The 57671-nt window shown below is 62.7% G+C and carries 47 protein-coding genes and 1 tRNA gene (1 of these 48 running past the window's edge); 31 read left to right on the top strand and 17 right to left on the bottom strand.

Annotated elements, in window-relative coordinates:
• On the top strand, nucleotides 1-5677 hold the 3' portion of the coding sequence (locus tag Q5H93_RS18900; protein ID WP_305008213.1) for a hypothetical protein. 125 nt of this gene lie to the left of the window's left edge; 5677 of the gene's 5802 nt are visible here — the last part of the coding sequence; the start codon falls outside the window, past its left edge; the stop codon is at nucleotides 5675-5677.
• A gap of 246 nt (nucleotides 5678-5923) precedes the next feature.
• Nucleotides 5924-6574, top strand: coding sequence for a glycerol-3-phosphate 1-O-acyltransferase PlsY (plsY, locus tag Q5H93_RS18895; protein WP_305008212.1), 651 nt, complete (start codon nucleotides 5924-5926; stop codon nucleotides 6572-6574).
• An 8-nt stretch (nucleotides 6575-6582) separates the two neighbouring features.
• Here plsY and Q5H93_RS18890 read toward each other — a convergent pair whose 3' ends face one another.
• Nucleotides 6583-7290, bottom strand: a complete 708-nt coding sequence (locus tag Q5H93_RS18890) for a peptidase associated/transthyretin-like domain-containing protein (RefSeq protein ID WP_305008211.1) — start codon at nucleotides 7288-7290, stop codon at nucleotides 6583-6585.
• 156 nt (nucleotides 7291-7446) lie between these two features.
• Between Q5H93_RS18890 and Q5H93_RS18885 the strand changes: the two genes are divergently transcribed.
• The 3 genes from Q5H93_RS18885 to Q5H93_RS18875 all read left to right on the top strand — a co-directional run bounded on the left by Q5H93_RS18885 (nucleotide 7447) and on the right by Q5H93_RS18875 (nucleotide 10177).
• The gene (locus Q5H93_RS18885; protein ID WP_305008210.1) at nucleotides 7447-7950 is read left to right on the top strand and encodes a hypothetical protein; all 504 of its coding nucleotides are present in this window, start codon (nucleotides 7447-7449) and stop codon (nucleotides 7948-7950) included.
• A 9-nt stretch (nucleotides 7951-7959) separates the two neighbouring features.
• Entirely contained in the window at nucleotides 7960-8532 is a 573-nt protein-coding gene (locus Q5H93_RS18880; protein ID WP_305008209.1) for a hypothetical protein, read from the top strand.
• A 268-nt stretch (nucleotides 8533-8800) separates the two neighbouring features.
• Nucleotides 8801-10177, top strand: coding sequence for a dipeptidase (locus tag Q5H93_RS18875; protein ID WP_305008208.1), 1377 nt, complete (start codon nucleotides 8801-8803; stop codon nucleotides 10175-10177).
• A 62-nt stretch (nucleotides 10178-10239) separates the two neighbouring features.
• Here the strand turns inward: Q5H93_RS18875 and Q5H93_RS18870 are convergent, their stop codons facing one another.
• From Q5H93_RS18870 to Q5H93_RS18855, 4 genes are all read right to left on the bottom strand, one after another.
• A complete protein-coding gene (locus tag Q5H93_RS18870; protein ID WP_305008207.1) occupies nucleotides 10240-10926 on the bottom strand; it encodes a porin family protein in 687 nt (228 codons plus the stop codon).
• A 145-nt stretch (nucleotides 10927-11071) separates the two neighbouring features.
• The gene (locus Q5H93_RS18865; protein ID WP_305008206.1) at nucleotides 11072-11668 is read right to left on the bottom strand and encodes a porin family protein; all 597 of its coding nucleotides are present in this window, start codon (nucleotides 11666-11668) and stop codon (nucleotides 11072-11074) included.
• A 114-nt stretch (nucleotides 11669-11782) separates the two neighbouring features.
• Nucleotides 11783-12379, bottom strand: a complete 597-nt coding sequence (locus Q5H93_RS18860; RefSeq protein ID WP_305008205.1) for a porin family protein — start codon at nucleotides 12377-12379, stop codon at nucleotides 11783-11785.
• Between the two features lie 160 nt (nucleotides 12380-12539).
• Nucleotides 12540-13118 carry a porin family protein gene (locus Q5H93_RS18855; protein WP_305008204.1) on the bottom strand — a complete coding sequence of 193 codons (579 nt, stop codon included), beginning with the start codon at nucleotides 13116-13118 and terminating at the stop codon, nucleotides 12540-12542.
• A gap of 202 nt (nucleotides 13119-13320) precedes the next feature.
• On the opposite strand from Q5H93_RS18855, the gene Q5H93_RS18850 reads away from it, so the two are divergent.
• A complete protein-coding gene (locus tag Q5H93_RS18850; RefSeq protein WP_305008203.1) occupies nucleotides 13321-14412 on the top strand; it encodes an acyloxyacyl hydrolase in 1092 nt (363 codons plus the stop codon).
• Nucleotides 14413-14502: 90 nt separating this feature from the next.
• On the opposite strand, the gene Q5H93_RS18845 is transcribed toward Q5H93_RS18850, so the two are convergent.
• The 8 genes from Q5H93_RS18845 to Q5H93_RS18810 form a co-directional block, all read right to left on the bottom strand.
• Nucleotides 14503-15552 carry a quinone-dependent dihydroorotate dehydrogenase gene (locus Q5H93_RS18845; RefSeq protein WP_305008202.1) on the bottom strand — a complete coding sequence of 350 codons (1050 nt, stop codon included), beginning with the start codon at nucleotides 15550-15552 and terminating at the stop codon, nucleotides 14503-14505.
• Nucleotides 15545-15922, bottom strand: coding sequence for a HepT-like ribonuclease domain-containing protein (locus tag Q5H93_RS18840; protein WP_305008201.1), 378 nt, complete (start codon nucleotides 15920-15922; stop codon nucleotides 15545-15547). Before Q5H93_RS18840 ends, Q5H93_RS18845 begins: the two co-directional genes overlap by 8 nt.
• Entirely contained in the window at nucleotides 15906-16214 is a 309-nt protein-coding gene (locus Q5H93_RS18835; RefSeq protein WP_305008199.1) for a nucleotidyltransferase family protein, read from the bottom strand. Before Q5H93_RS18835 ends, Q5H93_RS18840 begins: the two co-directional genes overlap by 17 nt.
• 19 nt (nucleotides 16215-16233) lie before the next feature.
• Complete coding sequence (locus Q5H93_RS18830; protein ID WP_305008198.1) at nucleotides 16234-17769, bottom strand: YifB family Mg chelatase-like AAA ATPase; 1536 nt, start codon at nucleotides 17767-17769, stop codon at nucleotides 16234-16236.
• Nucleotides 17770-17848: 79 nt separating this feature from the next.
• A complete protein-coding gene (gene lpcA / locus Q5H93_RS18825; RefSeq protein WP_305008197.1) occupies nucleotides 17849-18445 on the bottom strand; it encodes a D-sedoheptulose 7-phosphate isomerase in 597 nt (198 codons plus the stop codon).
• A 66-nt stretch (nucleotides 18446-18511) separates the two neighbouring features.
• On the bottom strand, nucleotides 18512-18907 hold the full coding sequence (locus Q5H93_RS18820) for a hypothetical protein (protein ID WP_305008196.1): 396 nt from the start codon (nucleotides 18905-18907) through the stop codon (nucleotides 18512-18514).
• A gap of 85 nt (nucleotides 18908-18992) precedes the next feature.
• Nucleotides 18993-20837, bottom strand: coding sequence for an ABC transporter ATP-binding protein (locus tag Q5H93_RS18815; protein WP_305008195.1), 1845 nt, complete (start codon nucleotides 20835-20837; stop codon nucleotides 18993-18995).
• Between the two features lie 149 nt (nucleotides 20838-20986).
• Entirely contained in the window at nucleotides 20987-22705 is a 1719-nt protein-coding gene (locus Q5H93_RS18810; protein WP_305008194.1) for a capsule assembly Wzi family protein, read from the bottom strand.
• Between the two features lie 207 nt (nucleotides 22706-22912).
• Here Q5H93_RS18810 and upp point away from each other — a divergent pair, with 207 nt between their 5' ends.
• Together upp and Q5H93_RS18800 are read left to right on the top strand one after the other, a co-directional pair.
• Nucleotides 22913-23608 (top strand): uracil phosphoribosyltransferase, encoded by a 696-nt coding sequence (gene upp / locus Q5H93_RS18805; protein ID WP_305008193.1) that lies wholly within the window; start codon nucleotides 22913-22915, stop codon nucleotides 23606-23608.
• Between the two features lie 218 nt (nucleotides 23609-23826).
• Nucleotides 23827-24291, top strand: a complete 465-nt coding sequence (locus tag Q5H93_RS18800; protein ID WP_305008192.1) for a hypothetical protein — start codon at nucleotides 23827-23829, stop codon at nucleotides 24289-24291.
• 275 nt (nucleotides 24292-24566) lie between these two features.
• Here the strand turns inward: Q5H93_RS18800 and Q5H93_RS18795 are convergent, their stop codons facing one another.
• Nucleotides 24567-25976: a DEAD/DEAH box helicase gene (locus Q5H93_RS18795; RefSeq protein ID WP_305008191.1), complete on the bottom strand. Its 1410-nt coding sequence runs from the start codon at nucleotides 25974-25976 to the stop codon at nucleotides 24567-24569.
• A gap of 284 nt (nucleotides 25977-26260) precedes the next feature.
• Between Q5H93_RS18795 and Q5H93_RS18790 the strand changes: the two genes are divergently transcribed.
• The 5 genes from Q5H93_RS18790 (at nucleotide 26261) to Q5H93_RS18770 (ending at nucleotide 32221) form a co-directional block, all read left to right on the top strand.
• Nucleotides 26261-26334: transfer RNA gene (locus tag Q5H93_RS18790), tRNA-His, on the top strand.
• Between the two features lie 102 nt (nucleotides 26335-26436).
• Nucleotides 26437-27372 carry a PfkB family carbohydrate kinase gene (locus tag Q5H93_RS18785; RefSeq protein ID WP_305008190.1) on the top strand — a complete coding sequence of 312 codons (936 nt, stop codon included), beginning with the start codon at nucleotides 26437-26439 and terminating at the stop codon, nucleotides 27370-27372.
• Nucleotides 27373-27537: 165 nt separating this feature from the next.
• Nucleotides 27538-27774: a hypothetical protein gene (locus Q5H93_RS18780; RefSeq protein WP_305008189.1), complete on the top strand. Its 237-nt coding sequence runs from the start codon at nucleotides 27538-27540 to the stop codon at nucleotides 27772-27774.
• A 167-nt stretch (nucleotides 27775-27941) separates the two neighbouring features.
• Nucleotides 27942-29591: a ligand-binding sensor domain-containing protein gene (locus Q5H93_RS18775; protein ID WP_305008188.1), complete on the top strand. Its 1650-nt coding sequence runs from the start codon at nucleotides 27942-27944 to the stop codon at nucleotides 29589-29591.
• 5 nt (nucleotides 29592-29596) lie between these two features.
• Entirely contained in the window at nucleotides 29597-32221 is a 2625-nt protein-coding gene (locus Q5H93_RS18770) for a DUF8693 domain-containing protein (RefSeq protein ID WP_305008186.1), read from the top strand.
• Nucleotides 32222-32416: 195 nt separating this feature from the next.
• On the opposite strand, the gene Q5H93_RS18765 is transcribed toward Q5H93_RS18770, so the two are convergent.
• Together Q5H93_RS18765 and Q5H93_RS18760 are read right to left on the bottom strand one after the other, a co-directional pair.
• The gene (locus Q5H93_RS18765) at nucleotides 32417-33169 is read right to left on the bottom strand and encodes a response regulator (protein ID WP_305008185.1); all 753 of its coding nucleotides are present in this window, start codon (nucleotides 33167-33169) and stop codon (nucleotides 32417-32419) included.
• The gene (locus tag Q5H93_RS18760) at nucleotides 33159-34841 is read right to left on the bottom strand and encodes a sensor histidine kinase (protein ID WP_305008184.1); all 1683 of its coding nucleotides are present in this window, start codon (nucleotides 34839-34841) and stop codon (nucleotides 33159-33161) included. The genes Q5H93_RS18765 and Q5H93_RS18760 overlap by 11 nt, the downstream gene beginning before the upstream one ends.
• A gap of 431 nt (nucleotides 34842-35272) precedes the next feature.
• Between Q5H93_RS18760 and Q5H93_RS18755 the strand changes: the two genes are divergently transcribed.
• From Q5H93_RS18755 to Q5H93_RS18720, 8 genes are all read left to right on the top strand, one after another.
• On the top strand, nucleotides 35273-36514 hold the full coding sequence (locus tag Q5H93_RS18755) for a hypothetical protein (RefSeq protein ID WP_305008183.1): 1242 nt from the start codon (nucleotides 35273-35275) through the stop codon (nucleotides 36512-36514).
• 245 nt (nucleotides 36515-36759) lie between these two features.
• Nucleotides 36760-38046: a cysteine dioxygenase gene (locus tag Q5H93_RS18750; RefSeq protein WP_305008182.1), complete on the top strand. Its 1287-nt coding sequence runs from the start codon at nucleotides 36760-36762 to the stop codon at nucleotides 38044-38046.
• Between the two features lie 133 nt (nucleotides 38047-38179).
• On the top strand, nucleotides 38180-38752 hold the full coding sequence (locus tag Q5H93_RS18745; protein WP_305008181.1) for a helix-turn-helix domain-containing protein: 573 nt from the start codon (nucleotides 38180-38182) through the stop codon (nucleotides 38750-38752).
• A gap of 169 nt (nucleotides 38753-38921) precedes the next feature.
• Nucleotides 38922-39335 carry a hypothetical protein gene (locus Q5H93_RS18740; RefSeq protein ID WP_305008180.1) on the top strand — a complete coding sequence of 138 codons (414 nt, stop codon included), beginning with the start codon at nucleotides 38922-38924 and terminating at the stop codon, nucleotides 39333-39335.
• 230 nt (nucleotides 39336-39565) lie between these two features.
• On the top strand, nucleotides 39566-40990 hold the full coding sequence (locus Q5H93_RS18735) for a collagen-like triple helix repeat-containing protein (RefSeq protein ID WP_305008179.1): 1425 nt from the start codon (nucleotides 39566-39568) through the stop codon (nucleotides 40988-40990).
• 40 nt (nucleotides 40991-41030) lie between these two features.
• Complete coding sequence (locus tag Q5H93_RS18730; protein ID WP_305008178.1) at nucleotides 41031-42431, top strand: DUF7151 family protein; 1401 nt, start codon at nucleotides 41031-41033, stop codon at nucleotides 42429-42431.
• 39 nt (nucleotides 42432-42470) lie between these two features.
• On the top strand, nucleotides 42471-43883 hold the full coding sequence (locus Q5H93_RS18725) for a DUF7151 family protein (protein ID WP_305008176.1): 1413 nt from the start codon (nucleotides 42471-42473) through the stop codon (nucleotides 43881-43883).
• Nucleotides 43884-43921: 38 nt separating this feature from the next.
• The gene (locus Q5H93_RS18720; RefSeq protein ID WP_305008175.1) at nucleotides 43922-45856 is read left to right on the top strand and encodes a T9SS type A sorting domain-containing protein; all 1935 of its coding nucleotides are present in this window, start codon (nucleotides 43922-43924) and stop codon (nucleotides 45854-45856) included.
• Nucleotides 45857-46039: 183 nt separating this feature from the next.
• Here Q5H93_RS18720 and Q5H93_RS18715 read toward each other — a convergent pair whose 3' ends face one another.
• Nucleotides 46040-47773: a M61 family metallopeptidase gene (locus Q5H93_RS18715; protein WP_305008174.1), complete on the bottom strand. Its 1734-nt coding sequence runs from the start codon at nucleotides 47771-47773 to the stop codon at nucleotides 46040-46042.
• Between the two features lie 181 nt (nucleotides 47774-47954).
• Between Q5H93_RS18715 and rpmH the strand changes: the two genes are divergently transcribed.
• From rpmH to Q5H93_RS18665, 10 genes are all read left to right on the top strand, one after another.
• A complete protein-coding gene (gene rpmH / locus Q5H93_RS18710; RefSeq protein ID WP_198990353.1) occupies nucleotides 47955-48113 on the top strand; it encodes a 50S ribosomal protein L34 in 159 nt (52 codons plus the stop codon).
• Between the two features lie 57 nt (nucleotides 48114-48170).
• A complete protein-coding gene (gene rnpA / locus Q5H93_RS18705; RefSeq protein WP_305008173.1) occupies nucleotides 48171-48695 on the top strand; it encodes a ribonuclease P protein component in 525 nt (174 codons plus the stop codon).
• Nucleotides 48696-48719: 24 nt separating this feature from the next.
• A complete protein-coding gene (locus Q5H93_RS18700; RefSeq protein WP_305008171.1) occupies nucleotides 48720-50414 on the top strand; it encodes a S41 family peptidase in 1695 nt (564 codons plus the stop codon).
• A 24-nt stretch (nucleotides 50415-50438) separates the two neighbouring features.
• Nucleotides 50439-50852, top strand: a complete 414-nt coding sequence (locus Q5H93_RS18695; protein WP_305008170.1) for a hypothetical protein — start codon at nucleotides 50439-50441, stop codon at nucleotides 50850-50852.
• A 104-nt stretch (nucleotides 50853-50956) separates the two neighbouring features.
• A complete protein-coding gene (locus Q5H93_RS18690; protein WP_305008169.1) occupies nucleotides 50957-51259 on the top strand; it encodes a hypothetical protein in 303 nt (100 codons plus the stop codon).
• Between the two features lie 4 nt (nucleotides 51260-51263).
• Nucleotides 51264-51965, top strand: coding sequence for a tRNA (adenosine(37)-N6)-threonylcarbamoyltransferase complex dimerization subunit type 1 TsaB (tsaB, locus tag Q5H93_RS18685; RefSeq protein ID WP_305008168.1), 702 nt, complete (start codon nucleotides 51264-51266; stop codon nucleotides 51963-51965).
• A 132-nt stretch (nucleotides 51966-52097) separates the two neighbouring features.
• On the top strand, nucleotides 52098-52628 hold the full coding sequence (locus tag Q5H93_RS18680) for a DUF2480 family protein (protein ID WP_305008167.1): 531 nt from the start codon (nucleotides 52098-52100) through the stop codon (nucleotides 52626-52628).
• A 110-nt stretch (nucleotides 52629-52738) separates the two neighbouring features.
• Entirely contained in the window at nucleotides 52739-54061 is a 1323-nt protein-coding gene (locus Q5H93_RS18675; protein WP_305008166.1) for an APC family permease, read from the top strand.
• Nucleotides 54062-54108: 47 nt separating this feature from the next.
• Nucleotides 54109-55389 (top strand): hypothetical protein, encoded by a 1281-nt coding sequence (locus Q5H93_RS18670; protein WP_305008165.1) that lies wholly within the window; start codon nucleotides 54109-54111, stop codon nucleotides 55387-55389.
• Between the two features lie 237 nt (nucleotides 55390-55626).
• Entirely contained in the window at nucleotides 55627-56790 is a 1164-nt protein-coding gene (locus Q5H93_RS18665; protein WP_305008164.1) for a serine hydrolase, read from the top strand.
• Nucleotides 56791-57671: the final 881 nt, after the last annotated feature.

Below are 57671 nucleotides of genomic sequence, written 5' to 3'. Positions count from 1 at the left end.
CGCCACCAAGTACACCGGCAAGCTCGCCACCGACCCGGCCAAGTACATCGACGATGTGCAGCTGATGATGGCCACCACCAACAACGCTGCCGCCAAAAGCAGCGCCGCCAAGCTCAAGGAGCTTTGGGGCAGCAACCGCCTCACGGCCTCGCAGCAGGCGCGCATCATCGCCATTTCGCAAACCATGCTCACCAAGAAGTTCCGGCCGCGGCCGCACTTCGAAGCCATGTTCACGGCCATCGTGGGCGGGGCCAACGTGGCCAAGCTCAGCGACCAGCAGATGGACCAGTACCTCGACGTGCTGAACCAGACCCTGGACAAGGAAGCCGTAACCGAAACCGAGAAATTCCTGACCAGCAGCAGCCGCTTCCTCTCCACCGGCTACCTCTACCGCTCGGGCTTCAACTCCTTACGCTCGATTGGCGGCACGGTGTCGTTCACGTACTCGGCCATCACGGCGCCCGAGGGAAGCTTCGATTTTGGCAGCCCCACGCCGGCACCGAAGAAGGAAGAGGAAATTCCGGCCGCGCCCAAACCGACCCCAAAACCGGCGGCCAAGCCCGCCCCCAAGCCCGTGGCCAAGAAAGCCGCGCCCAAAAAAGCCAGCAGCGGCTGGGATACGGCCGACCTGTGGTCGTCACCCTCGGGCGGCGGCTGGGGCGACGACGACGGCTGGGGCACGCCCGTAAAAAAGAAAGCCCCGGCCAAGCCCGCCGCCAAAGCCCCCGCCAAAACGGCGGCCAAAACCCCCGCCGCCAAAGCCGCCGACCCGGTAGTAAGCAAGGCCGACTTCGACGCCAGCTCCGGGTTCGACTCCGGCTCCGGGTCGTCGGGTGGCGGCTTCGAGGCGCCATCGCCCTACGAAAACTACTACGCGCCGCCGGCCCGCGGCGCGGTGATGGTGATTAAGGACGCCGACCTGTTTATGGCCACGGCCGGCGACTCGGTGTTTATCCGCAAGGTGAGCGGCTCGGTGGTGCCCAATTCCAACCGCTTCATCGGCACCAGCGGGCAGATGACCTGGAACATCAAGGGCGACCCGGTGACGGCCGACTTCGCCGGCTTCGACTTCGACATGGGCAAGCCCGAGTTTTCGGCCCAGCCCATGACGCTGACCTACCCGGCCCTGCTGGAAGCCCCCGTGAAGGGCGCCTTGAGCTACAAAAGCACCCGCAAAAAGCCCGGTGCGGCCGACAACGGCTACCCCCGTTTCATCTCGCTGACCAATAACGCCCGCATCAAAACACTGGGCGACAACATTAAGTACACCGGCGGCCTGACGCTGGCGGGCAGCCGCATGCTCAGCGCGGCGCTCGATATGTCGCCCTCCACCGTGACGGTGAGCATGGACGGCAAGCCGAAGTTTAAGGCCGCCTCGAAGGCTTACGTGCTGGGCGACTCGCTCATCACGGCCACTCGCGCCAGCGTGGTTATTTACGAGGGGGCCAAGGATTCCATCACCCACCCGGGCGCCTTGTTCAAGTACGAAAAGGGTAAGAAGCGCCTCAAGCTGCTGCGCGAGGAGGGCATGTACAAGAACACGCCCTACATCGACTCCTACCACCAGCTCGACATCAATACCGAGATGCTGACCTGGGACCTGCAGAAGCCCGAGGTGGAATTCTCGGTGCTGTCGGCCAAAAACCAGCAGACCGCCAACTTCGAGAGCCGCGACTTCTTCACCAACACCCGCTACCAGCAGCTCAAGAGCATCAACAAGTTTCACCCGCTGCAGATGCTGGCGGGCTACCTCACCGACCACGGCGGTGGCAAAACGGCCAACATCAAGCAGATTAACGAGGCTACCCAGATTTCGGAGGCCAACCTGGCCACGGCCATGGCCGGCCTGGCCCGCGACGGCTACGTGACCTGGAACGGCCAGACCGGCGACGTGACCATGCTGCCCAAGGGCGCGCACTACGTGGCCTCGGCCCGCAACAAGCAGGACTACGACCACATCGCCATCAAGTCGCTGTCGGGCTCGGGCAAAAATGCCACGCTCAACCTCAACACCAACGAACTGCTGGTGCGCGGGGTCGACCGCTTCAACTTCTCCGACGACTCGGCTACCGTGTTCGTGCAGCCCGACAGCGGGCGCATCCGCATTCAGCAAAACCGCAACATCGATTTCAGCGGCCTGGTGGTGGCTTCGGCCATGCGCTTCAAGGGGCGCGAATTCAAGTTCGACTACAAGGGCTTTTACGTGGACATGATGAAAATCGACTCCATCGTGATTCGCAGCCCCAATAAGAAAGCTGCCAAGGGCGACACTAAAACCGCCGACTTTGCCCTCACCAACAAGGGCAAGGTGTCGGAGGGCCGCCTGTACATCAACGACCCCAAAAACAAGTCGGGCCGCAAGAAAAAGCCCAACTTCCCGTCGTTCGACTCGAAAAGCGGAGCCAACGTGTACTTCGGCAAGCAGGACGTGCTGGGCGGCGCCTACGACTCGACGATGGTGTTCGACATTCCGCCCTTCAAGCTCGACTCGCTCAACGGCATCGGCAAAACGGCCTCGGGCTTTGATGGTACGTTTAAGAGCGGCGGGATTTTGCCCGACATCAAAACCAAGCTCACGACGCAGCCCGACGGCTCGCTGGGCTTTGTGTACGATATTCCGAAGGAAGGCTTCCCGCTGTATAAGGGTCGGGGCCGCGCCACGGGTAAGGTGAGGCTCGACGGCAAGGGCCTGCAGGTGGATGGCAAGGTGACTTACGGCTCGGGCACCTTCGATTCGGACCAGTTTGTGTTCTACCGCGACTCGGTGGTGGCCATCGGCAAGACCGGCAACATCGCGGCCAAGACCGGGCCGGGCGTCGACATCCCCAAAATGGTGCTGCCGGCCGGCTACGCCATGAACTGGAACGTGCGCCAGGACTCGATGTACCTGACCACGCCCGCCAGCGGCGAGGCCGTGAAGCTGTACGAAAACGCGGCCGCCAAAACGGCCTACACTTTCAAGGGCACGGCCCTGCTCACGTCGAAGGGCGCGGGCGGCTCAGGGCGCCTGGATGGCCCGCAGTCGTTCATCAAGTCGCCCGACATGACGTTTAAGACCGACAGCTACTCGGGCAAGCAGGCCACGCTGGCCATTAAGTCGGCCGAGGCCAACAAGCCCGCCCTGACGGCCAACAACGTGTCGTTCGACTACGACATGAAGAAGGGCGTGGCCGACTTCAACGGCGAGGAGGGCCGCAAGTCGAACATCGACCTGCCGTACTCGCAGTTTAAGACCAGCCTGAGCGGCGGGCGCTGGGACTTCAAGAAGAAGCGCGTGGAGCTGAAGCGCGCCTCGGCCGCCGACTCGTCGAGCGCCTACTTTTACTCTACTAACCCCAACCAGGAAGGCCTGAAATTCAAGGCGGCTACCGGGGTGTACGACCTCGCCAAGTACCGCCTCGAAGCCAGCGGGGTGCCCTACGTGGCCTCGGCTGACGCCTGGATTATTCCCGACTCGGGCCGCGTGAGCGTGCTGGCGAAGGGCGAATTGAAGCCCTTCAAAAACGCCAAGGTGCAGCTCGACTCGCTGGCCAAGTTCCACCAGCTTTACAAGGGCAACATCAAGGTGCTGTCGAAAAAGGCCTTCACCGGCGACGCGCAGTATAGCTTCAAGACCGTGCGCGGCTCCTACGACATCAAGTTCGGCGGCTTCGAGTCGGACTCCAGCGCCTTTGTGGATAAGAAGGGCAAGCCGGTCAAAATTGACCCCGAGAACCCGCCGGCCGTGGCTACCGTGGCCACCGGCGTGGTGGACGGCAAGAACCCCTTCCAGCTGGCGCCGCGCATCGGCTACCGGGGCGACGTGAAGCTGAACTCGCAGCGCCGCGGCCTCATCTTCGACGGCCAGGTGCAGCTGCAGTTTGGCAAGAGCCGGGCCAATGCCGAATGGTTTGCCGTGAAGGATTCTATCGACCCCAAGAACATCAGCCTGACTTTGCGCGACCCCAAGGCCGAGGACGGCACGCCGCTCCTGACCGGCCTCTACGTGTCCGACGTGTCGAACAAGGTGTATCCACTCTACGTGTCGACGCTGCCCAATAGCACCGACTTCCCGCTGTTCTCGGTAGATGGTGAGCTGCGCTACGACGACCGCAAGGGCATCTTTACCATCTCGCGGCACGATGCCTACGACCCCAACATCTACGACGGGGCCGTGCTGACGTACTCCGACTCGACCAGCCAGCTGGGCTTCCGCGGGCCGATGAGCTTCATCAAGGGCACCAAGGACTACAAGATGGTGGGCAGCGGCGTGGGCACCGCCAACCCCGATAGCGCCCGCTACAACGCCGATGTGCTGCTGGGTATCGACATCAACATGCCCGGCAAGGCCATCGACGCGATGGGCTCGGAGCTGGCCAGCATCACTAAAAACTCGCCCGAGGCGCTCGATGGCGGCACCAACGAGCTCTACAAGCTGGGCGAGTTTCTGGGCTCGAAAGGCGTGGAGGCCTACACCATGCGCAAGGGCCAGACCGCGGAGCCGCTGATGAAGCTCTCGCCTAAATTCAGCCATACGATTTTGCTGAGCAAGGTGAATCTGCGCTGGAGCGAGAAAAACCGGGCCTGGTACTCGGTAGGCCAGCTGGGGCTGGCGGGCGTGGGCAAAACCCCCCTCAACGCCCTGGTGGACGGCTACGTGGAAATCAAGCGCGACAACGCCGCCGACTGGGTCGAAATCTACATCGAGGCCGAGCCGCAGGTGTGGTACTACATTAAGTACTCGAACAACCTGCTGCTGGCGAAGTCGCAAAACGACGTGTTCGACGCCGAGCTGGGCAAAACCAAGGGCGATTACAACACTGCCACCACCTACGGTGCCTACCTGGGCGAATTCACCGACGTGGACAATTTCCGCTCGCACTTTCAGCGCGACTACCTGGGCCAGAGCGGCAAGCTGGCGGCCCGCCCGGCCGCCCCGCCCAAGTCGGACGAGCCCGGCGTGGATGCCGCCGGTGGCAAGAAAAAGAAGAAGGGCAAGAACGACGACCCCTTCGGCTCGGGCGAAGTGACGGACCCGAACGCGCCGCCCGCCGACGCGCCCACCGAAGCCACTACTTCCTCCAAAAAGAAGAAGAAGGCCAAGGATAACGACCCCTTCGGCGGTGGCGAAATCACCGACCCCACGGCCCCCGCGCCCGTGGCCGAGGAGCCCGCCAAGAAGAAAAAGGCGAAGGATGCCGACGCCGCTACCACCGAGCCTAGCGCCGATGCCCCCACCGACGCCCCCGTCGAAGCGCCTTCCAAAAAGAAGAAGAAAGCCAAGGACGACGACCCCTTCGGCGGTGGTGAAATAACCGACCCCACGGCCGCCCCGGCCGAGGAACCGGTGAAAAAAGTGAAGACCAAGGACAAGCCCGCCGATAACCCGGCGCCGACTCCGGCCCCCGCTACGCCTGCGCCCGCCACCCCGGCTCCGGCCACGCCCGACCCGGCCACCACCGAGCCCGGCGCCGCCCCGGCCACCGACAAAAAGGAGGAAGAGCACCTGAAGAAGGAAGCTGCCGCCGCCGCCAAGGAAGCCGAAAAAGCCGCCGCCGCCGCCAAAAAGGAGGAGGAGAAAGCGGCCGCCGCCGCCGCCAAAGAAGCCGAACGCCTCAAGAAAGAGGAGGAGAAGCAGAAGAAGGAGGAGGAGAAGAAGAAGAAAGAAGCCGAAAACGACCCCTTCGGCGGCGGCTGATAGCACGACAAGCTCCCCTCCTTGGAAAGGAGGGGAGTTTTCGCGTAGCGAAAACGGGGGTGGTTCGCCCGGTCGCGCCGTTTGCGCATTCATGTGCCATTTGGCGCTTATTTGCGGCCTTATTCGCTATTCCCGTTTCCCCCGCGAGTCGTTCCAGCGGCGCGACCGGTTCAACCACCCCCGTTCGCTGCTCAGCGCAGCTCACATCCCCTCCTTTCCAAGGAGGGGAGTTTTCGTTCTAATTTCATGCTTCTTCTGATACCCACCCTCCTCCTGGCCTACCTGCTCGGCTCCATCCCCACGGCGCTGTGGGTGGGCCGCTGGTTTTTCGATTTAAAAGACATCCGCGAGCACGGCTCGGGCAATGCCGGGGCCACCAATACCTTCCGGGTGCTGGGCAAAAAAGCGGGCTCCTTCGTGCTGCTGGTGGATGCCCTGAAGGGCTTCGTGGCGGCCTACGGGCTGCCGCATTGGCTGATAAACCACGACGCGAGCCTGGCGCCCTACCTGGTGTTTGTGCAGCTGGCCTGCGGGGCGCTGGCGGTGGTGGGGCACATCTACCCGGTGTTTGCGCAGTTTCGGGGGGGCAAGGGCGTGGCCACCATCCTGGGCATGATGCTGGGCGTGGCCCCGGCCACGGTGGGCGTGTGCATTCTGGTATTTCTGCTCATGCTAAGCATCTGGCGCTACGTGTCGCTGAGCAGCATGACGGCGGGCGTGGCCTTCGCGCTGCTGCAGCTGCTGCCGGGCACGCCGTTCTATCCCCGGCAATACCCGGGCTTCATGATTGGCTTCGGCTTCGTGCTGGCGGGGCTGCTTATTTACACCCACCGGGCTAATATCGGGCGGCTGCGGAGTGGCACCGAGAGCAGGGTGCCGCTGTGGGGGAAGAAGTAGAGGGTTTGCTAGTAGTTGGGCAAGTGGCGGCGGTGCCACCGCAGCATTTGACGGCTTTTGCGTGCCGATAGGGGGCGGTAATGCTCTTCCAGACCAGTGAAAGGATAAGCCATTTGCATAAGTAGCCTTGAGCCCCGACGCTCTAGCAAATAGACTTTTTGGGTGCCACTGGGCATCCGGCTGCTTTGGGGGCGTAGTGAGATGGTATATTCCCGGTTGTCACCGGGCATGGTGGCGAAGGTGACCTTCTCGTAGCTGAGGTAGTGTGCCCGGATGCTGTCGCCGGCAGTTGGGGTATAGTTCAAGTACGCCTGCCCGTCCATATTCGTAGCGGTGCTGACGTCCGGATGCGTCGTGCTGCTAATACTTGTGCCAGGCAGTCCTTCCTGGTTGCCTTCATCCAGCACCCGCACCCGGATACCGGTGAGCCGCCCTGGGATAGGTGCAATGGTGTCGATACGGATGGGTAGGGGAGGCTTCGTCCAGGTGTCAAATTGCAAAATGAGGCTGTCGCCAGCCAGTTGAAACGTGCCGCCTCCGTACCGCCCCCTGTCGTTGTGATAAACAAAACGCCCATTGTTAAACCAAAAGAAATCCGAGTGCATCCAGAACTCCGCTTTGCCTTGTTCGGTGATAAAGCCGCCTTGTAGCGGCTGAGCCTGCCCGTGGAAGAGGAGTAGAAAAGTTGCGGCCAGCAACAGAAGTATCGAGCGCATAATTTGGTAAGGAAAGACCAGGCGGAAACAGGATGCCGAATGCTTCGAAATTCCTTAGACGCAGGCGCAAGTAGGCGAATTATCTTGCTGCGTAAATGAAGCAAGCTGAGTTGCGACATTTTTGCTTGCGACACGCAGCAGCAGTTTGCCATTTGGTTGGGGCAGGCCCGTTCCAGCATTGCCGAGAGCGAAACGGGTCGCCGCCCTCCTTCCATCCGGGAGGGCTACTGGGAGCGCAGCCGCCGCCTTACCTTGGCGGCTATCGGTAAAGCCCTCGACCCCCTTACCGGCGACTCGCTACCCGGCCTGCCGCCGCTGCCACCCCTGCCGCCCGCTGCCCAGCCGCTGCAGGACCGCGTGCGCGACTGCCGCCACCGCATCCGCAACCTGCAATACGACTTGGCCGACATGCAGGAAAAGGCCAAACCTTACGAGGCCCGCCGAGCCGCCCTGCCCACCCTGCTGCCCTGGACCGGCCCCGACCCAAGCCCCGACCTGGCCGCCGCCTGGCTCGACCTTTTTGAAAAGGAAGCCGAGGTGGCGCTGCTCTATACCTGCGGCGCCGGCCCCCAGCGTCTGCTCCAGGCCCGCATTGCCGGGCTCGAGCGCGAGTGCGAGCTACTGGAAGAACTGCTGGCCCCGTTGCCGCCCGCGCCGTAACTTCCGGGTATGCGCTACTTACTCGCCATCCTGGCACTGCTGCTGACGCTGCCCGCCCGCGCCCAGCGCCTCGACACGCCCCTGGCCGAGCCGCCGGCGGGCTTCCACTGGCAGCCGCTGCCCGAGGCGCGGGCCGCCCTGCTGCTGCCCGACGGCTGGTATTTCCGGCCCGAGGTGCAGAAAAACAACCTCACCTACTACCTCACGCAGGACCAGATGGGGGAGAGCGGGCAGTACCAGGCCGGGCTGTCGCTGCACGTAGTGCGCCGGGCCAAGAAATACACCAGGCTGCCCGCCCCCGCCTACGCCGAGCGGCTGATGCTGCGCGCCGGCTTCGGCCAGGGCCAGCGGCAGCAGGAGCAGGGCCACCGCACCGAGGGGCCGCTTGCGCTGCGCTGGGTGCGCTACCGCGAAGCCCTGCCCGACGCCGAGCCGCGCATGGTGTATCAGTTGGCAATGGCCAATGGCAAAACCGATACGCTGTACCTGCTGGTATTTGAAGGCCCGGAAAAGGAGTGGGCCGAGCTGTGGCCGCTGGGCCAAACAATGGTGCGCGAGCTGACGCTGGATTCGAAGTTGTAGGGGCGAAAGTAGCTGGCCGTAGTCTGAAGGGAGCGTAGCGACCGTGACTGCTGGCCGAGGAGTGGGGTGAGTTTGTAACTCACGGCCGCGCAGCGGCCATCTGGCCCCGCGCCGAAAGCCCCGCCGCGAGCTTGCCGCTACGCGGCAGAGAGTCTGGAGACTCCCGCCACTTACCGGTCAGCAGCCACGGTCGCGGCGCTCCCTTCAGACTGCGGCCAGCGGCCGCGCCGTATTTTTACCCCACCCAACACCTCCAAACCTCCCAAAAATGGCCCAGCCCACCTACCTCACCGACCACCAGGCCCGCTTTCTCGAAGAGCTGAAAGACTGGCTGCGCATCCCCAGCGTCTCGGCCGACCCCAAGTTTCACGGCGACGTGCTGAAAGCCGCCGACTACCTCAAAGCCCGCCTCGAAGCCGCCGGCGTGCAGGATGTGGAGCTGTGCCCCACCGCCGGCAACCCCATTGTGTATGGCGAATACCGCGCCGGCGACGACAAGCCCACCGTGCTCGTGTACGGCCACTACGACGTGCAGCCCGCCGACCCCTACGAGCTCTGGACCTCGCCGCCCTTCGAGCCGGTGATTAAAGACGAAAAAATCTACGCCCGCGGCGCCTGCGACGACAAAGGCCAGGTGTACATGCACGTGGCGGCCTTCGAGATGATGATGCGCGACGGCCAGGGCGGCGTGCCCTGCAACATCAAGTTCATGTTCGAAGGCGAGGAGGAAATCGGCTCCGTGAACCTGGAGCTGTTCGTGCGCGCCAACCGCGACAAGCTGCGCGCCGACGTGCTGCTGCTCTCCGACACCGGCATCATCGCCAACGACGTGCCCAGTATCGAAGTGGGCCTGCGCGGCCTCAGCTACCACGAGGTGGAGGTGACCGGTCCCGGCCGCGACCTGCACTCGGGCCTCTACGGCGGCGCCGTGCAAAACCCCATCAACGCCCTCTGCGAGATGATTGCCAGCCTGCACGATGCCAACGGCCATATCACCATCCCCGGCTTCTACGACAACGTGGCCGTGCTCTCGGACGACGAGCGCACCGAGCTGAATAAGGCGCCCTACAACGACGACGAGTTCAAGCAAAGCATCGGCCTGCCCGACACCTACGGCGAGAAAGGCTACACCACCATCGAGCGCACCAGCATCCGCCCCACGCTTGATGTGAACGGCATCTGGGGCGGCTACACCGGCGAAGGCGCCAAAACCGTCATTGCCTCCAAGGCCTTCGCCAAAATCTCGATGCGCCTGGTGCCCCACCAGACCAGCGACGAAATCAGCCAGCTGTTCCAAAAGCACTTCGAAAGCATCGCCCCGCAGGGCGTCGTCGTGAAAGTGAAGCCCCACCACGGCGGCGAGCCCGTCGTCACGCCCACCGACTCGGTGGCCTACAAAGCCGCCGCCGACGCCATGGAAACCACCTTTGGCAAGCGCCCCATTCCCACGCGGGGCGGTGGCTCCATCCCCATCGTGGCCATGTTCAAAAATGAGCTGCAGCTCGACGCCGTCATGCTCGGCTTCGGCCTCGACTCCGACGCCATTCACTCGCCCAACGAGCACTTCGGCGTCTTCAACTTCCTGAAGGGCATCGAAACCATCCCGCACTTCTACCGCAACTACGCGGCGGCCGAAAGCCGCTAACGACAACGGCCGGGGCACATAGCCCCGGCCGTTTTTTTTGGCCTGCCGGTCTGGTCTGGCTACTACTTACCGCCCAGCAGCGGGAAGCTCACCGACAGGAAATACGCGTCGTTGCGGTGGTTGGGCTGGTAGCTGCCGCGGCCGCCCGATGCTTCGGGCGCCACCGTTTTGTAGGCATTGGTAATCCCCACATCGTAGCGCAGGCCAATGGCGATGCCATCCGCGTTGCGGTAGCCAATACCCAGCAGGAAGCCCGCATCCAGGGTGCGGAAGCTGGATTTGAGGTCGGCCTCGGTATCGCTCTGCCTGGCCGCGAGCAGGGCACTCACGCGCGGGCCGGCTTCCAGAAACCAGGCCTGCTTGCCGGTCACGCCGTCGAAGTAGCGCCGGGCGAGCAGGGGAACGTCGATGTAGCGCAGCCGCAAATCAGGAATCTGCATGTCGCGGTCGTACGAAGAGCCCTTTTCGGCATACAGCACTTCGGGGTGAAAGGTCCAGGTATCGCTCAGGTGCACATCGGCCATCAGGCCCGCGTGCACGCCCGGGCGGTACTGTGCCTTTTGCCCGGTGGTGGCGTCGGCGCCCATGAAGCGGCTGGCCATGGGGCCCAGCGTGAGGCCCAGCAGCAAACCCGGTCGGCGGGTGCTATCGGCGGCGGGAGCGGTGGGGCTGGCAGCAGCAAGGGTTTGGGCGCCGGCGGCCCCGGTGCTGCCCGCCAGCAGGGCCAGAAGGAGGAGAGAATGTTTCATTACACAATAAAAACCAGCCGCCACGCGGCAATCCGGCTACAAAGCTAGCGCCGGAACGCACAACGCGCCCGGTTTCAAGCTGGAAACCGGGCGTGCGGGCCTTGAAGCGGTTTGGGCAATGGCCGCTTCAGTAAGCAATACTGGCTTAGCGCCCGCCAAACGAATACGTGAGGTAGAGCTGAAAAGCGCTGTTGCGGCGGCGCAATTCCAGGGTGCCAATGCTGGTTTCGGCCGACGGAGTGTTATTGACAAAGCCGCCGTTGTAGCGCAGACCGATGCCCGGCCCGGCTTTGCGCTGGTACCCCAGGCCCACCAGGTAGCCAAAATCAAAGTCGTTGAAGTTATTTTTGATGTCGTTGCTAAAGCTGCCGGCCTTGCCACTAGCAGCCAGCAACACCCCTACCTGCGGCCCGGCTTCAAAAAACAGCCCGTCGGCATTGACGTGAAAGGCCAGCGGAATGTCTAGGTAATGCAGCCGCTGCCGAACGTCTTCGTTGATGTCGTACTTGGTGCCTTTCTGCGAGTAGATGATTTCGGGCTGGAAGGCAAAAAGCTTCGTGAGGCCGATGTTGACAAAGCCTCCGGCGTGGAAGCCAAACAACCCTTTTAAATTATCGGCATCTTCGCCGACGTATGACGAGTAGGTGCCGCCTGCCTTCAGGCCCAGCGAGATATTGCGTTGAGCCTGCGCGGCACCGCTCAGGCCCGCCAGCAGGGCCAGGGTAAAAATCGTTTTTTTCATAAGAAGAACAGCCGTGGTATGGCCGGCAAAGCTACGCCCGGGGCGGGCTGGCGCCCAAAAAAAGGCCCGGCCTCCGCAGGGGAGGCCGGGCTTTTTAAGAAGGGGGAGGGCAAATTACTTGCCGCCGAACATGTAACCTACCGACAGTTGGAAGGCACTGTTGCGGGCTTTCGCTTGTACCGAGGTACCGAGCACGTCAACTTCTTTGTACACGTTGGTGATGCCGCCGTTGTAGCGCAGGCCGAAGTTCAGGCCGCTTTCCAGTTGGTAGCCCAGGCCGGCAGCGTAGCCGAAATCGAAGGTGTTGAACGCTTCTTTGGTATCTGTGTCTTCAGCTTTACTGCTCACGAGCAAGCCAAACTGCGGGCCCAGCTCGAAGAACAGGCCGCTGCCGTTGTCGCCGGTGTTCACCTTTACCATCACCGGTACGTCAACGTAATTCTGGTTCAACTTCACGGTTTCGCCGCTTTCCTTGCCCTGCGCACCTTTCTGCGAGAACAGCACTTCCGGCTGAATCGAGAACATATCGTTAACGGCGAAGTTGGCTACGGCCCCAACCAGGAAACCGACTTTGTTGTCGCTATCGTCGCTTACGTCGTCACCCATGAAATTGGTGAGCGTAGCGCCGGCCTTCACGCCGAAGGTAGCCTGGGCCTGAGCCGTGGCCGAAATGCCGGCCAACAGGCCGAGCGAGAGAAGAACTTTTTTCATACGGGAAGAAAAAAAGTGAAAATTTGATGAATGACGCGACAAAGCTAAGAAGTAATTTTAGTTTGTTATTAAAACGGAATTAGAAATTTCAATAGTGCGCACAAAAAAAGCCCGGTTTCCGCGAGGGAAACCGGGCTTTTTCGGATTAAGAGCGCAAGGTTTACTTGCTGCCGAATTCGTAGCCAACTACAAAGTTGAACGAGCGGGTGCGCACTTGGTCGAAGCCGTCATCGTCCTTACCAACGCTGTTGATGCCGCCGTTGAAGCGCAGACCCAGGCTCAGCCCCTCGGTGAGGTAGTAGCCCAGGCCAGCCGCGTAGCCAAACTGGAAGCGTTGCAATTGGTCGGTTTCGATGCTGCCTTTGTCTTCACCGCCAAGCTTGGCCGACAACAGGTAGCCCACTTGCGGGCCAGCTTCCACATAGAACCCGCCGGTGCGGTACTTCACGAAGATGGGCAGGTCGACGTAGTGCAGGTCGAGGCGCACCGAGGTGTCATCGTACTGCGTGCCTTTCAGGTTGTAAAGCAGCTCGGGCTGAATCGACACATTTTCCGACAAGGGGAAATTTGCTGTGAGGCCGCCCAGGCCGCCGAGGGCATAGGTTAGGCCGTCGGTGTTGTCGCCGCTCAACGTGTTAGCCGAGATGCCAGCGCGAATACCGATACGGGCACCGTCTTGAGCCTGAGCAGCGCCAGCGACGCCAGCCAGAAGAACGAGAGAAAGGATAACCTTTTTCATGAGAAAATGGAAAAAATAGAAATGGGGTATGAAAAAACAGGATTGATTTGGAGCAGGAGTCCGGGCTTATAGCGTAAAGCTCTAGTGCAGGGTTGCCAAAATTGTGTACGAAATCCGTGGTCGCGCCGGGGCGAGAGCTTAATGCTTATTTTTGGGGCTGTTCTGTAGGAATATGCATCTGATAAATAAGTATGAAGATTGGATGAAGCTCGGGTTAATGGCGGGCTTGCTGGTTGGCAAGGTCGCCGTGGCGCGGGCCCAAGAAGCCGCCCCGCCCATGCCCCTGGTGGTAGGTGCGTATGCACAGAGTAGCTTCATCATGGCGCACACCCCGGCCATCAGGCACCTGGTCAATTCGCACCCGACGGGCTTCGAAATCAACCTGCAGCGCCAGACTACCGGCGGCGCCGACTGGCACGGCTGGTATAAGTTTCCGAAGCTGGGGCTGGCGCTGGTGTACTACGACTTTCACAATCCCACGCTGGGCTACGCCTTTGCGGCCAGTCCCTACATCAGCAAGACGTTTTCGCGCAATGCCCGGCACGACCTGAGCTTCCGGCTGGGCGCCGGCCTGGCCTACCTCACCAACCCCTACGACCAGCAGACGAACCACAAAAACAGTATTGCCAGCTCGGCCATCAACGCCACGCTGCAAATGCGCCTGGAGTACGACCGCGCCATTACGCCGCACCTGGGGCTGCTGGTGGGCCTGGGGCTCAACCACTATTCCAACGGGGCCACCTCGCGCCCCAATTTCGGCGTGAACCTGCCCACGCTGCTGCTGGGCCTCAACTACCACCAGCAGCGGCCCACTACGTTCGTCAACACATTTGCGGCTGCACCCACCGAAGTCGGTCACAACTTCGTGAACCTGAGCACTAGCATAGGCTTCGTGCAGCGCAACGCCGGCGACCACACCAAGTACCTCGTCAACTCGGTGACGGCTGCCGTGGGCCGCCGGGTCAACCGCAAATCGAACCTGCTGCTGGGCGTCGAGGGCTTCTACGACCGTAGCCTGACGGCCAATCTCAACGACACCACCCGCGCCGGCGTGACCAAGCCCGATGTGAAAAAAGCGGGCGTATTTGTGGGGCACGAGCTGCTATTCGGGCGGCTGGCTTTCGTGTCGCACCTGGGATTTTACGTCTACGCGCCCTACAAATCGAGCACGCCCTACTACGAGCGGCTGGGGCTGAAATACCATTTCACCGACCTGCTGTTCGGCGCCGTCGATTTGAAAATTCACCGCGGCGCGGCTGACGTTATCGAGTTCAAGGCCGGGGTAAAATTATAGGCTGCCTGCCGCCCCGGTGGCAGATTCAGCAGTCCTGCATCAGCCGGATGCATTGTATAACAGTGCTTTGATAAGTAACCGGACGAGCCGCTACGCGGAATTCGCCTGGTTACTTACCAAGTACTCGTTTATTTCCCGTACCAGCCCTGGCCCTTCATACACAAACCCCGTGTACACCTGCACCAGCGCCGCGCCCGCCGCCAGCTTGTCCAGTGCATCCTGTGCCGAATGGATGCCACCCGAGCCAATGATGGGTAAGCCGCCGTCGGATTTGCGGTGCAGGTAGCGTACCACTTCAGTGGCCCGCTCGCGCAAGGGCTTGCCGCTGAGCCCTCCCGCGCCCAGGGCCGTAACCTGGGCCGCCGGCGTCAGCAGCCCTTCGCGGCTGATGGTCGTGTTGGTGGCCACGAGGCCGCTGAGCTTGGTTTCACGGGCTATTTCCAGAATGTCGTCGAGCTGCGAATTCGTCAGGTCGGGGGCGATTTTCAGGAGTAGCGGGCGTGGCTGGGGGCGGCGCCGGTTGCGCTCCTGCACCTGCTGTAGGATATCAATCAGCGGCTTTTTATCCTGCAACTCCCGCAGGCCCGGTGTGTTGGGCGAGCTCACGTTTACCACGAAATAGTCGACCACCCCGGCCAGTGCCTCGAAGCCAGCCACGTAATCCTGCGCCGCCAGCTCGTTGGGCGTGTACTTGTTTTTGCCGATGTTGCCGCCGATGATAAGCTGCCGGTTGCGCCGCCGGGCCAGGCGCTGGGCCACCACCTCGGCCCCGTCGTTGTTGAACCCCATGCGGTTGAGCAGCGCCTCGTCCTGCGGCAGCCGGAACAGGCGCGGCGCCGGGTTGCCGGGCTGCGGCCGGGGCGTCACGGTCCCGATTTCCACGAAGCCAAAGCCCAGCAGCGCCAGCTCATCGGTGAGTACCGCGTTTTTGTCGAGCCCGGCGGCCAGGCCCACGGGGTTGGGGAATTTCAGGCCGAACACCTCGCGCTCCAGGCTGGGATGCTGGTAGTTGTAGAGGTTTTTTAGAACGGCTTTCGCACCCGGCAGCGTAGCCATGCGCCGCAGGTTGTCGAAAACGAAATGGTGGGCGCGCTCGGCGTCGAGTTGGAATAGGAGGGGTTTGAGGAGGGATTTATACACTGCCTGCCCGTTGCGCCTGTTCGCTGGCCTGTACTTGGCTAATCACACCGGGAAGCTCTAGCAGTAGCGGCGGTACATCGTTAATAACCGAGTCCCAGATATCGGCCAACTCTACCCGAAAATATTCATGAGCTACAAAATTGCGTAGGCTTCGTGCTCCCAGCCAGTCAATTTGCGGAAACAACTGCTTGGTAGCATTGGAGATATGATTCGCGGCTTCCCCAATCACCATAAATCGGCGCATTGCTACATCGTGTGCGTCTTCATCGGCCAAGAAATCAGTTAATGAAAGCCCGGCCATCCGGCGGCTAATGCGCTCGGCTGCTTCCAACATGTGTTGCAGCCGCGTAGAATCAAGCTGCTTGCTCATAAACAGTACGTAAGTCAGGTTCTATATGCGGTTGAGAAAACGGAGACAGCGCTGTCCCCAAATCTATGCTGATACCTAGGCGCTGCTCTAATTCTTCTTGGTAGCGCCCCAAATCGAATAGCGACAGCCGACGACCCGGTATCCGGCTCAGCAGCACATCCAAATCCGACTCTGCCGTAGCCTCGCCCCGTGCATACGAGCCAAATACCTGCACGCGCTGCACCGGCTTATCGGCGAAATACTCGGCCAGCACCTGCTGGATGTAATCAAGCGAATGAGGAAGCTGTGGCATGCTACAAAGTACGGAAAAATTACCCTGCCCAGCCCTCTCTATCCAGCGAGCGGTACTGAATAGCCTCGGCCAGGTGTTGAATTTCAATAGCCTCGCTACCGGCCAGGTCGGCAATGGTGCGGGCCACTTTCAGAATACGGTCGTAGGCGCGGGCCGAGAGGCCGAGGCGCTCCATGGCGGTTTTGAGCAGCAGGCGGCCGGCCGGGCTTATCTCGCAGATATCCTTCACCATCTGCGGCGGCATCATGGCGTTGGAGTGAATGTCGGCGTAGTCCTTGAAGCGCGTTTCCTGCACCTGCCGGGCTTTGTCGACGCGCAGTTGAATGTCGGCGCTGGTTTCCGATTTGCGCGTTTCCGTCATCTGGTCGAAGGTCACGGGCGTTACCTCCACGTGCAGGTCAATACGGTCGAGCAGCGGGCCGCTCACCTTGTTCAGGTACTTCTGCACCACGCCCGGACCGCAAACACATTCTTTTTCAGGATGGTTGTAGTAGCCGCAGGGGCACGGATTCATACTGGCTATCAACATAAAGTTTGCGGGAAACTCAATGCTCACCTTGGCCCGCGAAATGGTGACGCGGCGCTCTTCCAGCGGCTGGCGCATCACCTCCAGCACGGTGCGCTTGAACTCCGGCAGCTCGTCCAGAAACAGCACGCCGTTGTGCGCCAGCGAGATTTCGCCGGGCTGCGGGTTGCCGCCGCCGCCCACCAGCGCCACGTCCGATATAGTGTGGTGTGGGGCGCGGAAGGGCCGGGTGCTCAGCAGCCCGCCGCCGGCCAGCTTACCCGCTACCGAATGAATTTTAGTGGTTTCCAGCGCCTCCTGCATCGTGAGGGGCGGCAGGATGCTGGGCAGGCGCTTGGCCAGCATGGTTTTGCCCGCGCCGGGCGGGCCAATCATTATCACGTTGTGGCCACCGGCGGCAGCTATTTCCAGAGCGCGCTTGATGTTTTCCTGGCCCTGCACGTCGGCAAAATCGGCGGTGTATTTATTGACGGAGTGCTGGAACAGGTCGCGGGTATCGACCTTGGTGGGCTTGATTTCCTGGCGGCCTTCGAAGAAGTCGATGGCTTCCTGCATCGAACCCACGGCAATCACGTCCAGGTTGTTGACGATGGCGGCCTCCTCCGCATTTTCCTTCGGCAGCAAAATTCCCTTGAAGCCTTCCTTACGGGCCTGAATGGCAATGGGCAACACCCCGCGAATGGGCCGCAGCTCGCCATCCAAAGCCATTTCGCCCATGATGATGTAGTCGCTCAGGTTATCCGCATTCAGCTGCTGCGAGGCGTGCAGAATGCCCAGCGCGATGGGCAAATCGTAGGCCGCGCCTTCCTTGCGGATGTCGGCCGGAGCCATGTTTACCACCACTTTGGTGCGCGGCATCCGGTAGCCGCGAAACTTCAGCGCTGCCTCGATGCGCTGCTGACTTTCCTTGATGGCATTGTCGGGCAGGCCCACCACGTAGAAGTTCGTGCCCGCCGTCACCACCACCTCGATGGTGATGGTGTAGGCGTTGACGCCCTGCACGGCCGAGCCGAAGGTTTTGGTGAGCATGGTAGAGAGGGTGAGACGTTGAGAAGTGAGAATTGAGATATGATACTCCCCGCAAACCTACTACACAGACGTTAATGTCTCAACTCTCAATCACCAGCTTCTCAATCAGCATAATCATGATGTGAATGGCCTTGATGTGGACCTCCTGAATGCGGTCGGCGTAGCCGAAGTGCGGCACCCGGATTTCTACGTCGCTCAAGGCGGCCAGCTTGCCGCCGTCCTTGCCGGTGAGGCTGACCACGCGCACGCCGGCGGCGCGGGCGGCTTCGGCGGCGTTGAGGATGTTGGGCGAGTTGCCGCTGGTGCTGATGGCCAGCAGCACGTCGCCGGGGCGGCCGAGGGCTTCGACGAAGCGACTGAAAACGAAGTCAAAGCCGAAATCGTTGGCCACGCAGGTCATGTGCGAGGCTTCGGTGAGGGCAATGGCGGCGAGGGCCCGGCGGTTCTGGCGGTAGCGGCCCGAGAGCTCTTCGGCGAAGTGCTGGGCGTCGCAGAGGCTGCCGCCGTTGCCGCAGGTCAGCACTTTGCCCCCAGCCTTGAGGCTGTCGGCGACGAGCTCGGCGGCCTGGGCGATGGCGGCCAGGTTGGCGGGCGCGGCCAGAAAAGTGTCGAGCACGGCGCGGGCTTCGCTGAGTTCGGCGCGGATGAGGTCGGTGAGCGGGGCTTGGTCGGGCACGCGGGGGAGGGGAGAAGGGGATATGAAACGGCCGGAAATCAGAAGCTGATTTCCGGCCGGACAAAGTTAAACAACTTGGTCGGTGGGTGGCGGCAGGGGGCGGCCCAGGTCGGCGTCGGGATACACGGGGCGGGTGGGCAGCGCCGGGTCGGTGCGGAGCTGGCCGTCGTAGAGCTTCGCCTTGAGCTCGTTGATTTTGTTCTCGTTCTGCGTCACGGTGCGGCGCAGCATGGTGCTGTCGAGGTTTTCGGTGATGAGGTGCAGGCCCAGCACCAGCACGCCAATCCAGGCCAGAACCTGGAAGAAGTCGCGCTCCTTGAGGATGTTGACGGGATTGAAGTTGCCCAGGGCGGTTTCGAAGTCGGCCATGGTGGCCCGCACGGCCGGCACGAGCAGGAACAGCAAAGCGAGGAGCAGGTAAACCATCACCACGATGGTGACGATGCGTTTGAGGGCGAGCATGACGGGAGGGTTTTGGTTAGGAGCGAAAGTTATACGGTAGAGCCGAAAGAACGTGTACCCCGACCTTCGGTTCGGGGTACACGTTCTACGGCAGCACGCCGTTGCTCTGCATGGAGCTCAGGCGCTGGTAGAGGCCGCCGTCGCGGCGCACGAGGTCGTCGTGCGTGCCGCGTTCCACGATGCGGCCCTGCTGCAGCACGATGATTTCGTCGGCGTGCTGCACGGTGCTCAGGCGGTGAGCGATGACGAGCGAAGTGCGATTTTGCATGAGGCGCTGCAGGGCTTCCTGCACCAGCTTTTCACTTTCGGTATCGAGGGCCGAGGTGGCTTCGTCGAGGATGAGGATGGGTGGGTTGCGCAGGATGGCGCGGGCAATGCTCAGCCGCTGGCGCTGCCCGCCCGAGAGGCGTGAGCCCCGGTCGCCAATCATGGTGTGATACCCTTCGGGGCTGGCCTCGATGAATTCGTGGGCGTTGGCAATTTTGGCGGCTTCGATGACTTCTTCTTCAGTGGCTTCGGTGTTGAAGCGAATGTTGTTGAGAATCGTGTCGTTGAAGAGAATGCTTTCCTGGGTCACGATGCCCATCTGGTCGCGCAGCGAGTGCAGGGTGCTGTCGCGCATGTCATGGCCGTCGATGCTGATGCGGCCCTGGGTGGGGTCGTAGAAGCGGGGGAGCAGGTCGGCGAGGGTGCTTTTGCCGCCGCCGCTGGGGCCCACCAGTGCCACGGTGTGGCCTTTGCGGATGGTCAGGTTGATGTCGTGCAGCACGTCCTTGTCGCCGTAGCTGAAGCTCAGGTTCTCGAACCTGATTTCGTGCGCGAAGGGTGGCAGCACAGTAGCGTCGGGCCGGTCGCGGATGGCCGGCTCGGTGTCGATAATCGAGAGCACCCGCTCGCCGGCCACCAGGCCGCGCTGGATGTTGCCGAACGACGACGACAGCGCCTTGGCCGGCGTGAGCACCTGCGAAAACAGCACGATGTAGGCAATGAACGACGAGCCGTCGAGGTTCGACTGCCCGCTCAGGATGAGTGAGCCGCCGAAGTACAGCAGCCCCGCCACCACCATCACGCCCGCAAACTCGGAGAAGGGCGAGGCCAGGTCGCGGGTGTTATCGATGCGGCGCGAGGTGCGGGCATACAAATCGTTCTGCTCCTCAAACTTGCCCGTGATGTAGGCCTGGGCATTGAAGGCCTTCACCACCCGGATGCCGCCCAGCGTCTCGTCAATCACCGACAGCATCGAGCCGAGGGTGCTCTGGCTGGTTTTGGCCTGCTGCCGCAGCCGCTTGCTGAGCATGGCAATGATGCCGCCCGACACGGGCAGCAGAATCAGGGTGAAAAACGTGAGCGGCACCGACATGTAAAACAGCACCGCGAAGTAGCCGAAAATGGTGAGCGGCTCGCGGATGACGGCCTGCAGGGTGTTGACCACCGAGATTTCCACCTCCTGCACGTCGCTGGTGAAGCGCGACATCAGGTCGCCCTTTCGTTCATTAGCAAAGTAGCCCAGCTGCAGGCCGATGATGCGGTGGTACAACTGCCGCCGCAGGTTGCGAATCACCCGGGCCCGCACCCGCGCCACCAGCCGCAGGCTGAGGTAGCGAAACACGTTGCTGAAAAATACCGACGCCACCAGGATGAGGCACACGAAAGTGAGCGCCCCGGTTTTGCCGTAGGTGTTGATAACCTGCACGAAGTAGTAGTTGAACGTGCCGGTGATGTAGTCCAGCGACACGGCGAACTTCGGCAACTGTGCCGGGGCGTTGGTCTGCGCGGTGCCAGTTTTGTCGAACAGCACGTTCAGCAGCGGGATAATCAGGGCAAAGTTGCCGATGCTGAAGAAGATGCCCAGAATAGTATACAGGAGATAGAGCGGCAGGAAGTCGAGGTACGGCTTGGCGTAGCTCAGAATCCGCAAATAAATTTTCATATGCTAGGCAGGACGCCGGAACCCGGCAATTACTTCAATCGGCCCCACGATGTGCTGGAGCCGGTTGTTATGCTGACGAAGGAAGCATCCCCGCGCGCAATAGGTGTTCTGGCGTGAGAGGATGCTTCCTTCGTCAGCATGACAGACGATTAAAACTCGTGCAGGCGCTGCGCAATGTTCCAGCGCAAAGCCAGCGAGGCGTAAATTTCGTTGCCGTCCAGACCTGGGGTTTGCTCGTAGCTGCGGTGACGGGCAATGAATTTGGCATCGACAAACAGGTTGAGGCGCGGCTGGTAGGTGGCGGTGAAATCGGCGTGGAGTAGCTTGGTTTTGTTGCCCTGGCCGGTCGTGTTGCCGTATTCCATCGGGCGAGTGGTGTAGGGCAACAGCACGTTGCCCCCGTAGTTCTCGATTGGCATGTCAGGGGCAGACTGGAAATCCAGGCCCTGCACGGAATAAAACGCCTTGCCCACCAGCATCAGGCGGGGGAGGGGCTGGTAGCTGAGCACGCCCAGAAACTCGGTCAGGTTGGCGCCCATGGGGTGGGCCAGGGGCTGCTGGTAGTGCTGGTAGTTGGTGTATTCGTTTTCGTGCTGGTAGGTGTAGGGGCGGATGTAGTTGAATTCCAACTGCAGGTCGAGGTTGCGCAGGCCGGCCACGTCGATGTACTTCCCGCCCAGCTGCACGGCCTGCTTGTTGGCCCACCAGCCGTTGCCGGCCCGGATTTCGCTCAGCTTAAACTCGTCCAGCACCAGCTGGCCGTAGAGCTGCCCGCGGTGCTTGATGTTCCACTTGAAATCCATCCCCAGCAGCGCGTTATCGGTCGAGCCCACGTTTTGCTCGATGGCGCGGTAAAAAATCACCGGGTTGAAATATTGCAGCTCCAGCCCGCGCCCCGGCCCGCCGGATACTTCCGACTCGAACACGCCGATGTTGAAGTTGTCGGTCACGTCGAAGCTCAGGTGGTGCATCGCCAGGTACTTCTTTGGGTACAAAGTATCGAGGCCGTCGAGGCTGCGGCGGGCGGTGAGCTCGGCGAAGAGGTTCTGGTAGTTAAATTTCCAGATGCGGGTGTTGAGCTTGAGGAAGAAGTACGGCGCTGAGTAGTCGCTCAGAATGAGCGAGCGGTAGCCGTTGCCGATGAAGTTGCGGTCGTGGGCCAGCTGCACGTTGATGTGCTTGGTGGCCGCGTAGGTGATGCCGCCCCGCGCCGTAAAGAAGTCGTAGGCGTTGCCGCCCACGGTTTTGAAAAACTTCCAATAGCCCTCGTGCGGCACGATGCCGTCGCGCAGCACCCGCTCCTGCACGTAGCTGGGCACCTGCTGCTGGTTATCGGCTAGGAAGGTGTAGAAGCCCAGCCGCTGGTCGATGGTGCCTTCGATTTGCACGCCCCGGGTGTTCACGTACACGAGGTTGTCGGTGTCGTTGTCCTTGCCGGCCGAGAGCAGCAGCACCGGGTTCACGCGCAGCTTGAAGTCGGGGTTGCTGACGTGAAACAGGTCGGTCTGGTCGCGGTAGAAATACTTCAGGAAGGGCTTCGGGCTGCGGTTGAGGCTGTCGCCGGCCGGCGAGTTGGTCCAGTTGTCCTTCAGCAGGTATTCGGCGTTGAACATGTCGGCCCGCGAGAGCGGCGCGCTGTTGCCGCCCACCAGCATGCGCTCGCCCAGCCGCGCCACGGCCGCCCGCGTGTAGGGCCGGGTACTGGTGTGCGGGTCTTGCAGCGAATCGGGCCCGTATTTGATGGCGTAGCGGTCGATGAGCCGGTAGGTATCGGCGTCGAGCGGCACGTAGTTGGCGCCCTGGGTGGTTTGGGCGAAGCTCTGGCTGGTGAGCAAACCCAGGGCCGCGAAGAGGAGCAGTTTTTTCATGGCGAAGCAGCAGATTTCCGCCGCCGATGGCCGGCCCAAACGGTTATCCAACAACAAACCTACGCCAGCCGCCGTTGGCACCGCCGGGCCGGGCGCCCGGGCGGTTCGGCGTTTTGGTGCCAATTTGTGTATTATTTCAGGTAGTCGGGAAGTAAAACCAGCGCCGGCCCGTCATCCCACTACCCCATCCCGATTACCTGCCTGCTTATGTCCGTTCCCGAATCGACTGCTCCCGCCTCCGCCGCCGACGAGCCCACCGCCCACATCCACGTGGTGTGCGCCGAGCCCAGCATCGCCAACCACTTCCTGGCCGAGCTGCGCGACAAAGACATCCAGAAGGACAGCCTGCGCTTCCGCCGCAACCTCCAGCGCCTGGGCGAAATCATCGCCTACCGCATCAGCACGCACCTGAGCTACACCGACCAGACCATCCAGACGCCCCTGGCCGAAACCACCGGCAAGCTCCTGCACGACTTCCCGGTGCTGGCCACCGTGCTGCGCGCCGGCCTGCCCTTCCACCAGGGCTTCCTCAATTATTTCGACCAAAGCCCCAGTGCCTTCGTGGCCGCCTACCGCATCGAGGGCACGGCCCAGGTGCAGGTGCAGGTCGACTACCTCTCGGCCCCGCGCCTCGATGAGCGCGTGCTCGTGCTCGTCGACCCCATGCTGGCTACCGGCAAGAGCCTCGTGCAAACCTACCGCGCCATGCTACGCTTCGGCATGCCGCGGCAGGTGCACATTGCCGCCGTCATCGCCTCGCCCGAGGGCTTGGCCTACGTGGCCCGCGAAATTCCGGAGGCGAATTTGTGGGTGGCCGCTATTGATGAGAAGCTGAATGAGCATGCTTATATCATCCCCGGCCTGGGCGATGCGGGCGATTTGGCGTTTGGCAGTAAGCTGTAAAAACAGCCTGTCATGCTGAGCGTAGCGAAGCATCCTCTCGCGCCGGAACGACGCAGTAATTCATAAAATACTGCGCCAGCTTCTGCGTCAGTGACGTTGTTCGGGTTTCGTTCCATCAAGATAAGATACTTCGCTGCGCTCAGCATGACAGAACCGCCGAACCAAACCGCCCCGTCTTAACTTTACACCGCGTCCACCCCCTCCACGCGCCACCCACCTTGCTAGACGACAAACCCTTGCTGCAACTCGCCCTGAAGTATGCCGCCGTGTTCCTGCTCAGCACGGTGAAATTTCTCGGCGGCCCCATCCTCGGCACCACGGCGAAGCTCAATTTCTGGCTGACCCTACTGCTCACCATTGCCGGCATGATGACCACCGTGGTCATCATTTCGGGCGTGGGCCGGGTGTGGCTCAAGCACCGGCAGAAACAGCGCCGCCTGCGCCGCGAGCCCATCTTCTCGCGTCGCTCGCGCAACATCATCAAGGTGTTCCAGAAGTTCGGTATGGGTGGCATTGCCTTCCTCACTCCGATATTGCTGAGCCCCGTGGGCGGCACCGTAGTGGCCACGCTGCTGGGCGTGCCCCGGCCCCGCATCCTGCTGCACATGCTGTGGAGCGCCGTGCTCTGGGGCACGATTATCTCGTTTGCCAGCGCCAAGTTTGGGCACTTGCTGCACCATTAATAGCTGGCCGGAGCGTTCGGACGAGTTCCCGGAGCGATAGAATGACTCCCGGAATGTTCGGATGACTTCCCGGGGCGTTCGGATACGTTCCCGGAACGTTCGGACGAGGTTCCGGGGCGTTCGGCTGCCCTTCCGGAACGTTCAGATGCGTTCCCGGAGCGTTCGGATGGCTTCCGGAACGTTCGGATGCGTTTCCGGGGCGTTCGGATAGCTCCCGGAGCCGTCGAGTGCCCTCCCGGAACCGTCGAGTGAGGTTTTTTGCTTGTTAAACCAAATTACCGCCCGCGCCGCCGCAGCGCCTTCGCGCCCGGGGCCGACGCGCCCTTCTTGCCGGGGTTGGCCTTGGCGCCCTTGCCGCTTTTCTTGCGGCCCGGCTCAAACACCTTGCCCGTGCGCTTGTCGATGGTTTCGCCCGGCTTAATCCACTCCTTGCGCTCGTGGAAGGCGCCCTTAAACTCGGGGTCCAGCTTCTTGCGGCGCTCGTCCAGCTCGCGGCTCATCTTCTGCTGCTCCTCGAAGGGCGTGGGGGCAATCACCACCTCTTCGGGGATGTCCAACTGCTCGATGGTTTGCTGAATAAGGTCCTCAATCTCGGTGATGTGCACCATCTCGGCCTCGTTGGCGAAGGTGATGGCCGCGCCGGTGTGCTGCGCCCGGCCCGTGCGCCCGATGCGGTGCACGTAGTCGTCGTGAATCAGCGGCACATCGAAATTAATCACGTGGCTCACCTGCGGCACATCGATGCCGCGGGCGGCCACGTCGGTAGCCACCAGGTAGCGCACCTCCCCGGCCCGGAACGAATCCATGCTGTTCATGCGCGCATTCTGGCCCTTGTTGCCGTGTATCACGCGCACCTCGCCCACGGGCGCCTTGCGCTCCAGGAAATGGGCCACCTGGTCGGCGTGCTCCTTGGTGCGGGTGAAGATGAGCACCCGCGTCATGGTGTCGGCGTCGCGGTGCAGCAGGTGGTGCAGCAGGTTAATCTTGGTGAGCGAGTTGGGCACCTGGTACAAGGTCTGGTGAATCGTCTGGGCCGAGCGGGCCGGCGGTGTCACCTCCACCCGCACCGGAAACTCCAGAAACTCCTCGCTCAGAATCGTCACCCGCTCCGGCATGGTAGCCGAGAACAGCACGTTCTGCCGCTTGCGCGGAATGATTTCCAGGATTTTGCGAATCTGGGGCATGAAGCCCATGTCCATCATCTTGTCGGCCTCGTCCAGCACCAGCGTCTTCAGGTCCTTTAGCACCAGGTCGCCCTTCAAATAGATTTCCATCAGCCGCCCCGGCGTGGCAATAAGAATATCCAGCCCCTGCGCAATGGTTTCAATCTGCGTCTTGGGCCCCAGCCCGCCGTAGATGGCGAAGATGCGCAAATCGGTATAAACCGCCAGCTTTTTCAGGTGATTCTCAATCTGAATGGCCAGCTCGCGGGTAGGGGCGAGGATGAGGGCGCGCGGGTGCTGGCCCTGCGCGTACTTCACTTTCATCAGCAAGGGCAGGCCGAAGGCGGCCGTTTTGCCAGTGCCGGTTTGGGCAATGCCTAGCACGTCGTGCCCCGCCAGCAGCAGCGGAATGGTTTGCTCCTGCACCGGCGTGGGCTCGGTGAAGCCCGAATCGGCCACGGCATTGAGCAGTTGTTTATTCAGTTTAAAGTCGTTGAATGACGGGGCAGCATTGGGTTCCATGCTGCAAAGGTCGGGCAGATTTGGTGCGCGGGCGCCGGGGCTGCGTGGTAGTACGAATTCCCCGTAGGGGTTCGTACTACCACTCTGACGTTGAACGAATGCCAAAAGGCCAGTCGACAAAGTGGTAGTACGAACCCCTGCGGGGAATTTGTACTACCACCTAAGCCCAGCGTGTTAGCTACCACCCAAACCTTTTCTTCCGTCACCTTCTCCGCTAAACTTTCGTAGAAATGTTGCTTGGTTTGGCCCCGACCTGTTATCTTTGCAGCACCAAACCACACATGGTAGATATAGCTCAGCTGGTTAGAGCGTCGGATTGTGATTCCGAAGGTCGTGGGTTCGAGCCCCATTATTTACCCACCGAAAAAGTCCCCGGCTCCGGTCTGGGGACTTTTTTTATTCCCAACTTAGTTGTCGGCATTCTGATAACTTACCGTTTCACAACTCCTCATTTTAGCGCATGAGCCTGCTCATCATCGGCACCGTCGCCTTCGACGCCATTGAAACGCCCTTCGGCAAAACCGACAAAATCATCGGCGGCGCCGCCACCTTCATTGGCCTGTCGGCTTCCTATTCCACCAAGCCCGTGAAGCTGGTGGCCGTGGTGGGCGACGACTTCCCGCAGGCCGACATCCTGACGCTCGAAGAGCACGGCATCGACACCGAAGGCCTGCAAATCAAGCAGGGCGAGAAGTCGTTCTTCTGGTCGGGCAAGTACTCGCAGGACCTCAACTCCCGCGACACGCTCATCACGGAACTGAATGTGCTGGCCGATTTCGACCCCATCATCCCCGATGCCTACCAGGACTGCAAATACCTCATGCTGGGCAACCTGACGCCCGCCATTCAGCGCCTCGTCATTCAGCGCCTGGTGAACCGGCCCAAGCTCATCGTGATGGACACCATGAACTTCTGGATGGACATTGCCCTGGAGGAGCTCAAGGAAACCATCGAAATGGTGGACGTGCTGACCATCAACGATGAGGAAGCCCGGCAGCTCAGCGGCGAATATTCGCTGGTGAAAGCCGCCCGCAAAATCCAGGAGATGGGCCCGAAATTCCTCATCATCAAGAAGGGTGAGCACGGCGCATTGCTGTTCCACAAAAACAAGATTTTTTTCGCCCCGGCCCTGCCACTGGAAGAAGTATTCGACCCCACCGGCGCCGGCGACACCTTCGCGGGCGGCTTCATCGGCCACCTCGCCGCCACCGACGACATCAGCTTCGAAAACATGAAGCGTGCTGTGATTCACGGCTCAGCCATGGCCTCGTTCTGCGTGGAGAAATTCGGCACCGAGCGGCTGCTGAATTTGACGCAGGAGGAAATTGAGGCCCGCGAGGCGCAGTTTGGCGAGCTGGTGAAAGTGCTGCCGGTGACGGCCGTACTGCCGGCGTAAGCAGTTCTTGCGAAAAGTTAAAAGTTGAGAGTTAAAAGTTAAAAAGCAGCTTGATACTGGGTTTAACTTTTAACTCTCAACTTTTAACTGACCAAGCTTTGACAACGTTTTTGGGTGGAAAGGGGTACAACGTACTATCCTTTCCACCCAAAACTGTTTTCAGCCATGTCGAAGCACCAAGACGACCTCGCCAACGATAAGACGTCGGTGAACCCGAACGCCAATACCAAGAAAAAAAGCACCCAGGTGCAGAGCCCGAATACGATGGATGTGTCGGCCCACGGCAACACCACCGATGGCAACAGCGTCGGCCACGGCGTGGACAACATCCGCAGCAACCCGAACGGCAACCGGCCCATGTCGGTGAGCGGCGGCAAAGGCCCCGGCAAACAGGGCGACTAAGTTCAGAACCATATCAGACCCAAAAATCCCTGTCGGAATTATCCGACAGGGATTTTTGCATTTAGGCAAAACTGCGGGCGCCAGTACGCCATTTACCGGCGAGAAAGCGGGTATTCGCGCTGAAAAGCCTGTTTTCTGCCATGCTTGTCCAACTATCACCGGCCTATTTGCGAGCAATCTGTTGCTGGCTGATGCTGCTTGGCGGCGGGCTGCTGGCGGGGCGCGTCCAGGCGCAGCGCGTGGAAGTGTTGCCCGATAAGGTGCTGGGGCAGGTGGCTATCCGGTCGGTCAGCAGCGACCAGCTGAGCTTTGCCTGGGTGGCGGCGCGGCAGGGCGTGTTTCGCTACGATGGCCGGCAGCTGTTGCCGCTCAATCAATTGGTGCGGCGCGGACCGAAATTGAGTGGCGGCGGCCACCGGGTGGTGGTCGATTCGGCAGGTACTGTATGGGTTGGGATGGACGATGGACTCTACGCCTTTGTGCCCGCCACCGGCGAGCTGCGCAAGGTGGCGCTGCCCGCGCTACGCGCCAGCAATTACCTCGTCAATGCGCTGCTGCTGGACCATAACCAGCTGTGGATTGGCCGGGGGCTCGACCCGGTGCAGGTGCTGCGCCTCAATGTGCGCGCCCCGGAGCGGCCCGCTCAGGTGATGTGGCAATATCCGAAGGGCTACGCTATTGGGTTGGAGCTTGATTCGCTGGGGCGGCCTTTGTTTATCAGCAGCATCCATAGCTGGCGGCTGCATGCGAACGGCCAGGTGGCGCCGGTGGCCGGCTACCGGCCCGGCCACCAGCTCAGCAAGGCCGATGGCACGAGCTTACGGGTGGCGGTGAGCACCCGGCTGCCGCTGCCGCACGGGCATCTGGTGCTGGGAGATAGTGCCTTGTATGAGCAGCAGCCGAGTAGCGCGCCGCGCGTGGTGGCCCGGTGGACGTTTCCGCGCCGGCGTACGCCCGCCGTGCCCCGCAACGACGTGCTGGAGCTGGACAGCACCTGGTACTGGCCGGGCGAAGGGGAGATGCTGGCGCTGTCGATTCGCCGGTCGAGGCAGGTGCCGGTCATTCGGCATTTGCCGTTGCCGCAGGGCCGGGAGTGGGACTTGCAGCTGCGCTTCAACCGCGACCGGACGGGCTTCTGGGCCTTCGATGCCGGGGTGGCGGGGGCCATTCAGCTGCGGCCGCGAAGCATGCCGGCGGTGGCGCTGCCGGTGGCCGGCAACCAGGCCCTCAGTACACGCAGCATCAACCGTTTGCCCAATGGCCGCCTGCTGGTGGGCAGCTACGCTGGCACCTTCACGCAGGCCGCTGATAGTCCACTGGCCCGGCTGCGGCGCTGGCCGGGTATCACTTTTGCTTACACCTGGTTTTCAACCCTGCGGTTGCCCGATAAGCGCCTGTTGATTGCCAATGAGCACGGCCGTTTTGAGGTGCTGACGAATGGTCTGGTAGAGGAAATCTGCTGGGAGGGTCCGCACCCGAATCTGACGGCGCAGGCCAGTTTCTGCCTGCTGCGCGACCGCGCCGGGCAGCTCTGGGGCGGCGGGCAGGCCGGACTTTTCCTGCTCGATGCGCAGCACCTGACGCGGGTGCGCTACCGCGAAGGCGACGCCAAGTGGCCGCTACACCATTGCGAGATTGAGGACATTGCCGAAGGCCAGCCGGGTGAATTGTGGCTGGCTACCAACCAGGGCCTTTACCGCTTGCGCCCCGCCACGGGCGAGCTGCGCCACTACGGCCCCACCGAGCCCGCGCCCTATAACTTGCCCACCAACGCAGCTTCGACGCGACGTTCAACGCGGGCGGCGCGGGCTTCGTGAACCCGGTGAATGCCTTGCAGCAGCTGCCCGATGGCAAAATACTGGCGGCCGGCTACTTCAACAGCTTCAACGGCAGCACGACTATTTCGCGCCTGCTGCTGCGCCTGAATGCCGACGGCTCGCTCGACAACACGTTCAACGCGGGCGGCTCGGGCTTTAATAGCGGCTTTAGTCCTTCGGTAGTGAGTCTGGCGCGGCTGGCCGATGGCCGTATCCTGGCCGGGGGCTCGTTCACGAATTTCAACGGCGGCAGCGTGGCCCAGAGCCTGGCCCCGCTGAATGCCGACGGCACTCTCAACACCACGGCCAACCCCACGCCGGTGAGCGGCGCGAGCTTCGTGTTTTCGCCCGGCGGCAGCACCACCAACCCGCTCACGACCAGTACGGCGGACGAGTATTCGGTGGTGGCCAGCTTCGGCGGCTTGAGCTCGGCCCAGTCGAATACGGTGGTGGTGGCCGCCTGCCCGATGCCGACTATCAGTAGCTTGTCGCCGTCGGCGGGGCCAACGGGCACCAGCGTCACCATCACGGGCACCGACCTGGCTACTGCCACCAGCGTGGTGCTTGGCGGCGCCTCGGCCAGCTTCACGGTGAACTCAACTACCAGCATCACCTTCACCGTACCCGCCGGGGCCAGCTCCGGCAACGTGAGCGTAACCACGCCCGGCGGCACCAGCAGCGGGCTGTTGTTCACCGTGGCCAACGACCTGGTGGTGAGCACCGGCACCCTGGCTTCGCCCGTCCCGATTACGGCGGGTACCTACAACAGCATCACCGTAACCGGCACTGGCAACGCCCGCCTGAATGGCAACGTAACGGTGCTGAGTGCCACCACGGTGCAGAGCGGTGGCAGCTTCGATGCGGTGTTTGGCACCATCAGTGGCGCGGGCAGCTTCACGCTGGCCGATGGGGCCACGCTCATTACCTGGCACCCACAGGGCATTACGCAGAGCGGCAGCACCGGCACCGTGCAGGTGAGCGGCACCCGCAGCTTCAGCCCGGGGGCCACGTACACGTATAATTCGGCGGCTGGGACGCAGATAACCGGCACCGGCCTGCCCGCCACGGTGCGCAACCTTGCCAAGCTCGGCCAGTTCAGGCTGACGCTGAGCCAGCCCCTGGCCGTGCGGCAGCTGCTGAGCGTGGAAGGCAACGGTAACCTTCTGCTGAACGGCCAGGCCCTAACCCTGCTCTCGGATGCCACGGGCACGGCCTTGGTGGTAAACAGCAGCACTGGCATCGTGACGGGCGGCACGGCTACCGTGCAGCGCTACCTCGACCCCAGCCTGAACCCCGGCCCGGGCTACCGCCACTACAGCTCGCCGGTGAGCGGCAACACCCTGGCCGACCTGGGCACGGGCACCTTCACGCCTACCTTCAACCCCAGCTATAACACCGCCGCCGACCCGGCCAACGTAGCCCCCTTTCCCACGGTGTTCGGCTACGACCAGAGTCGCCTGAGCACGGCTACCAACCCGCTCAGCACCTTCGACAAAGGCTGGTATGCGCCCGCCGCCACCGACCTGATGGCCGGCAGCACCGGCTATACCGTGCACCTGCCCGCCAGCGAGAAAGTGGATTTCACGGGCACGCTGCGCACCGGCAACTACCCCATGAGCCTGAGCCGCAACACCGATGCCACGGCTGCCGACGCCGGCTGGGCCCTGGTGGGCAACCCTTACCCGGCCCCCCTCGACTGGAGCCTCGTGGCCCCGGCCGACCGCAGCGGGCTCGATGCCAGCATGTACGTCTTCGAAAGCACCGGCCGCTACACCGGGCAGTACCGCAGCTACGTGAACGGCGTGGGCAACACCTCGCCGCTCATCGGTACGGCGCAGGGCTTCTTCGTGCGCGTGAGCAGCGGGCAGAGCAGCGGCACGCTCACCTTCCGCAACGCACAGCGCATCACCAGCTACGGCACGCAGGTGCCCATGCGGCGCGGCGCCGCCGATACGCGCCCGCAGCTTCAGCTCATGCTGGCTGGAAACGGCCTTTCGGATGCCTTCTACCTCTACGCCGAAGCGGGCGCGACGCCCGCGCTCGATGCGCAGTTTGACGCCGCCAAGCTGGCCAATACGCACGGCCTGAACCTGGCCTCGCTGGCGGCGGGCGGGCAGCAGCTGGCCATTGATGGGCGGGCCGATTTTGCCACGGCTACCGCCATTCCGCTCTTTGTGGGCGTGCCCGCTTTGGGCCAATACACCCTCACGGCCGCTAGCCTGACGAACCTGCCCGCTGGCACCCGCGCCGAGCTGGTGGACAACCTGACCGGCACGCGCACTCTGCTCACGGCGGGCACCAACTACGCCTTCACGATGAGTAGCTTCACCGCCCCCGGCCGCTTCTGGCTAAACCTGACGCCCGCCGCTGCCCCGCTGGCTACGGCCGCCGCGCTCGACGCGCAGGTGCTGGTCTACCCCAACCCCGCTCACGGTCAGCTAACTGTGCTGCGCCCGGCCGCCAAAATGGCCACGGCCGAGTTGCTCAGCAGCCTGGGCCAGCGCGTGCGCTCTTTGCCGCTGCCCACCGCCGAAACCACCATGAACCTGCACGGCCTGGCGGCGGGCGTGTACACCCTGCGCCTGACGCTCGACGGCCAGCCCGTCACCAAGCGCGTGGTCATCGAGTAGGCTTTTCTCATCTGCCTGCAAAACCAACGGCCTTGCTGCGAAAGTGGCGAGGCCGTTGTGCTTTCGGCGCGGCCGTACCCCCTGACCCTCGCTCCAAAAGAGAAGAGGCACCGGTTTTCGCAGGCGGCAGGCTCCCCTCTCTTTGGGAGAGGGGCCGGGGGTGAGGTTTGGCCGCACCGCGCTGTCAGAGTGCAACTACCGCAACTCCAACTCCTGCAGCTGCTTCAGCGCCGTACGCCCGTTCTCATACCGCTCGGCCCCGCAATACACAAAATCCTGGTCAAAGCTGCTAATGAAGTTCGCATTGAGCGCCGTAGCCCGATTCACCCGAATGAACTGCTCGCGCAAGGGGGCCGGCAGCAGTTGGTCGAGCACGTAGGTGAGCGAGCCGCGCACGGCGTGGCTCAGGCGCAGGGCGGGGGCCCGCAGCGTCACGTAGTTTTTGCCGGCTTCGAGGCTGGCCACCTCGCGCCAATAGAGCTTGACGGTGTGCAGGCCGTTTTTGACGAAGAAATAATCGGGCGCTTCGGCCGGGGCGGCGCTGGGGGCGGGCAGGGGCGCGGGCTGGCGGCTGATGTTGCGCTCAATGGCCGTTTGGATGGCCGCAAACAGCGTGGCCGAGTTCACCGGCTTGATGAGGTAGCCGCTGGGCTGCAGGCGCGTGGCTTGCCGGATGGTATCAAGGTCGGAATACGCCGTGAGGAAGATGAACGGCGTGCTGCCGAGCTGCGCGGCCAGGGCCAGCCCGTTGTGGGCGGGGTCGGGGCTACTGAGGTTGATGTCGAGCAGCACGAGGTCGGGCGTGTGCTGCTGGAAGGCCTGTTGTGCCTCGGCGTAGGTGTAGCAGGTGGCCGCCACGGCGTAGCCCAGGTCTTCAAGGCTCAGGCGCAGGTTTTCGGCAATCAGGGCTTCGTCCTCGACGATAAGCAGGGTGATGTTAGACTCCATTTGCAGACGGAATGCAGAGCTCGTACTGGTAAGCGTTGGTAGGGGAGGTGTGGAGCGTGGCCCCGAGCTGCCGGCTCAGGAGCGTAATAATCTGACTGCCGAGGCCCGAGGAGCCGTGGGCGGCGAGTGTGGCCGCCGGACCATTGTCGAAATATTCAATGCAGACCTGACCGGGCTTGTTTTTCACGCGCACGCTCACCTCCAGCAGCCCATCGGCCGTGCCGGCATACTTGATGGAGTTCGTCACCCATTCATTCAGGATGAGCGAGAGGGCAAAGTAGTTGTTGGTGGGCAGATGCAGTTCCTCCGTGACGAGGTGCGTGACTACCTGCTTGTCATTGGCCAGGCAGCTCACCACCGTTGAAATCAGGGTTTTCAGATACGCACCCAAATCCAGGCCCTGCGGGTTGCTCAAGAGTTGATTGTGTAGGGCCGCGATGCTTTCCACGCGCAGCCGCGCCGCTTGCAGCTGCTCAATCACTTCCTCGTTATCGGTGCGGCGCTCCTGCATCTGCAGCAGGCTGAAAATCATGTGCAGGTTATTCTTCACGCGGTGCTGAATTTCCTTGTTCAGCAGCTCCACTTGCGCCACCTTGTCGTCCAGCGCTTGGTTCACCAGCGCCAGCCGCGCCGACTGCGCCCGCGAGCGCCGTCCCTGCCGGTAGAGGTAGAAGCTGAGCAGGCTGATGATGCCCAGCGCCGCGCTCAGTCCCCCGATGGCCCGGCTGCGGGCGGCCCGGACCCTGGCCTCGGCCTGCTCCTGGCGGCGCTCGCTCTCGACCAGCGCCTGGCGCAAATCGGTTATGCCGCCGCCGTGGTTGAGCGAGTCGGTGATTTGCTGGTTTAGATGCAGGTAGTTGAACGCCAGCTCGTGGCGGCGGGCGGCGGCGTAGAGCTGCGCCAGGTTGTCGCTGTAATACTGGCGGTCGAAGGTATTGGTGGCGTGCTCATAAACCTGACGCAGCGAGTCGAGGTAGGGCGAGGCGGGACGGTGGTGGTGCAGCACCTCCAGGCGGGCCTGGGTGAGGTAGTAATGGTAGAGGTAGTCGTAGGTGGCGGGGTCGTTGCGCACCCAGGCGCGGCGCGTGAGTTGGCGCAACACCGTGTCGGCCAGCGCGTAGTTGCGCACCTGGCTGCTGATGAGGGCCATTTCGACGATGAAGCCCAGCTCGCGGCGCACCGAATCGGGGAGGGGGCGCAGTTCGCGGTGCAGCTGGCGCAGGGCCTGCACGGTGCGCAGGCTGTCGGGCACTTTGTCGTAGGCGTGGGCCACGAGGTGGCGCAGGTGGTAGTAGCGCTCGCGCTGCCCCGGCTGGTGCCGCAGCAGGTCGGCGGCCTGCTGGTAGTAGCGGATAGTCTGCTGGGGCTCCTTGTTCCAGGCGTCGTAGATGCGGCCTTTAGCAAACACGGCATTGGCCAGCAGCAGGGTATCGCCCGAGCGGTCGGCCAGGGCCTGGGCGCTATCATAGTACACCAGGGCGTGGGCGAAGCTGTCGTAGCTGGCCTTCTGGGCATACACCGAGTCGCCGGCGTGCAGCAGGGCCGCGAAGCGGGCACGCAGCTGCGACTCGCTGGGCTGGGTGCGCGGCGACTGCGGCTGGCAGGTCGCCAGTAACAGCAGAAGCAGGGAAAGCCCGAAGCCGCGCCAGCAAGCCAAAATCAGGGAAAACACAACGGGAATACAGTAAGTAACTCAAGTTGCGGATTAGCCGCAAAGCGGCGAAACGTTGGTAGCTGGCTGTGGACTGACGTACCCAGAGCCGCAAAGCGGCGGCACTTTTCTAGCGTGAGTGCCGCCGCTTTGCGGCTCTGGGGTCGCTAAACCCTGTTTAAACTACCAACGTGTAGCCGCTTTGCGGCTGGTTCGCAACGTGAGTTAAGCAATAAGCTTCAAAGGTAGGGGCGGCCCCGCCCTGGCAGCAACTTCCCGAGCCTCAGAAAAGCCGGGCTTCGTGCTCAAAGCCGCCACCTTAAGCCGCCGACCTCAAAAAAACCGGCCTTCATCCTCAACAGGCTTGCCCAAACTACCGGCCAGAGCGTGGTTTGTGGATGCAGCGGCCGGGTGGCCGTCGTGGCTTTTTTCTCACCCTCATTTTTTCTCGCATGACCATTCTGAACCCAACCGAAGCCGCCGGGCTCAACCCCAAAAACCTCGACCCGACCCCGGCCATCGACACCGACGAGGCCAGCCGCCGCATGGCCTGCGCCCTCAAAGACCTGCGCACCAGCTTCGATGCGCCCCTCACCGACTACCGCTTTGCCGTGCTGCGCAAGCCTTTCCGGGGCTACCGGGCGGGCACGCCGGTGGCCGAGTGCCACACGGCCACCGGCCAGTACCTGGCAGTGTTTGATGAGTTTGAGCTGGGCCAGGGCCGCCTGCAGCCCGCCGTGCAGGCCACCGGCAACTACCGTCCCAAGCCGATTCTGCTGGGCAATCCGGTCGTCGCGTTTTTTGCGAAAGAGGTAGGCAAAATGCTGTTCAAAAGCGCCGTCGACTATATCTTTCAGGACGATGACGACACGGCGACCAGGGCCGAAATGGGCCGGATGAAAGACGAGCTCAAGGATTTCATGGTCGAAATCCAGTACGACAACATCGAAAACGACCTGATTGGTATCCGGGCCTGGCTGATGGACACCTACCAGCCGCAAGCCAAGAGCTTTCGGGAGGGCGGAAGAGTGCGGGTGGCGGAGCTGCACGATGGCCTGATGAAGCGGCAGGCCAAGCTGCAACAAGTATCGGCCGTGATGGTGAAGCGCATCAAAGACAACGAGCTCAAGGACTGTACCTACCGGGTGCGCTCGAAGGTGCTGCTGCACACGCTGGTGTATGGCATGCGCACCGTGCTGATGGCCGAGCTGGTGGGCTGGCGTGAGCTGCTGGCCAAAACCGACCCCGACTACAACCCCCAGAACCTGCGCACCGAGCTGCGCGAGTTTGTGGACCTTCACACCGGCAAAAGCGAACACTACCTCAGCACGCTCTGGGAAGCCCGCCGCAACTTCATCTCGGACCTGAAATCTGGTAGCGAGGTATATCATAGCTCGGGCATGGATGTGCCTTCCACCGTATCGAAATGGTGGGGCTGGAAGGATGAGTTCGAATCGGGCAACCAGCAGGATTCTTTCCGGGGCTCGAAGCTGAACGACCAGCAGAGCTACAACGACAACAGCCTCAAGGAGGCCGACCGTAAAGCCAGCGAGGAAAAAGCCCGGCAACAGGCTGAGAAGAACCGCAATAACCACATCGAGGACGTGCGCCGCATCTTCGACGAAAACGTGCGCGAGCTCATGCAGGATGTCATCACCAGCGCCCGGGCCCGCGCAACCAGCGTGGGAGCCTGAGTAGCCTTTCAAGCTTATAGCTGGCAGTTCCTCCGCAATGCGACTCTTTTCCTCTTCGCCCGAGCCGGGCAGCGGCTGGCTGTGGCTGGCCTGCGCCAGCGGGCTGGCGGCCGTTAGTGCCCTGCTGCTAGCCCTGGCCTAGTCGGGCTAAGAATGAGTGCTTTGGTGCTTACTTTGCCGCGTCTGGCCCAGGGTTGGGTCATTCAGCTCTTTTCTCTTTCTCACCTTCTCAAAAAGTTACCCGCATGACCTCCTTTAGCAAGCTGCACAAGCTGCAGCGCCAACAGATTTTTGCGCCCGCCCCGGCCGCGCCCGAGGCACCCCGCGCCGGCAAAATAGCCCTGCGCGCGGCCCCCACGCCGCCCGTGCCGCTGTTGGTGCAGGGCCAAGGCACGTTCATCTTCAAGCACCGCGACCAGCCGGCCGCCGCCGAGCCCACGCCGCTGGCCGTGGCGTTTCGCACCGAAGCCGGCCAGGAGCTGGCGCGGCTCGACCTGGATGCCGCCGGCAGCCGCCTCACGGTGGGCGGGCGCGAGGTGGCCGCCAGCCCCCAAAGCCTCGTGGTAGACGGCTACGCCTACTACTGGCTGAGCCTCGACTACGGCAACGGCTGGCTGCGCTTCGGCCTCGGCGAAGCCCGGCTCGAAACCGAGGTGCTGCACTACCAGCTGACCAAAGAGGAGCGCAAAGCCTGCCGCGAAGTCACCCAACTGCACCTGGGCCCGGCCGTGGAGAAAATGCGCCTGCTGCGCGACCCCATCGTGACCACGGTGCCGCTGGAGGTGCGCGGCACCGAGCGGCTGACGATGGACGACATCGCCCGCAACCGCTACCTGCCGCAGGCCGCCCTGCCCCCGGCCTGCCGCCAGCTCTACGACACCATCGCCGGCCCCAACTTCGTGCTCGACGCCGACGACTTCCCGGAGCTGTCGCAGGCCATCAAGTACAGCATCGAAACGCCCGGCTGCTGGTGCTTCGAGAAGCTGGCCGACAAGCAGAAAACGGCCCCGCGCCAGCATCAGGTGTATCTGCGCATCACGCTGGGGCACAACGGGGGCGAGTCGCCGGGTATTCCGTTCGTGATGGAAATCTGGCCGCCGCAGTGCTTCTCAGCCATCCACCAGCACGCGGGCGCCAATGCCGTCATCCGGGTGCTACACGGGCGTATCCACGTAACGATGTTTCCGTACCTGCGGCCCGCACCGGTGCTGCTGGAAGAGCAGCCCGCCGTGCTGCCCGAAGCTGCCTTCGCCTTTGGCGAGCGCAGCTTTGAGCAGGGGGCCATCACCTGGATTAGCCCGCTGCTCAACCAGATTCACCGCCTGCGCAACCCCGAGCCGCTGGGGGCGCAGCCCTGCATCACCATTCAGTGCTACCAGTACGACGAGGACGACGCCGGGCACTACCCCTTCTTCGACTACGACCGCGACGAAAGCCTGCACCAGTTCGAGCCCGACTCGGACATGGATTTCGTGGCCTTCAAGGCGCAGATGCGCCGCGAGTGGCTGGCCCGGCCGGTGCCGGCGGGCTAGCACCGGGGCTGCCGACACTGCCACGTAAGTAGAGTTGTCCGGAATAAAAACGACTGTAAAAATAACGGACAAGCTGCGGAAGTAGGATTGTCCGTTATTTTTACAGTCGTTCTTATTCCGGACAACTTTGCGTATGGCCCGTCGTGCCCGTCCTTCGTTGCACTTGCTGGCCCGCGTGCGGGCCTGGCTGGGCCTGCGCCAGCAGGAGCTGGCCCTCTACCTGGGCGTGAGCCCCGACCTGGTGCGGCGCATCGAAAGCGGTGAACGGGCCTTCACGCTGCCCGTGCGCGAGGCCGTGCTGCCGCTGCTGCCCCACCTGCCCCCCGAAGGTACTGCCCTGGATGCCGCCCCGCCCGTGGCCCTGCCACCCGCCACCCCCGCCCCCGAGGTGGCCGCCCTCGACCTGCGCCGCCGCGAGTGCCGCCAGCAGGCCGCCCGCCTGCGCCTGCAGGCCGAGGCCCTGGCCCGGCAGGCCCAGGTGGCCGCCCGCTGGGCCACCGCCCTGCCCGCCCTGCTGGCCGCCGTGTCCGCCGCCGACCCCGAACGCGCCACCTGGCTGCGCGACTGGCTTACGCGCCAAGCCCGCCCGCTGCCCCCGGAGGCCGCCACCCGCTACCATCTGCTGCGCGCCCGCGCCACCGCCCTGGAGGCCGAGGCCGCCGCCCTGGCTGAGGTGATTGCCGATTCAGTAGCGCGGACTTTGTAGTCCGCGAGTGGAAACGTTCCTACTCGCGGACTACAAAGTCCGCGCTACAAGCGCTCCTGCCTCCGGGCTGGCACGGACTGTAAAATCAGGGTTTTAGGGTATTGCGGCGGCCGGGTGCCGACGTCAATCTTTGCGGTGAATCAATCACCCCTTAACTCCACTACCCCTGATGGACTACTCCTCCCTCAAGACCCGCGAAGAATGTGACCTGGCCAAGGCCGAAGTCGAGTTTGAGCGCCGCACCTACGCCAACCGCGACGAAGATGCTGACATTGCCGACGTGCGCGCCGGCCGCACCCAGGCCAGCACCACCAGCCAGCTGGCCAAAGTCGAGGCCCGAATAGCCTCGGCCAATGCCGTGCTGGCCGCCCCCGGCATCGACGCCGAGCTGCAGGAAACCACCACCGACGAGCTGGCCGCCCTGCAGGTGCAGCGCACCCGGCTGGTGAAGCGCCAGCGCCAGAGCAGCGGCCTGGCCCGCTTCCTGGCCGCCGTCGATGCCGAGCAGGTGGCTGCCCAGGTGGCCACGCTCACCACCATCATTGCGGGCATCGACGCCCACCGGGCCACGCTGCCGGCCTAGCCGCCGCCCGAAAGACCCTGAAAAGCCGCTTCTCCTGACCGGGAAGCGGCTTTTTTGCGTCCCGACCTCAAGAATAGCGGCCTTTAGCCTCAATTCAGTTGCCGACCCGGCTACGGCCGGCCACCTTTGCCTCCCTCAACGCCTTACGCCCGGCCTGCGCCGGGCGTTTCGTGTGTTATCGCCTCCTGCTTATTCTCATACACTTTATACTCCTGCTCTTTTTCACCCCCATGAAAAAACACGTTCTCCCGCTGGCTACCCTGGGCCTGCTGCTGGCGGCAGCCCCGGCCACCCAGGCCCAAACTACCCCGCACAACTTCGGCCTGGGCACCACTGCCCCCGATGCCTCGGCCGTGCTCGACGTGAGCAGCACCACGCGCGGCCTACTGGTGCCGCGCATGAGCGCGGCCCAGCGCGGCCTCATTGCCAGCCCCGCCACCGGCCTGCTGGTGTATCAGCTCGACGGCACGCCCGGCTTCTACGCCTACAACGGCACGGCCTGGGCCGCCCTGGGCGGCAGCGGCAGCGCGGGCGCAACGGGCCAGAGCGCGCTGGTACGCACCACCGCCGAAGCGGCGGGCGCGAACTGCGCCACCGGCGGCACCAAAATAGAGAGCGGCCGCGATACCGACGGCGACGGCAGCCTCGACGCCTCGGAAGTAACCGCCACCCGCTACGTGTGCAACGGCGCGGCTGGCAGCGCGGGCAGCGCGGGCACGGCGGGTAGCCCCGGCGCGGCAGGCACGGCCGGCCGCCTAGCCCTGGTACGCACCACTACCGAAGCAGCAGGCACCAACTGCGCCACCGGCGGCACCCGCGTCGATGCCGGCCAGGACGCGAACAGCAACGGCACCCTTGATGCTAGCGAAATCACCAGCACCCGCTACGTGTGCAACGGCGCGGCCGGGGCCAAAGGCCTCACGGGCGACCCCGGCGACCCCGGCACGGCCGGCACGGCGGGCAGCAAAGGCGCCAAAGGCGACCCCGGCGACCCCGGCACGGCCGGCACGGCGGGCCTGAAGGGTACTACCGGCGACCCTGCCCCCGGCCTGCCCACCGGCGGCACCCCCGGCCAAGTGCTGGCCAAAGTGGATGCCACCGACTACAACACCGCGTGGACGACCCTCGTGGCGGCCAGCACCTCGGTGCAGCTGCGGGCCGACAAGACCGGAGGCACCGGCGAAACCGTGGCCAAACAGGATGCCACTACGCCCACCACCATTGCCTTCAACAACGTGCTGACTACGCCTACGCTGGGTACTTGGGATGGCAGCACCTATACCGTGGGCGCGGGCGGGGCCGGGGCCTACCTCATTCAGGCAGGGCTGCTGGCTCCCAACTCTACCAATACTACTGGTACGCCAACGGGCCGCTCGCTTGGCTTCAATATGCTGGTGGAGGTAAACAACGCCACCTACGGCAGCACCGCAGGCGGCGTGTACTACAGCGCCCTCATCAACAGCAACAACCAAAACACCCCCACCGGCACCCGCGTGCGGGGCGAGCTGTACAAGGTGGTGTTTCTGAACGAGGGCGACACCTTCAAAGTCCGGGCCGTGTGCAACAACACCGACACGGGCACCAGCGTCACGTTCACGCCGCCCCCCATCACGCCCAGCGCCGCCAGCTACCTCACGGTCACGAAGCTGAACTAAGGGGCCCTTCTTTACTATGCACACTGCCATGTCTTACTCGATGAAATCTGTTCCGGGACTTGCCCCGCTACGCCGCTGGCTGCTGCCCGCGCTGCTGCTAGCCGCCACCGCCGCCCACGCCCAAACCAACGTGGGCATGGGCACCACCACCCCGCACCCCTCGGCTGTGCTCGACGTGAGCAGCACCACCCAAGGCGTGCTCACCCCGCGCCTGAGCGCTGCCCAGCGCGCGGCCATCGCCGCGCCCGCTACCGGCCTGCTCGTGTACCAAACCGACGGCAGCACCCCCGGCTTCTACTTCTACAACGGCACGGCGTGGGCCGCCCTCAGCAGCCCCGGCGCGGCGGGTACGGCGGGCCGCAACGCCGTGGTGCGCACCACGGCCGAGGCGGCGGGCACCAACTGCGCCACGGGCGGCACCCGCATCGACACGGGCCAAGACGCGAACAACAACGGCAGCCTCGACGCGGCCGAAATCGCCAGCACCCGCTACGTGTGCAACGGCGCGGCCGGCACCACGGGCAGCGCCGGGAGCGCGGGCGCGGCAGGCCCCGACGGGGCCACCGCCCTCGTGCGCACCACGGCCGAAGCGGCGGGCGCGAACTGCGCCACCGGCGGCACCCGCGTGGACAGCGGCCGCGACCTGAACGGCGACGGCACCCTCAGCGCCGGCGAGGTAACGGCCACCAGCTACGTGTGCAGCGGCGCAGCCGGCACCACCGGGGCCAAGGGCGACAAGGGCACGACCGGCACCGCCGGCACGACCGGCACCACCGGGGCCAAAGGCGACAAAGGCGACCCCGGCGCGGCCGGCACCGCCGGCACGGCCGGGGCCAAGGGCGATACCGGCCCCAGCGTGGCCACCGGCGGCACGGCGGGCCAGCGCCTGACCAAGGCCAGCGCCACCAACTACGACACCCAGTGGAGCACGGCCGCCAGCGGCAGCAGCGGCCTGTCGGTGCAGCTGCGGGCCAACAAGGTGGGCGGCACGGGCGAAAACCTGCCTACTTCCACTTACACGGGCAGCAATCCGGCCGTTACCATTGCCTTCAACAACGTGCTGGCCGCCCCCACGCTGGGCACGTGGGACGGCAGCACCTACACCGTGGGCGCGGGCGGGGCCGGGCTGTACCTGATTCAAGCCGCCGCGCTGGCCCCCGACAACAGCTCCCCCACCAACACCATATCGCCCAACCTGCTGGTGCAGGTGAACGGCACGGCCTACGGCAGCACCACGGGCAGCTATTACTACGGCATCTATCCGGTAGTTGGCACCTCGCCGCCCGCCGGCATCAAGGCGCGGGGCGAAGTCAGCAAGACCGTGTACCTGAACGCGGGCGACACCTTCCGCATTCAGGGCATCAGCGCCAACTCGGCCAGCGCCACCTCGGCCCTGAGCACCACGGCGGCCAGCAATATCCTAGTGGTGAAGCTGAACTAAGGACTTGGGTTTTTTATGCACGACGTATCATTTTCTTTGATGAAACCGCTTCTTTTATCCACCGCCGCGCTCCGCCGCTGCCTGCTGCCCGCGCTGCTGCTGGGGGCGGCCAGCGCCGCTAGCGCCCAAGCCCTGTCCAACGTGGGCGTGGGCACCACCGCCCCCGATGCCTCGGCCATGCTCGACGTGAGCAGCACCACGCAGGGGCTGCTGCTGCCCCGCCTCACGGCGGCCCAGCGCAACGCCATTGCCAGCCCCGCTACGGGCCTGCTGCTGTACCAAACCGACGGCAGCGCAGGCTTCTACTTCTACGACGGCAACGTGTGGGCCGCCCTTGGCAGCGCGGGCAGCCCCGGCCCGGCGGGCGCGGCGGGCCTGAATGCCCTCGTGCGCACCACGGCCGAGGCGGCGGGTACCAACTGCGCCACGGGCGGCACCAAGGTGGAAAGCGGCCAAGACACGAACAATAACGGCAGCCTCGACGCGGCCGAAGTAACCACCACCCGCTACGTGTGCAATGGCGCCGCCGGGGCCCCGGGCAGCGCCGGGAGTGCCGGAGCAGCAGGCGCGGCGGGCCTGAATGCCCTCGTGCGCACCACGGCCGAGGCGGCGGGGGCCAACTGCGCCACCGGCGGCACCAAAGTGGAAAGCGGCCAAGACACGAACAATAACGGCAGCCTCGACGCGGCCGAAATAACCGCCACCCGCTACGTGTGCAATGGCGCCGCCGGCACCACCGGGGCCAAGGGCGACAAAGGTGATACCGGCACGGCGGGCACGGCGGGTAGCATCGGCACCAAGGGCGACAAAGGCGATGCTGGCACGGCCGGCACCGCCGGCAGCACCGGGGCCAAGGGCGATACCGGCGTGGGCGTGCCCACGGGCGGCACGGCGGGCCAAATCCTGACCAAAGTGAACGCCACCGACTACAACACTCAATGGAGCAGCCCCAGCGCCGGGGCCGCCAGCAGCGTGAGCGTGCAGCTACGGGCCAACAAGGTGGGCGGCAGCGGCGAAACCTTGCCCGCTGCTACCTCCACTACCGCCCCCACCATCACCTTCAACAACGTGCTGACCACGCCCACGCTGGGCACCTGGGACGGCACTACCTACACCGTGGGCACAAGCGGCGCGGGCCTCTACCTCGTGCAGGCCAATATCCTCACCCCCGACGCGGCCACCCCCACCCAAACCGTCAGCGCCAACCTCGTGCTGGAAGTGAACAACGCGGGCTACGGCAGCAACGCGGGCAACGTGTACTACGGCCTCTACACCTCGCTCAATGTCTTCACCCCGGCGGGCACCAAGGGCCGGGGCGAGTTCAGCCGGGCGGTGTACTTGAATGCGGGCGACAGCTTTAAGATACGCGGCACCAGCAGCACCGGCAGCTTGGCTACGCAGCCCATTTCCACGGTGGCGGCCAGCTACCTCGCGGTGCTCAAGCTCAATTAAGGGCAGGCGGGCGCTTTTCATTTTTAACTCTCTTCCCCATGCAAGCATTCACTCCTGATTTTCGCCCGTGGCTGGCGGGCCTTGGCCTGCTGCTGTCCGCCCCGCTGGCCGCCTCGGCCCAGGTGCTGACCAACAACGGCGGCACCCTGTTCGTGAACACCGGCGGCGTGCTCACCGTGAACGGCGGCTTGGCCCAGACCGGCCCGGCCCTGCTGCGCACCGCCGGCGCGGCCACCGTCAGCGGCGACTACACCGGCGCCGCCGCCGCCACCCTCGACCTGAGCAGCGGCCTGCTCGACGTGGCCGGCGACGTGGCCCACCAGGGCCCCACGGCCGGCACCACCGGCACGCTGCGCCTCTCGGGCAGCGCCGCCCAAACCCTGAACACCGCCGGCGGCACCGTGCCCAACCTGACCGTAGACAAGCCCAGCGGCACCGCCACCCTCAGCGGCCCCGTGCGAGTGCGCGAGGTGCTGACCATGGCTGACGCGGGCAACCTCGCCACCAACGGCCAGGCCCTGACGCTGCTCTCCGATGCCACCGGCACCGCCTTGCTGGCCAATACCGGCACCGGAACCGTGGCGGGTAACCTGACTGTGCAGCGCTACATTGCCGGCGACCGCAACCCCGGCTTGGGCTACCGCCACCTGGCCGCCCCCGTGGCGGGCCAGGCTGTGGCCGCCTTCGGCTCGGGTGGTACGGCGCTGGTGGTCAACCCGGCCTACAACACCGCCGCCAGCCCCGGCACCGTCATGCCCTTCCCCACGGTATTTGCTTACGACCAGGCCCGGCTAGCTACCTCGCCGGCTACCACTTATCCGGCTTTCGACAAGGGCTGGGTGTCGCCGGCGACGACCGGCGCGGCGGCCCCGGTGGGCACGCAGGGCTTCACGGTGCAGCTGCCCGGGGCCAGCACGCTGCGCTTCGGCGGCGCCGCCACGCAGCAGGGCAGCGTGGTGCTGCCGATGAGCCGCAACAGCGGCGCCACGGCGGCCGATGCGGGCTGGAACCTGGTGGGCAACCCCTATGCCTCGCCGCTGGACCTGAGCACCGTTACGGCCGCCCAGCGCACTAGCCTCGACGCGGCCGTGTATGTGTTCGAGAGCACCAGCCAGTACGGCGGGCAGTACCGTAGCTACGTTAACGGTCTGGGGAGTGGTAACCCGCTGCTGGGCAGTAGCCAAGGCTTTTGGATGCGCGTGAGCGCGGGCCAGACCAGCGGCTCGCTGACCCTGACCAACGCCAACCGCGTGACGGACTACGCCCAGCAGGCGCCCGTGCGCCGCAGCACCGGCGATACGCGGCCGCGCCTGACGCTGGCCCTGGCCGGCGCAAACCTCCGCGACGAGCTGTACCTCTACGCCCAGGCCGGGGCCACGGCGGGCACCGACGGCGAGTTCGATGCTACCAAACTGCCTAACCCGCACGGCTTAAACCTGGCCTCGCTCGCGGCCAGCGGGCAGCAGCTGGCCATCGACGGCCGGGCCGATTTCACTTCGGCCACCAGCATTCCGCTGTTCGTGGGCGTGCCGGCCGCCGGGCAGTACACCCTCACGGCCGCCGCACTGGCTAACCTGGCCAGCACTCGTGTGGAGCTGGTAGACAACCTGACCAACACCCGCACCCCGCTTACGGGCGGCACGAGCTACGCCTTCACGATGAGCGCGACCACCGCCCCCGGTCGCTTCTGGCTGAACCTGACGCCCGCCGCCGCGCCGCTGGCCACCGCTGCCGCGCTCGATACGCAGGTGCTAGCTTATCCCAACCCCGCCCACGGCCAGCTGACGGTGCTGCGCCCAGCGGCCACAGTGGCCACGGGCGAATTGCTCAACAGCCTGGGCCAGCGCGTGCGTACCCTCACGCTGCCCACGGCCGAAACGACGGTGAACCTGCCCGGCTTGGCCACGGGCGTGTACACCCTGCGCCTGACGCTCGACGGCCACCCCGTCACGAAGCGTATAGTGGTCGAGTAAGCTGCGACCCGCTGGAGGGTGCACCCGCCTGCAGTTGGAGAGCCGCAGTAACAGAAGCATCCCAGGCGGAAGTAGCTGAAATCACTTTCTGCAAAAAGCAAAAATCCCTGGCGCGTCCTGCGCCGGGGATTTTTGCTAATAACAACTCCGCGAAACCTCTTTTTACCTCGCGAAACCTTGCGCTCAAAACTCCCAGCCCAGCCACTTCGCAAACCCCGTCCGCTGCGCCTCATCGGCCTCGCTTAATTTCCGCACCCCATAATAAGGCCCAAACGTGCGTCCCGGTTCCGCCGTCAACTGCACCGTCCGTAGCTTGTTCTGCCGCAAGATGGTCAACTCATACGTCGGGGCCTGCGCCGTGAGCAGCAGCAGCGCATTCGGAATCTCGCGCACCCCATCCACCGCCACAATCTCATCGTCCACGCTCAGCACCGCCTCGGCCGGCGAGCCGGGCCAGCAATAGGCTACGTTGGTGCGGTCGGCCTTGGGTGCCACCCGCAGGCCGAACACCCGCTCCGCCTCACTCGGGTTTTCCGCAGTCACCAGCTGGCAGCCCACCGTGCGCAGCACCTTGTCCAGCGCCCCCGCCAGCGGCTCCAGTCCGTAAATAAACTTGTCGAAGTAGGCCTGCATGTCGCGCCCCGCTACCTCGCTCACAATGCGCTGGTAATCGGCTTCCGTGTAGCCGATGCCGGTCTTGCCAAATTCCTCATACAGCCGCCGCATCACATCGTCCAGGCTGCGCGCGTGGCCCGACAGCTGCCGCAAAGTCAAATCCAGAATCAGCGCCGCCAGCGCACCCTTGTGGTACACGCTCACTTTGCGGTCGGGCACGCCGGGCTTGTAGCCGTCCAGCCACAAATCCATGCTGGCATCGGCCAGCGAGAGGTTGTCGCCGCCCGCGTCGGCGTAGTGCTTGTGCAGCACCGTATTCAGCTCCTCAAAATACTGGCTTGGCGTGCGTACGTGGCTGCGCGCCAGCAGGTATTCACCATAATAAGTAGTAATGCCTTCGGCAATGAAACAAGTGCGGAAATAGTTTTCGCGGCTGTAATCATAAGGCTGCATCTCGGCCGGGCGGATGCTCTTGATGTTCCAGGTATGGAACAATTCGTGGCAGCTCACCCCCAGCAATTCCTTGTACAAGCTGTCCTGCATCAATTGCTCAGCCGGGCCCAGCACAATCACCGTTGAGTTGTTATGCTCCACCCCGTGGTAGTGCTTGTAAGGCAAAAACTGGTTCAGGAAATGATACTCCGCCACCGGAAACCCGCCAAACAGCTGTACCTGCTCCTCCGAAAACGCCTTGAAGTCGGCCACCAGCTTGGGCCAATTTAGCTTGGCCTCGCCCTGCGCCCACACGTGGTGCGGCACGCCACCGGCTTCGTACTCGTGGTGTACCAGCGTGGGGCTGGCAATGAGCGGCGAATCGGCCAGTTGGTCGAAGTTTTTAGCATTGAGCGTGTGCGGTGCCGTCTGCGGCAGCCCGCAAGCCACCTGCCAGCTTTCCGGTACCGCCAGCGTAAGCTCACATTCCTCTTCCTGCCGCCCCTCGGCATACATAAAGCACTGCACCGGGTTCAGATACAGCTGCGTCTCATCGAGCCAGGAGCCGCCGGCGTCCATCTGGTGGGCGTAGAAATTGTAGCGCATCCGCACCGTGCGGCCCGCCGCGTCAGCCACCGTCCAGCGGTCCTTGGTGGTTTTGCGGTAGGGGAGGGGCTGGCCGGTTGCGGCGTCGCTGATTTCGACCTTCTGGATTTTCTGCGCGAAGTTTTGCAGCTCGTAGCGACCGGGGCGCCAGGCGGGTAGCTGCAATTCTATAGGCGCGGTGGCCTCGGCTGCCACCGTCAGCGTCATTTCAATTTGCAGGTAAAACGTGAGCGGGTTGGAGTAGGAAACGCGGTAATTAATCATCGCAGGCGGGAGGTAAATGACGCGGTAAAGCTAGCCGGATTCCCCTAAAATACGGCGCCGAGTTGCTGCCGAATGACTTAGCCTTTACCAAAAGGATAGAATTTCTCGCGTCAAGCCCTTGTGATTCTTGCGCCAAACCCGTACCTTTGCCGGCCCAAGTCGAAACTTTGCCCTTAACAATATGAAACGTACCTTCCAACCTTCGCAGCGTAAGCGTCGCAACAAGCACGGCTTCCGCGAGCGCATGGCCTCCGCCAATGGCCGCAACGTACTAGCCCGCCGTCGTGCCAAAGGCCGCAAGCGCCTCACCGTATCTGACGAAGGCCGTCACAAGCGCTAGAACTTTAGCTGTTAGCCGCTAGCGCTTCGCTAAAGGCTTGCAGGTAGCCGCATTGCGGTGGCAGGTTGGTTTCTGGTTTTGCCAGAAATAAACCGCTACGGCAATGCGGCTTCGCTATTTACACCCCTCCCAACCGTGACTGAGCTACCCGCGGCCAGCCCCCCGCCCCCAGCCCGAAAATACACTTTCCCCAAAGAGGAGCACCTGTGCCGCAAAAAGCTCATCGACGAGCTATTCAGCAAGCAGAGTGCTTCGTTTGGGGTGTATCCGCTGCGCATTATCTGGACGAAAAGCGAGGAAAAAAACACCGCTACGCCGCAGGTGCTCATCAGCGTGAGCAAGCGCGGCTTCAAGCGGGCCGTGGACCGCAACCGCCTCAAGCGGCTGATTCGGGAAGCGTATCGGTTAAATAAATATCGGCTCCTGGAGCAACCGGAAGGCCATTCGGTGGCTCTTTTGGGTATTATCTACACGGGGAAAGAAAAAAGTCCGCTCGCGTTGGTGGAAAAAAAATTAATTTCCGCCTTCCATCGTTTATCGAGCGCGCCGGTTGAAGCATCTACTGCGCCCCCCGCTGCGTAGATTCGCCTTCCCGCTACCTTCTCTATGACTATCCGCAAAAAACTGCTGACTGGCCTCGTCCTGGGCAGCGCTGCCCTGGTTTCGTTCCGGGCTGCTTCCGACAGCGAGCGATACTTCGAAATTGCCAAGAACCTCGACATTTTCGCCACGCTCTTCAAGGAGGTGAACACGTATTACGTGGACGAAGTCACCCCCGCCAAGCTGGTGAAGACGGGCATCGACGCCATGCTCAAGTCGCTGGACCCCTACACGAACTACATCCCGGAGGATGACATTGAGGACTTTCGCACCCTCACCACCGGCCAGTACGGTGGCATCGGCGCAGTGGTGGTGAAGCGCAACGGCAAAACCGTGGTGCAAAGCGCCTACGAAGGCTACCCGGCCCAGAAAGCCGGCCTGCTCCCGGGAGATGAAATCCTGGACATCAACGGCGTGGTGGTCGATAAAAAGTCGAACTCCGATATCAGCAAGCTGCTCAAGGGCCAGGCCAACTCGGTGGTGAAGCTGATGGTGACGCGCTACGGCCAGGACAAGCCGGTGCAAATCGACATCACCCGCGATAAAATTCAGGTCGAAAACGTGCCCTACACCGGCATGATTTCCAATGAAGTGGGCTACTTCCAACTCGGCGGCTTCACCGTGGACGCGGGCAAGGAGGTGCGCGCCGCCGTGACCAAGCTCAAGGAGCAGGGGGCGAAGAAAATCGTTTTCGACATCCGCGATAACCCCGGCGGGCTGCTCAACGAGGCCGTCAACATCTCCAATCTGTTTGTGGACAAAGGGCTGGACGTGGTGAGCACCAAGGGCAAAGTAACCGAGTGGAATAAAACCTACAAAGCCCTCGATGCCCCGCTCGATACCCAGATTCCCATTGCCATCATCACGAGCAACCGCTCGGCCTCGGCCTCGGAAATCGTGTCGGGCGTGCTGCAGGACTACGACCGGGCCGTGCTGGTGGGCGAGCGCACCTTCGGCAAGGGCCTCGTGCAGGCCACCCGCCCGCTGAGCTACAACTCGCAGCTCAAGGTGACCACGGCTAAGTACTACATTCCCAGCGGCCGCTGCATTCAGGAAATTGACTACTCGCACCGCGCCGAGGACGGCACGCTGGGCAAGTTCCCCGATTCTCTGCGCACGGCCTTCAAAACCCAGGCCGGCCGCACCGTGTACGACGGCGGCGGTGTGGCCCCCGACGTGGAAGTGGCCGAGCGCGAAATCGCCGACATCACCCGCGTGCTGCTCCAGAAAAGCTACCTCTTCGACTACGCTACGCGCTTCCGCTCCGAGCACTCCAGCATTCCGCCCGCCAAGGAGTTCAAGCTCTCCGAGGTCGAGTACCAGAAGTTCGTGACCTACCTGCAGGGCAAGAACATCAACTACAGCACCGATGCCGAGAAGGCCCTCACCGACCTCAGCAAGAAGGTGAAGGACGAGAAGCACTACGACGACGTGAAGCTGGAGCTCGAAGCCATGCGCAAGAAGATGACCACCAACAAGGCCAACGACCTGCAGCGCTTCAAGCCCGAAATCAAGGAGTTGCTGGAGCAGGAAATTGCCTCGCGCTACTACTTCGAGAAGGGCCGCACCGAAGCCGGCTTCGACGACGACCCCAACATCATCGCCGCCGTGGCCGTGCTCAACGACCCCAACCGCTACGCCGCGCTGCTGAAGCCCACCGGGCAGGCTGCGAGTGCGCGGAAGTCGGCGGGGACGAAGTAACTTTAAGGCTCAAGACTTTTTGTTATGACTGCCGACCAACGCCTCGACCAACTCGAACCGCTCGTTGCACAAACGCTGGCGGTGGCTGACCGCCACACGGCGCAGCTTAATCAAGCTAACAACCAACTTACTCAGGTTACTGGCCAACTCAATCAGATTGTCAATCAACTCAACCAGGTTGCCAGCTTGGGCTCGCAACAGAGCGACAACACCGGATTTCTACTGCAAGAACTCGCAGAAGTGAAGCAAGAGGTAGGCGAAATCAAGCAAGCAGTAAGTGTGCTGATAGAGGGACAGGGCGCACTCACCAGCGAGGTAACGATGATGAGTGCACGGCTTAGTACTTTGGAAACTACGGTAATGGTTACGAATATGAAGGTCACCAATCTTGATGGTAAAATGGACCGGATGATTGAGCTGTTAAGTGGAAGCAAGTAGAAGCATGCTACGCTACTAGCGCGAAAGTCGGCGGGAGCGAAGTAATTTTGAACTGCCTTACCAAGAAAGCAGGTGCTGTGAGGTACCTGCTTTTTTATTTGCTTATGGAATTCATCGAGCCTTGGACGGCAATTGCAGAAAGCATAGGCTCCACTTTCGTCAATGAGTTACAGCAGGAGTTGCCTGCTGAATCGATGCTCTACGGTTGTCAGGTGAAAGCAATAGCTCAGCGGATTGATTGCGACGACGTGCTTTTCAGCCTGGACGGTAGTAGTCAATTAGCCGTTGTGCATCTCACTTGGAGCGGGAAAAGTGAGCAGCACCCTTGGCCATCCACCGAGTTATTTACTGACGAGTACGAATTTCAACTGAAGCGCATGCTTCCTGATGCGGAAGCTTATAATTAGACCATTGGCACAGTCCCTCCTCCTCTCCCTCGAAACCTCCTCGCCCATCTGCTCCATTGCGCTGCACCGCGTGGCCGATGGGGCCCTGCTCGGCCAGTCGGAACTGCGGCTGGAAAAGTCGCACTCCAGCCACCTCACGGTGCTCATCGAGCAGCTGCTGGCCAACACCGGCCACCGTGCCGTCGACCTCGCCGCCGTGGCTGTGAGCGACGGGCCGGGCTCCTATACCGGCCTGCGCATCGGCGGGGCGGCGGCCAAGGGGCTGTGCTTCGCGCTTGATATTCCGCTTGTGGCCGTGAGCACGCTGCAGGCGCTGGCGCACCAGGTAGCCACCGCTACTGCCCGGCCCGAGGCCTGGCTCTACTGCCCGATGCTCGACGCCCGGCGGCAGGAAGTGTACGCCGCCCTCTACCGCGCCGACGGGCAGGAGGTGCTGCCGCCCGCCCCCCTCATCCTCGACGCCGACACGCTGGCCGAACAAATGGCGGGGCACTCGTTGTTATTCTTCGGCTCGGGGGCGGCTAAGTTTCGGGCGTTGCGGCCAGAGGCGGCGGCCGCGGCGTTTCTCGATGGCGTGATGCCCTCAGCGGTGGCCGTGGGGGCGCTGGGGCTGGAGCTGTTTCGGAAGGAGCAGTTTCAGGACGTGGCGTACTACGAGCCGTTTTATTTGAAAGAAGTGTACACGACGACGCCGAAAGCGAAGTAAAACAGAACGTCATCCTGAGCGCAGCGAAAGGACCTCGCCCGCGCCGGTCGCGCTAGTAAATAGTTACTTCTGCAACGAAGCGGGCGAGGTCCTTTCGCTGCGCTCAGGATGACGTTCTAATTTACCGTTCTTATGGAACCCCTATTCACGAACCGCGTGGCCAATTCCGGCCTTGTTACCCTCAACCTCGAAGACTACCTCCACCCCGGCGAGCGGGTGCTGTACGACATCAAGGACAACCTCTTCCACGGCCTGATGCTGCGCGAAAAGGACTTCCGCGAGTTCATCAAAACCCACGACTGGACCCAGTACGCCGGTCAGAACGTCGCCATCATCTGCTCGGCCGATGCCATTGTGCCCACCTGGGCCTACATGCTGCTGGCGTCGAAACTACAGGGCCAGGCCCACCACTACGTATTCGGCGACCTGGCCGCGCTCGAACAATCGCTGTTTGAAACCGCCATTGCTACCCTCAACCCGGCCGATTACCAGGATGCCAGGCTGGTGATAAAAGGCTGCGGCGACAAGCCCGTGCCCACCTTCGCCTACGTGGCCATCATGCAGAAGCTGCTGCCGGTGGCGGCCAGCATCATGTATGGCGAGCCGTGCAGCACGGTGCCGCTGTATAAGCGGCCGAAGGTAGCGGCTGCGGTTTCGGAGTAGTCCAAAGAAGCTTCGGAATAGCCCAAAGAAGGTTCGGAGATGTCCGAAGAAGCTTCGGAGATGCGCAAAGACATGGCGGGGCCCACCCGAGAAGTTCGCATCTTTGCGCTATGCCCGAAACTGCCAGTCCCTACAAAATCTCCTTTCTCACCGGCGCGGCCATCGTGGTGGCCAACATGGTCGGCACGGGCGTCTTCACCAGTCTCGGCTTCCAGGTGCTGGGCATCAGCAGCCCCTTCGCGCTGCTGATGCTATGGCTGGTGGGCGGCCTTGTGGCCCTCTGCGGAGCCGTGAGCTACGGCGAACTGGCGGCCGCCATGCCCCGCTCGGGGGGCGAGTATCACTACCTCAGCCAGATATACCATCCGGCGCTGGGATTTCTGTCGGGCTGGGTATCGGCCACGGTAGGCTTTGCGGCTCCTACCGCGCTGGCCGCGCTGGCCTTGGGCGAATACGCCAAAAGCGTGTGGCCCGCGCTCGAACCTCGTAACTTATCCATCGCCGTGGTGCTGGGGCTCACGCTCATTCACGGCCTGAGCACCCGCGCCGGCAGCCGCCTGCAGGTGCTGGTGACGGTGCTGAAAGTGCTGGTGCTGGTGGCCTTCATCGGGGCCGGGCTGCTGGTAGGGGAGGGGCAGCCCCTGCGCCTGCTGCCCGCCACGGCCGACTGGCAGGCCCTGCTCACCCCCGCCTTCGCCGTGAGCCTCGTGTATGTGAGCTACGCCTACTCGGGCTGGAACGCCGCCGCCTACCTCACCGGCGAAATCCACAACCCACAGCGCAACCTCTCGCGCATCCTGTTGGCCGGTACCGGGCTGGTCCTCCTCTTATATGTGGGGCTGAACTACGTGTTCCTCCGCTCCACCCCGCTGGAAGGGTTGAAAGGCCAGCTCGAAGTCGGCTTCGTGGCTGCCACCTCGCTGTTCGGCCCCACCGTGGGCCGCCTCATGGGTGGCGTCATCGCCGTACTGCTGGTGTCCACCATTAGCTCCATGATTTTCGCCGGCCCGCGCATCGTCCAAACGATGGGGGAGGACCTGCCCGCCCTCGGTTTTCTCGCTCACAAAAGCCCGGCGGGCATTCCCGTGCGCGCCCTGCTGCTCCAAACCGTCATCACTTTGGCGTTTATTCTGAAGCCCAGTTTCAAGGAAGTACTGGTGTACGCGGGCTTTGTGTTGAATCTATTTACCTTCCTCACCGTGCTCGGTGTATTCGTGCTGCGCTGGCGCCGGCCCGAGCTGGTGCGCCCCTACCGGGCCTGGGGCTACCCGGTCACGCCACTGCTTTTCCTGCTCCTGAGCGGTTGGACGCTTTTTTTCATCCTGCGCGATAAGCCGTATGAGTCGCTCTACGGCCTGCTCACGCTAGGTGTCGGCGCACTGGTATACTTCGTCGCCCGCCACCTCGGCCGCCCCGCCGCTGCCCAAAGCTGAGCTAGTCCCGTACTTTGCACCCGTCATCACGCACTCCTTAGTATAGTATGCACCTCCGTTCTGCCGCGCTGCGGCTGCTCCCCGTCGCCCTGCTGGCCCTGGCCGCCTGCAATTCCGAGTCCAGCAAAACCACCACGGTCACCGAAACCGAGACTTCAGCGAAGCCCGCGGCTGCGCCTGCTACTGCCGATACCGTAGCCGCCGCCCCCAGCGCAGCCGCCCCAACCGAGCCCGCTGCCACCCCCGCGCCCGACACCGCCGACGTGCAGAACATCGCCGCCTACCTCGGCGGCCAGCGCCCCAGCGCCCAATCCGACCTGCTGCACCTCACCGAGCAGCCCGCCTGGCAAGCCTTCGCCAAGGACCAGAACAAAAGCTGGCAGAAGTACACCGCCACCCACACCGCGCCCATGACTAAATGGGCCGCCACCGAACTCGACTCCGTCCAGCAAAACAGCCCCACCATCTTCTACCCCTTCAGCGGCCCCGATTTTCTGAACGTCGTCACGATGTTCCCCCGCAGCGAAACCTACGTCATGATTGGCCTCGAGCCCGTCGGCAGCGCCCCCGCCCGCAGCTCCCTGCAAAATCCCAAGCTCTTCCCGGCCATCAAGTCCTCGCTCTGGTCGGTGCTGAACTTTAGTTTTTTCCGCACCAACGACATGGCCGTGGACCTGAAATCCGTCGAACTCGACGGGGCCGTACCGCTCATCATGCTCTTCGCCGCCCGCACCGGTCACCAAATCCTTTCGGTGCGCCCCGTGAAAATCGATGCCGCCGGCCAACTCCAGGACGCCGCCACGCCCGATTCGGCCCAGGCTACCACCGTCAACCAAAGGTCAGCGTTAGCTAAGCCCATCCCCGGTGCCGAAATAAAGCTCCGCGCCCCCGACGGCCACGCCCAAACCATCTACTACTTCTCGGCCGACCTCAGCGACGCCAAACTCGGTCGCAACCCGGCCCCGCTCACCTTCGTGCGCAGCCTCGGCCCCCTCACCACTTACCTGAAGTCGGCCAGCTACCTCATGCACAAAAGCTACTTCAATCAGGTTCGCCGCACCGTGCTCCGCCGCAGCCGCTACCTTCTGCAGGACGATTCCGGCATCGCCATGAAGTATTTCCAAAAGGGCGCCTGGAACTTCACCCACTACGGCACCTACCGCCGCCCCATCAACCTCTTCGCCAAGCACTACCAGCCTGAGCTTACCGCCGCCTATAAAGACAGCGTCAACAAAGCCCGCCCGCTCCCCTTCGGCACCGGCTACAACTGGCGCCAAACCGACAGCAACCTCATGCTCGCCAAACGCCGCATCCCGCTGGCCGATTAACGCGCACCTATTATATAAGGTATCAACTCGGGTCGTGATGGCAACATCAGGGCCCGTTTCCTTTTCCGCTATTCTATGAAAACCTCGCTCAATCCCGCCCGCCTTCTTTCCATACTATTAATAGGAGTGACCCTAGCCGCCGTGTTCCTGAGCGAAGCCCGTCAGGTTTCCCCTGTGCGCAGTGCCGGGGGAGGGGAGGAGAGGCTAAGTCAAACTGACTCCCCACTCCTCGATTCCTTGCTCCACACTACTTCTCTATTAAGGAGAGTAGCCGACAATTCCCAGTACGAGCTGCAAATCATCTACACCCAAATCAACCGCGACCTCCAGAGCCGGCCCACCTTCACCCAGCACACCTACCACCTCAACTCGCGCCAGTACTTTAACCCCGCCAGTCTCGTCAAGCTCCCCGTCTGCCTCTTGTCTTTAGAAAAGCTCAACGACCTCAAAAAGCCCAACCTCACCCGCCGCAGCATCATGGCCACCGGCACTGCCTTCCGCTGCCAGACCGCCGTCCCCTTCGCCACCCCCGCCGACTCCGACCGCACCGCCACCGTCGGCAACTACATCAAGCGAATGCTCCTCGTCAGCGACAACGTCGCCTACAACCGCCTCTACGAATTCCTCGGCCAGCGCCCCCTCAACCAGCGCCTCCACCAGCTCGGCTACCCCAACGCCCGCATCACCCGCCGCTTCGCCCCCTGCGACACCGCCGCCAACCGCCACACCAACCCCATCACCTTCTTCACCGCAACCAAGGATACCATCTACCATCAGCCCCCCCAAACCAACCCCACTCCTTATAGTAGTCCCCTCGGCCCCGTCCGCAAAGGCCGCGCCTACCAGGCTGGTGGCCGCATCATCCGCGAGCCCTACGATTTCACCACCGCCAACCACCTCCCCCTTGCCGACATCACCGCCCTCCTCCGCCTCGCCCTCTTCCCCGAAACCATCCCCGCCCCCCAGCGCCCCCACCTCACTCCCCAGGATTACGCCTTCCTCCGCCGCTACCTCCACGCCACCCCCCACGAGTCCGGCTTCAGCCTTTATAAAAGCCAAGCCTATTTCGACGCCTACAAAAAATACCTCTACTACGGCCGCAACCCCGACCGCCCCCACGAGAAAGCCCTTCGCATCTACAACATCGTCGGCATGTCCCACGGCTACCTCGCCGATGTCGCCTACTTCGCCGACTCCCTCCACCAGTCCGAATTCCTCATCAGCGCCGTCCTCTACCTCAACCAGGACGGCATCATCAACGACGGTGCCTACGAATACGACACCATCGGCCAGCCATTCCTCGCCCAATTAGGCACCCAAATCCGCCAATACGAAGCCCAGCGCCCCCGCCCCACCCGCCCCAACCTCACCGAATTCTTCGCCCCCGAACTCATCCGCTGAAACCTTTTCACATTTCTCCTAAAAATAACCCGCTGACAAATAGCGCTGAGCCGCCCGCTCAGTCAAAAAAGCCTTCTAATCCCCCACAAATTCCACCCCCAGTCTTGGAATCCCCAAAACAACTCACTACTTTTGCACTCCCAAATCGAAAGGACGAGGGCGAAAGACAAACCGGATTCCAAAAGAAATTTTGAAAATCCTTGTCAATTCGAAAAAGGCTCGTACCTTTGCACCCCGCTTCAACAGGAGGCGGCCAGACTTGAAAAGCGACACGAAAAATTCTAAAAATTTTTCGCCCGAAACTTGGAAAGTCAAAAAATACCGCTACCTTTGCACTCCCAAATAAAACAAGAGTGTTCGAAAGAGCAAAACAACAAACACTTTTTTAGTTTGTTATCCTAGTAAACTCACTACAATAGGTAGTGACGAACTTTAAGAACAACGACGAAAATCTTCAAAAATTTTCACTCCGAGTTTTGAAAGTCGAAAAAGTTTACTACCTTTGTACCCCGCTTCAATAGGAGGCGAATCACTCGAAAAGCTGAAACGAAAAACACTAAAAATTTTTCGCCTAACGTTTGGAAAGTAAAATAAACCTCGTACCTTTGCACTCCCAAATACAACGGGCCGCTGCAATCGCAACGAGAAAGGGCTGAATCGCAGCCCACACTGCCACTTCAACTGGAAGTCGCACAAGTTCTTTGAATGACTGGAAAAGACAAATGGTAAGGTTTGTTTTAAGCAATTAAAACAAACCGACAACAAGCGTAACATTTAATTAAACTCGTCAATACGAGTCGGATTAGCACTCGACATCAGCCCTAGTACGCTAGGGTGTAGAAAATTTTACAATGGAGAGTTTGATCCTGGCTCAGGATGAA

It is taken from the genome of Hymenobacter aranciens, assembly GCF_030580865.1.
Lineage (GTDB): Bacteria > Bacteroidota > Bacteroidia > Cytophagales > Hymenobacteraceae > Hymenobacter > Hymenobacter aranciens.
This window is presented reverse-complemented; position numbering and strand designations above follow the sequence as displayed.

Coding starts and splice junctions, on each gene's coding strand:
- Q5H93_RS18755 (WP_305008183.1), top strand. CDS start 35,273: ATGACCATTCTGAACCCAACCGAAGCCGCCGGGCTCAACCCCAAAAAC.
- Q5H93_RS18795 (WP_305008191.1), bottom strand. CDS start 25,976: ATGGAACCCAATGCTGCCCCGTCATTCAACGACTTTAAACTGAATAAA.
- Q5H93_RS18735 (WP_305008179.1), top strand. CDS start 39,566: ATGAAAAAACACGTTCTCCCGCTGGCTACCCTGGGCCTGCTGCTGGCG.
- Q5H93_RS18810 (WP_305008194.1), bottom strand. CDS start 22,705: ATGAAAAAACTGCTCCTCTTCGCGGCCCTGGGTTTGCTCACCAGCCAG.
- Q5H93_RS18880 (WP_305008209.1), top strand. CDS start 7,960: ATGCGCTACTTACTCGCCATCCTGGCACTGCTGCTGACGCTGCCCGCC.
- Q5H93_RS18675 (WP_305008166.1), top strand. CDS start 52,739: ATGCCCGAAACTGCCAGTCCCTACAAAATCTCCTTTCTCACCGGCGCG.
- Q5H93_RS18865 (WP_305008206.1), bottom strand. CDS start 11,668: ATGAAAAAAACGATTTTTACCCTGGCCCTGCTGGCGGGCCTGAGCGGT.
- Q5H93_RS18850 (WP_305008203.1), top strand. CDS start 13,321: ATGAAGCTCGGGTTAATGGCGGGCTTGCTGGTTGGCAAGGTCGCCGTG.
- Q5H93_RS18700 (WP_305008171.1), top strand. CDS start 48,720: ATGACTATCCGCAAAAAACTGCTGACTGGCCTCGTCCTGGGCAGCGCT.
- Q5H93_RS18890 (WP_305008211.1), bottom strand. CDS start 7,290: ATGCGCTCGATACTTCTGTTGCTGGCCGCAACTTTTCTACTCCTCTTC.
- Q5H93_RS18695 (WP_305008170.1), top strand. CDS start 50,439: ATGACTGCCGACCAACGCCTCGACCAACTCGAACCGCTCGTTGCACAA.
- Q5H93_RS18750 (WP_305008182.1), top strand. CDS start 36,760: ATGACCTCCTTTAGCAAGCTGCACAAGCTGCAGCGCCAACAGATTTTT.
- Q5H93_RS18680 (WP_305008167.1), top strand. CDS start 52,098: ATGGAACCCCTATTCACGAACCGCGTGGCCAATTCCGGCCTTGTTACC.
- Q5H93_RS18840 (WP_305008201.1), bottom strand. CDS start 15,922: ATGAGCAAGCAGCTTGATTCTACGCGGCTGCAACACATGTTGGAAGCA.
- Q5H93_RS18855 (WP_305008204.1), bottom strand. CDS start 13,118: ATGAAAAAGGTTATCCTTTCTCTCGTTCTTCTGGCTGGCGTCGCTGGC.
- Q5H93_RS18730 (WP_305008178.1), top strand. CDS start 41,031: ATGAAATCTGTTCCGGGACTTGCCCCGCTACGCCGCTGGCTGCTGCCC.
- Q5H93_RS18820 (WP_305008196.1), bottom strand. CDS start 18,907: ATGCTCGCCCTCAAACGCATCGTCACCATCGTGGTGATGGTTTACCTG.
- Q5H93_RS18830 (WP_305008198.1), bottom strand. CDS start 17,769: ATGCTCACCAAAACCTTCGGCTCGGCCGTGCAGGGCGTCAACGCCTAC.
- Q5H93_RS18835 (WP_305008199.1), bottom strand. CDS start 16,214: ATGCCACAGCTTCCTCATTCGCTTGATTACATCCAGCAGGTGCTGGCC.
- Q5H93_RS18780 (WP_305008189.1), top strand. CDS start 27,538: ATGTCGAAGCACCAAGACGACCTCGCCAACGATAAGACGTCGGTGAAC.
- Q5H93_RS18745 (WP_305008181.1), top strand. CDS start 38,180: ATGGCCCGTCGTGCCCGTCCTTCGTTGCACTTGCTGGCCCGCGTGCGG.
- Q5H93_RS18740 (WP_305008180.1), top strand. CDS start 38,922: ATGGACTACTCCTCCCTCAAGACCCGCGAAGAATGTGACCTGGCCAAG.
- Q5H93_RS18860 (WP_305008205.1), bottom strand. CDS start 12,379: ATGAAAAAAGTTCTTCTCTCGCTCGGCCTGTTGGCCGGCATTTCGGCC.
- Q5H93_RS18785 (WP_305008190.1), top strand. CDS start 26,437: ATGAGCCTGCTCATCATCGGCACCGTCGCCTTCGACGCCATTGAAACG.
- Q5H93_RS18690 (WP_305008169.1), top strand. CDS start 50,957: ATGGAATTCATCGAGCCTTGGACGGCAATTGCAGAAAGCATAGGCTCC.
- Q5H93_RS18870 (WP_305008207.1), bottom strand. CDS start 10,926: ATGAAACATTCTCTCCTCCTTCTGGCCCTGCTGGCGGGCAGCACCGGG.
- Q5H93_RS18765 (WP_305008185.1), bottom strand. CDS start 33,169: ATGGAGTCTAACATCACCCTGCTTATCGTCGAGGACGAAGCCCTGATT.
- Q5H93_RS18875 (WP_305008208.1), top strand. CDS start 8,801: ATGGCCCAGCCCACCTACCTCACCGACCACCAGGCCCGCTTTCTCGAA.
- plsY (WP_305008212.1), top strand. CDS start 5,924: ATGCTTCTTCTGATACCCACCCTCCTCCTGGCCTACCTGCTCGGCTCC.
- Q5H93_RS18670 (WP_305008165.1), top strand. CDS start 54,109: ATGCACCTCCGTTCTGCCGCGCTGCGGCTGCTCCCCGTCGCCCTGCTG.
- Q5H93_RS18725 (WP_305008176.1), top strand. CDS start 42,471: ATGAAACCGCTTCTTTTATCCACCGCCGCGCTCCGCCGCTGCCTGCTG.
- upp (WP_305008193.1), top strand. CDS start 22,913: ATGTCCGTTCCCGAATCGACTGCTCCCGCCTCCGCCGCCGACGAGCCC.
- Q5H93_RS18815 (WP_305008195.1), bottom strand. CDS start 20,837: ATGAAAATTTATTTGCGGATTCTGAGCTACGCCAAGCCGTACCTCGAC.
- Q5H93_RS18715 (WP_305008174.1), bottom strand. CDS start 47,773: ATGATTAATTACCGCGTTTCCTACTCCAACCCGCTCACGTTTTACCTG.
- Q5H93_RS18720 (WP_305008175.1), top strand. CDS start 43,922: ATGCAAGCATTCACTCCTGATTTTCGCCCGTGGCTGGCGGGCCTTGGC.
- rpmH (WP_198990353.1), top strand. CDS start 47,955: ATGAAACGTACCTTCCAACCTTCGCAGCGTAAGCGTCGCAACAAGCAC.